This is a genomic window from Kribbella sp. NPDC050820 (genome assembly GCF_040653975.1).
In the GTDB taxonomy this organism is placed as follows: Bacteria; Actinomycetota; Actinomycetes; order Propionibacteriales; family Kribbellaceae; genus Kribbella.
The window spans coordinates 1-51,630 of record NZ_JBFAHB010000064.1 but is presented as its reverse complement, the minus strand read 5'-3'; the positions used below and the strand labels follow the sequence as shown (position 1 = coordinate 51,630).

The 51,630-nt window shown below is 69.2% G+C and carries 49 protein-coding genes; 25 read left to right on the top strand and 24 right to left on the bottom strand.

Annotated elements, in window-relative coordinates:
• Nucleotides 1-435 precede the first annotated feature (435 nt).
• Nucleotides 436-867, top strand: coding sequence for a DUF2000 domain-containing protein (locus tag AB0H36_RS36975; RefSeq protein WP_360534661.1), 432 nt, complete (start codon nt 436-438; stop codon nt 865-867).
• Here AB0H36_RS36975 and AB0H36_RS36970 read toward each other — a convergent pair.
• The 4 genes from AB0H36_RS36970 to AB0H36_RS36955 are packed head-to-tail and all read right to left on the bottom strand — an operon-like array spanning nt 842 to nt 4,545.
• Nucleotides 842-2,098 (bottom strand): FAD-dependent oxidoreductase, encoded by a 1,257-nt coding sequence (locus AB0H36_RS36970; protein ID WP_360534659.1) that lies wholly within the window; start codon nt 2,096-2,098, stop codon nt 842-844. The genes AB0H36_RS36975 and AB0H36_RS36970 overlap by 26 nt on opposite strands.
• Nucleotides 2,099-2,106: 8 nt before the next feature.
• Nucleotides 2,107-2,877 (bottom strand): amino acid ABC transporter ATP-binding protein, encoded by a 771-nt coding sequence (locus AB0H36_RS36965; RefSeq protein ID WP_360534657.1) that lies wholly within the window; start codon nt 2,875-2,877, stop codon nt 2,107-2,109.
• Nucleotides 2,874-3,602: an amino acid ABC transporter permease gene (locus AB0H36_RS36960; protein ID WP_360534655.1), complete on the bottom strand. Its 729-nt coding sequence runs from the start codon at nt 3,600-3,602 to the stop codon at nt 2,874-2,876. The genes AB0H36_RS36965 and AB0H36_RS36960 overlap by 4 nt, the downstream gene beginning before the upstream one ends.
• A 10-nt stretch (nt 3,603-3,612) precedes the next feature.
• Nucleotides 3,613-4,545 carry a transporter substrate-binding domain-containing protein gene (locus AB0H36_RS36955; RefSeq protein WP_360534653.1) on the bottom strand — a complete coding sequence of 311 codons (933 nt, stop codon included), beginning with the start codon at nt 4,543-4,545 and terminating at the stop codon, nt 3,613-3,615.
• Between the two features lie 125 nt (nt 4,546-4,670).
• On the opposite strand from AB0H36_RS36955, the gene AB0H36_RS36950 reads away from it, so the two are divergent.
• The gene (locus AB0H36_RS36950; protein WP_360534651.1) at nt 4,671-5,840 is read left to right on the top strand and encodes a sugar diacid recognition domain-containing protein; all 1,170 of its coding nucleotides are present in this window, start codon (nt 4,671-4,673) and stop codon (nt 5,838-5,840) included.
• Nucleotides 5,841-5,902: 62 nt separating this feature from the next.
• On the opposite strand, the gene AB0H36_RS36945 is transcribed toward AB0H36_RS36950, so the two are convergent.
• The 5 genes from AB0H36_RS36945 to sdhC all read right to left on the bottom strand — a co-directional run bounded on the left by AB0H36_RS36945 (nt 5,903) and on the right by sdhC (nt 9,615).
• A complete protein-coding gene (locus tag AB0H36_RS36945; protein ID WP_360534663.1) occupies nt 5,903-6,088 on the bottom strand; it encodes a peptidase inhibitor family I36 protein in 186 nt (61 codons plus the stop codon).
• A gap of 229 nt (nt 6,089-6,317) precedes the next feature.
• The gene (locus AB0H36_RS36940) at nt 6,318-7,022 is read right to left on the bottom strand and encodes a succinate dehydrogenase iron-sulfur subunit (RefSeq protein WP_360534649.1); all 705 of its coding nucleotides are present in this window, start codon (nt 7,020-7,022) and stop codon (nt 6,318-6,320) included.
• Complete coding sequence (gene sdhA / locus AB0H36_RS36935; RefSeq protein WP_360534647.1) at nt 7,022-8,764, bottom strand: succinate dehydrogenase flavoprotein subunit; 1,743 nt, start codon at nt 8,762-8,764, stop codon at nt 7,022-7,024. The genes AB0H36_RS36940 and sdhA overlap by 1 nt, the downstream gene beginning before the upstream one ends.
• A 13-nt stretch (nt 8,765-8,777) precedes the next feature.
• Entirely contained in the window at nt 8,778-9,236 is a 459-nt protein-coding gene (locus AB0H36_RS36930) for a succinate dehydrogenase hydrophobic membrane anchor subunit (protein WP_360534645.1), read from the bottom strand.
• A gap of 1 nt (nt 9,237) precedes the next feature.
• Entirely contained in the window at nt 9,238-9,615 is a 378-nt protein-coding gene (gene sdhC, locus AB0H36_RS36925) for a succinate dehydrogenase, cytochrome b556 subunit (RefSeq protein WP_360169520.1), read from the bottom strand.
• A gap of 274 nt (nt 9,616-9,889) precedes the next feature.
• Between sdhC and AB0H36_RS36920 the strand changes: the two genes are divergently transcribed.
• Entirely contained in the window at nt 9,890-10,705 is an 816-nt protein-coding gene (locus tag AB0H36_RS36920) for an MBL fold metallo-hydrolase (protein WP_360534643.1), read from the top strand.
• Nucleotides 10,706-10,752: 47 nt separating this feature from the next.
• Here the strand turns inward: AB0H36_RS36920 and AB0H36_RS36915 are convergent, their stop codons facing one another.
• From AB0H36_RS36915 to AB0H36_RS36890, 6 genes are all read right to left on the bottom strand, one after another.
• Nucleotides 10,753-13,779 (bottom strand): hypothetical protein, encoded by a 3,027-nt coding sequence (locus AB0H36_RS36915; RefSeq protein WP_360534641.1) that lies wholly within the window; start codon nt 13,777-13,779, stop codon nt 10,753-10,755.
• A gap of 100 nt (nt 13,780-13,879) precedes the next feature.
• Complete coding sequence (locus tag AB0H36_RS36910; protein WP_360534639.1) at nt 13,880-14,986, bottom strand: glycosyltransferase; 1,107 nt, start codon at nt 14,984-14,986, stop codon at nt 13,880-13,882.
• Nucleotides 14,983-16,107: a glycosyltransferase family 1 protein gene (locus AB0H36_RS36905; RefSeq protein ID WP_360534637.1), complete on the bottom strand. Its 1,125-nt coding sequence runs from the start codon at nt 16,105-16,107 to the stop codon at nt 14,983-14,985. The genes AB0H36_RS36910 and AB0H36_RS36905 overlap by 4 nt, the downstream gene beginning before the upstream one ends.
• Nucleotides 16,108-16,268: 161 nt before the next feature.
• Nucleotides 16,269-16,985, bottom strand: a complete 717-nt coding sequence (locus AB0H36_RS36900) for a hypothetical protein (protein WP_360534635.1) — start codon at nt 16,983-16,985, stop codon at nt 16,269-16,271.
• A 34-nt stretch (nt 16,986-17,019) separates the two neighbouring features.
• Complete coding sequence (locus AB0H36_RS36895) at nt 17,020-17,829, bottom strand: hypothetical protein (RefSeq protein WP_360534633.1); 810 nt, start codon at nt 17,827-17,829, stop codon at nt 17,020-17,022.
• A gap of 17 nt (nt 17,830-17,846) precedes the next feature.
• The gene (locus AB0H36_RS36890; RefSeq protein WP_360534631.1) at nt 17,847-19,214 is read right to left on the bottom strand and encodes a hypothetical protein; all 1,368 of its coding nucleotides are present in this window, start codon (nt 19,212-19,214) and stop codon (nt 17,847-17,849) included.
• A gap of 175 nt (nt 19,215-19,389) precedes the next feature.
• Between AB0H36_RS36890 and AB0H36_RS36885 the strand changes: the two genes are divergently transcribed.
• On the top strand, nt 19,390-20,970 hold the full coding sequence (locus tag AB0H36_RS36885) for a methylmalonyl-CoA mutase family protein (RefSeq protein WP_360534629.1): 1,581 nt from the start codon (nt 19,390-19,392) through the stop codon (nt 20,968-20,970).
• Between the two features lie 39 nt (nt 20,971-21,009).
• Here AB0H36_RS36885 and AB0H36_RS36880 read toward each other — a convergent pair whose 3' ends face one another.
• Complete coding sequence (locus tag AB0H36_RS36880; RefSeq protein WP_360534627.1) at nt 21,010-22,197, bottom strand: amidohydrolase; 1,188 nt, start codon at nt 22,195-22,197, stop codon at nt 21,010-21,012.
• A 233-nt stretch (nt 22,198-22,430) separates the two neighbouring features.
• On the opposite strand from AB0H36_RS36880, the gene AB0H36_RS36875 reads away from it, so the two are divergent.
• The 6 genes from AB0H36_RS36875 (at nt 22,431) to AB0H36_RS36850 (ending at nt 29,174) form a co-directional block, all read left to right on the top strand.
• Entirely contained in the window at nt 22,431-23,486 is a 1,056-nt protein-coding gene (locus AB0H36_RS36875) for a BMP family ABC transporter substrate-binding protein (RefSeq protein ID WP_360534625.1), read from the top strand.
• 116 nt (nt 23,487-23,602) lie between these two features.
• Nucleotides 23,603-25,114, top strand: a complete 1,512-nt coding sequence (locus tag AB0H36_RS36870; protein ID WP_360534623.1) for an ABC transporter ATP-binding protein — start codon at nt 23,603-23,605, stop codon at nt 25,112-25,114.
• Complete coding sequence (locus AB0H36_RS36865) at nt 25,114-26,223, top strand: ABC transporter permease (protein WP_360534621.1); 1,110 nt, start codon at nt 25,114-25,116, stop codon at nt 26,221-26,223. Before AB0H36_RS36870 ends, AB0H36_RS36865 begins: the two co-directional genes overlap by 1 nt.
• Nucleotides 26,220-27,482, top strand: coding sequence for an ABC transporter permease (locus tag AB0H36_RS36860; RefSeq protein ID WP_360534619.1), 1,263 nt, complete (start codon nt 26,220-26,222; stop codon nt 27,480-27,482). The genes AB0H36_RS36865 and AB0H36_RS36860 overlap by 4 nt, the downstream gene beginning before the upstream one ends.
• 4 nt (nt 27,483-27,486) lie before the next feature.
• Nucleotides 27,487-27,897, top strand: coding sequence for a cytidine deaminase (locus AB0H36_RS36855; protein WP_360534617.1), 411 nt, complete (start codon nt 27,487-27,489; stop codon nt 27,895-27,897).
• On the top strand, nt 27,894-29,174 hold the full coding sequence (locus tag AB0H36_RS36850) for a thymidine phosphorylase (RefSeq protein ID WP_360534615.1): 1,281 nt from the start codon (nt 27,894-27,896) through the stop codon (nt 29,172-29,174). The genes AB0H36_RS36855 and AB0H36_RS36850 overlap by 4 nt, the downstream gene beginning before the upstream one ends.
• Nucleotides 29,175-29,196: 22 nt before the next feature.
• Here the strand turns inward: AB0H36_RS36850 and AB0H36_RS36845 are convergent, their stop codons facing one another.
• Both AB0H36_RS36845 and AB0H36_RS36840 read right to left on the bottom strand, forming a co-directional pair.
• The gene (locus tag AB0H36_RS36845) at nt 29,197-29,856 is read right to left on the bottom strand and encodes a hypothetical protein (RefSeq protein ID WP_360534613.1); all 660 of its coding nucleotides are present in this window, start codon (nt 29,854-29,856) and stop codon (nt 29,197-29,199) included.
• 97 nt (nt 29,857-29,953) lie between these two features.
• Nucleotides 29,954-30,553 carry an ATP-binding protein gene (locus tag AB0H36_RS36840; protein WP_360534611.1) on the bottom strand — a complete coding sequence of 200 codons (600 nt, stop codon included), beginning with the start codon at nt 30,551-30,553 and terminating at the stop codon, nt 29,954-29,956.
• A gap of 83 nt (nt 30,554-30,636) precedes the next feature.
• Here AB0H36_RS36840 and AB0H36_RS36835 point away from each other — a divergent pair, with 83 nt between their 5' ends.
• A complete protein-coding gene (locus AB0H36_RS36835; protein WP_360534609.1) occupies nt 30,637-31,068 on the top strand; it encodes a hypothetical protein in 432 nt (143 codons plus the stop codon).
• Here the strand turns inward: AB0H36_RS36835 and AB0H36_RS36830 are convergent.
• Nucleotides 31,028-31,813 (bottom strand): phosphotransferase, encoded by a 786-nt coding sequence (locus AB0H36_RS36830; RefSeq protein WP_360534607.1) that lies wholly within the window; start codon nt 31,811-31,813, stop codon nt 31,028-31,030. The genes AB0H36_RS36835 and AB0H36_RS36830 overlap by 41 nt on opposite strands.
• A gap of 6 nt (nt 31,814-31,819) precedes the next feature.
• Nucleotides 31,820-32,773, bottom strand: coding sequence for a sugar-binding domain-containing protein (locus AB0H36_RS36825; protein ID WP_360534605.1), 954 nt, complete (start codon nt 32,771-32,773; stop codon nt 31,820-31,822).
• Between the two features lie 156 nt (nt 32,774-32,929).
• Here AB0H36_RS36825 and AB0H36_RS36820 point away from each other — a divergent pair, with 156 nt between their 5' ends.
• The 7 genes from AB0H36_RS36820 (at nt 32,930) to AB0H36_RS36790 (ending at nt 40,170) form a co-directional block, all read left to right on the top strand.
• Nucleotides 32,930-34,294, top strand: coding sequence for a sugar ABC transporter substrate-binding protein (locus AB0H36_RS36820; protein ID WP_360534603.1), 1,365 nt, complete (start codon nt 32,930-32,932; stop codon nt 34,292-34,294).
• Nucleotides 34,295-34,387: 93 nt separating this feature from the next.
• Nucleotides 34,388-35,341, top strand: coding sequence for a sugar ABC transporter permease (locus tag AB0H36_RS36815; RefSeq protein ID WP_360534601.1), 954 nt, complete (start codon nt 34,388-34,390; stop codon nt 35,339-35,341).
• Nucleotides 35,342-35,417: 76 nt separating this feature from the next.
• The gene (locus tag AB0H36_RS36810; RefSeq protein WP_360534599.1) at nt 35,418-36,263 is read left to right on the top strand and encodes a carbohydrate ABC transporter permease; all 846 of its coding nucleotides are present in this window, start codon (nt 35,418-35,420) and stop codon (nt 36,261-36,263) included.
• Complete coding sequence (locus AB0H36_RS36805) at nt 36,260-37,723, top strand: mannitol dehydrogenase family protein (RefSeq protein WP_360534597.1); 1,464 nt, start codon at nt 36,260-36,262, stop codon at nt 37,721-37,723. The genes AB0H36_RS36810 and AB0H36_RS36805 overlap by 4 nt, the downstream gene beginning before the upstream one ends.
• 10 nt (nt 37,724-37,733) lie before the next feature.
• Entirely contained in the window at nt 37,734-39,191 is a 1,458-nt protein-coding gene (locus AB0H36_RS36800) for an FGGY family carbohydrate kinase (RefSeq protein ID WP_360534595.1), read from the top strand.
• 33 nt (nt 39,192-39,224) lie between these two features.
• Nucleotides 39,225-39,695, top strand: coding sequence for a DUF3592 domain-containing protein (locus tag AB0H36_RS36795; RefSeq protein ID WP_360534593.1), 471 nt, complete (start codon nt 39,225-39,227; stop codon nt 39,693-39,695).
• A complete protein-coding gene (locus tag AB0H36_RS36790) occupies nt 39,682-40,170 on the top strand; it encodes a DUF3592 domain-containing protein (RefSeq protein ID WP_360534591.1) in 489 nt (162 codons plus the stop codon). Before AB0H36_RS36795 ends, AB0H36_RS36790 begins: the two co-directional genes overlap by 14 nt.
• Nucleotides 40,171-40,257: 87 nt before the next feature.
• Here the strand turns inward: AB0H36_RS36790 and AB0H36_RS36785 are convergent, their stop codons facing one another.
• Nucleotides 40,258-42,273: a hypothetical protein gene (locus AB0H36_RS36785; RefSeq protein ID WP_360534589.1), complete on the bottom strand. Its 2,016-nt coding sequence runs from the start codon at nt 42,271-42,273 to the stop codon at nt 40,258-40,260.
• A gap of 184 nt (nt 42,274-42,457) precedes the next feature.
• Between AB0H36_RS36785 and AB0H36_RS36780 the strand changes: the two genes are divergently transcribed.
• Together AB0H36_RS36780 and AB0H36_RS36775 are read left to right on the top strand one after the other, a co-directional pair.
• Nucleotides 42,458-43,363 (top strand): aminoglycoside phosphotransferase family protein, encoded by a 906-nt coding sequence (locus tag AB0H36_RS36780; protein WP_360534587.1) that lies wholly within the window; start codon nt 42,458-42,460, stop codon nt 43,361-43,363.
• Between the two features lie 579 nt (nt 43,364-43,942).
• The gene (locus AB0H36_RS36775) at nt 43,943-44,764 is read left to right on the top strand and encodes an alpha/beta hydrolase (RefSeq protein WP_360534585.1); all 822 of its coding nucleotides are present in this window, start codon (nt 43,943-43,945) and stop codon (nt 44,762-44,764) included.
• Nucleotides 44,765-44,944: 180 nt separating this feature from the next.
• On the opposite strand, the gene AB0H36_RS36770 is transcribed toward AB0H36_RS36775, so the two are convergent.
• On the bottom strand, nt 44,945-46,204 hold the full coding sequence (locus AB0H36_RS36770; protein WP_360534583.1) for a HAMP domain-containing sensor histidine kinase: 1,260 nt from the start codon (nt 46,202-46,204) through the stop codon (nt 44,945-44,947).
• Nucleotides 46,201-46,893 (bottom strand): response regulator transcription factor, encoded by a 693-nt coding sequence (locus tag AB0H36_RS36765; RefSeq protein WP_360534581.1) that lies wholly within the window; start codon nt 46,891-46,893, stop codon nt 46,201-46,203. The genes AB0H36_RS36770 and AB0H36_RS36765 overlap by 4 nt, the downstream gene beginning before the upstream one ends.
• Before the next feature lie 126 nt (nt 46,894-47,019).
• Between AB0H36_RS36765 and AB0H36_RS36760 the strand changes: the two genes are divergently transcribed.
• From AB0H36_RS36760 to AB0H36_RS36740, 5 genes are all read left to right on the top strand, one after another.
• On the top strand, nt 47,020-47,310 hold the full coding sequence (locus tag AB0H36_RS36760; protein WP_360534579.1) for a hypothetical protein: 291 nt from the start codon (nt 47,020-47,022) through the stop codon (nt 47,308-47,310).
• 140 nt (nt 47,311-47,450) lie between these two features.
• Nucleotides 47,451-48,461, top strand: coding sequence for a MoxR family ATPase (locus tag AB0H36_RS36755; RefSeq protein WP_360534577.1), 1,011 nt, complete (start codon nt 47,451-47,453; stop codon nt 48,459-48,461).
• Nucleotides 48,462-48,537: 76 nt separating this feature from the next.
• Nucleotides 48,538-49,482, top strand: coding sequence for a DUF58 domain-containing protein (locus AB0H36_RS36750; protein ID WP_360534575.1), 945 nt, complete (start codon nt 48,538-48,540; stop codon nt 49,480-49,482).
• Entirely contained in the window at nt 49,479-50,417 is a 939-nt protein-coding gene (locus tag AB0H36_RS36745; RefSeq protein WP_360534573.1) for a VWA domain-containing protein, read from the top strand. The genes AB0H36_RS36750 and AB0H36_RS36745 overlap by 4 nt, the downstream gene beginning before the upstream one ends.
• An 18-nt stretch (nt 50,418-50,435) precedes the next feature.
• Nucleotides 50,436-51,365 (top strand): trypsin-like peptidase domain-containing protein, encoded by a 930-nt coding sequence (locus tag AB0H36_RS36740; protein ID WP_360534571.1) that lies wholly within the window; start codon nt 50,436-50,438, stop codon nt 51,363-51,365.
• On the opposite strand, the gene AB0H36_RS36735 is transcribed toward AB0H36_RS36740, so the two are convergent.
• Nucleotides 51,358-51,630 (bottom strand): winged helix-turn-helix domain-containing protein (locus tag AB0H36_RS36735; RefSeq protein ID WP_360534569.1); only part of this gene is annotated, 273 nt, incomplete at its 5' end. The genes AB0H36_RS36740 and AB0H36_RS36735 overlap by 8 nt on opposite strands.

Here is a 51,630-nt window from a genome sequence, read left to right as displayed (position 1 = left end):
CCACGCCCTCATCGCCCTGGCCATGCTCACCCTCGGCGGCTACCGCCCACCCCTCCCCGGGCGAAACTGACCCACACATCAGACAGAAGAGCCGGATAACCATGCGGATGGTGGGTTATCTGCTCGTCTGCGAGTGGATAACCCAGCGTTTGGGGGGATATCCGGTTCTTGTGGTGGATGTGTGGGTGGGGCGAGCGGGCGCATGCCGTTGGGTGGGTTGGGCGTTGTCGAGAAGCAGGGGGCGGATCGCCAGGCCATCACATCGGGTGCTGTCGGCGGTGTCAGGCGGGCAGCGGGAGGTAGGTGGTGATTGTGATGGGCTGGCGGTCCGCCGCGTCGGGGGCCCGTTCACGGGGTGGCACGTTGGGCGTGCCGGGGGCGGGAGGCGCTAGGAATGTACAAGCCGGGGGGATGGGAGTGCGGGATGGTGGTGGGGTGGATGACGTTAGTGAGCCGGTGCGGTTTGAGACGAAGATTGCTGTGGTGTTGCGGGAGGACTTGGCCGCCTGGCAGCGGGTCAATGTGGCGGCGTTCCTGGTGAGTGGGATTGCGGGGACGCATCCGGAGGTGGTGGGGGACGACTACGAGGATGCGGACGGGCAGACGTATCTGCCGATGTTTCGGCAGCCGGTGATGGTGTTCGAGGGGGCCAAGGAGTTCATGCGTACGGCGCATGAGCGAGCGCTCAAGCGGGAGCTCGAGTGTGCCGTGTTCACGCAAGAGTTGTTTGCTACGGGCAATGATCGGGACAACCGGGCCGCGGTGAAGGCGGTTCGGACCGAGGAGCTGGACCTGGTGGGGATCGCGGTGTACGGGCCGAAGAATGCGGTCGACAAGGTGCTCAAGGGCGCGGCCAAGCACCCCTGAGGAGGTAGCGCTCGAGGGCGAAGGGCTTGAGTTCGGGTGCGCGCTCGTCGGACAGGATCAGGGGTACGACGTGGCGCGCCGTGCCAGGCGCCAGCGTGAGACCGAGCATGCCGTGGCCGGTGGCGACGTACAGGCCGGGGTGACCGGGGACGGGACCGATCAGCGGCAGGCTGTCCGGGGTGGCTGGGCGCATGCCGGCGAACGTTGCTGTCGACAACCCGGGCCGCCAGTCGGCAAAGTACGGCCTGGTGCGGTTGACGATGGTGGACAGGAGGCGTTCGGCGATCGGGCCGCCGGGCCGGCCGAGGTCCAGGCGAGCGGCCACGCGGACGCCGTCGGCGAACGGCGTGATCGCGATACTCGGCTCGACCAGCTTCACGGCCAGCTGCGGAGCGCGGCCGGTGCCCGGTGTGGTGATGCTGTAACCAGTTGCCGCGAGCAACGGAAGTCGTACGCCGAGCACGGCCAGCAACTCGGTCGACCACGCACCCGCCGCCACCAGGAGCCGGTCACAGTCGAAGCTCCCCGCACTGGTCTCCACCCGCCAGCCGACCCCGTCCGGTCCCAGCCGGCTCGCCGTACCACTCACCAACCGGCCACCCGCGTCGGCCAGTTGCTTGTGCAGGGCACGCAGGACCTGTTCCGGCCGCACCTGCACCTCGTCAACGGCATGTACGGCGCCACTGACCGCAGAACCGAGCGCTGGTTCGCGCGAGCGAGCCGCGGACCCATCGAGCACCTCGTAGCCGCCCTTGTACCCGGCAGCCGTCGTAGCCTCGGCCAACTGCGCCACCTCGTCCAGCCCGGCCTGCGTGACCGCAGCCATCAGCAGACCGGTCTGCCGGAGCTCAAGATCCGCTGTCTCCTGCAACCGGGCGAAGTCGTCCACACACCCGGCACCAAGATCCAGTACGGCGCGCAACCCGGCCGCATACCGACCAGCGGACCCACTGCGCACGAACCCGACCAACCAGCGCAGCAAGCTCGACGTCAGCCGCGGAGCGACACTGAACGGCGCCTCCCGATGCAATGCCTGGCGTGCCGAGTGCAGCAGTACGCCGGGACCGGACAACGGAGCCGACAGCGCCGGCACGACCCACCCGGCCGCAGCAGGGGACGCGAAGCCCGCCTGCGGCCCGGCGTCCAGCACGGTCACGTCGGCCCCGGCCCTGGCCAGCTCCACAGCCGACCAGAGCCCGATCACGCCGCCGCCGATGACGATGATCCGCATCGCGCCGCCTACTGTCCGGCCGCATACGACGCGAGGAACGTCCGCGTCCGCAGCTCACGCGGCGTGCCGAGCACGTCGGCCGGCTCGCCTTCCTCGACGATCCGCCCGCCGTCGACGAACACGACCCAGTCGGCCACCTCCCGCGCGAACGGGAGCTCGTGCGTCACCAGCACCATCGTCATCCCGTCGTCGGCCAGTTCGCGCATCACTCGCAGTACCTCCGCGGTCGACTCGGGGTCCAGGGACGACGTGGGCTCGTCGAAGAGCAGGACGTTCGGCCGCAGGGCCAGCGCCCGGGCGATGGCGACTCGTTGCTGCTCACCACCCGACATCTGTTCCGGATAAGCGATTCCGCGATGGGCGAGCCCGACCCGCCGGAGCAGCTGGACCGCGCGCTCCAATGCGTCACGTTCCGGGATCCCGGCCCGCAGTTGCGCCAGCATCACGTTCTCCACCGCGGTCAGGTGCGGGAACAGGTTGAACCGCTGGAACACCATGCCGACCGACTGCCGCAGCTTCGCCAGGTCGCGGCAGCGCACCTCGTCCTCGGCGAAGATCGTCTCGCCGGCCACTTCCAGCAGGCCGTGATCCGGTTGCTCGAGCAGATTCAGGCAGCGCAGCAACGTGGTCTTGCCGCCGCCGCTCTGGCCGATGATCGCCACGATCTTCTTGTGCCGGACCGTCAGGCTGACCCCGTCGAGCACCAGTCGCCCGTCGAAGGACTTGCTCAGGTTCTCGATCCGTACGACGACGTCCGGATGCGCCACGCTGAGCTTCATGCCGACGGTCCTTCCAGGAGTGCACGCGCAGCCGCGAGACGCCGGCGCCGCCGGGGAGTGAGCGGCACACCGGCCCGGATCCGTCGCTCGAGCCAGAGCAACCCTTGGGACAGCGGGTAGCAGAGCGCGAAGTAGATCGCCGCGATCACCAGGTAGACCTCCAGCGCGCGGAACGTCGCCGACGTGATCAACCGGCCCTCGGACATCAGCTCCGCCGCCGAGATGGTGACCAGCAACGACGTCGACTTCAGCAGGTCGACCAGCATCGTGTTCGTGCCGGGCAGCGCCGATCGCAGTGCCTGCGGGAAGACGACGTACGCGAAGGTGCTGATCCGGCCGAGGCCGAGCGCCTCCGCGGCCTCCTGCTGGCCGCCGTGCACACCGGCGATCGCGGACCGGAAGATCTCCGACAGGTAGGCGGCGTAGAAGACGATCAGGCTCACGCAGCCGGCGCTGAACACGTCGAGCTTCAGGCCGGCCGAGGCCAGCCCGAAGTAGGTGACGAAGATGATCGCGAGCAGCGGGATGTTCTTGAACACCTCGGTGTAGACGGCGGCCGGCGCCCGGAGCGCGCGGTGCCGGCTCACCCGCAGCAGCGCCAGCACCAGACCGAGTACGGCGGCGCCGGCGAAGCTCGCGACCGTGTAGGCGACGGTCCGGCCAAGGCCGTCGAGCAGGGCCGGTGAGTAGTCCGACCAGGGCACCTCGAAGAGTTGGGTCAGCATCAGGGGCTCCTCAGATCGACGGGGGCTGCCAGTCGGCCGGCCGGTCGACGCCACGCCGGGTCACGGCGATCTCCGGCGCCGGCTTCAGGAACTGGTCGGGCGCGCCGCCGTACTTCTCGATCAGCTTGGTCAGCTCGCCGCTGGCGTACATCGCCCGGATCTGCTCCGAGATCGCCTTCTCCAGCGCGGTCGCCTGCTTGGGCAGGTAGAAGCTGGTCATGTACGAACGGAAGTACTCGTACTGCGGACGCGCCTTGACCTCCGCATCGGTCGGTGGCGTCAGGTACTGCGTCTCGACCTTGAGCTCCGGTCGTTCCTTCTGCGCGGCGAGCACCAGCAGCGGGTCTAGGAACCCGACATTGATGCGCCCGGCCCCGAGGTCGTCGAAGACCCCGTTGCCGTCCGGGTACGCGTGCAGCTTGGCGCCCGGCACGGCCTGGATCGACTTGACCCACACGTAGCCCTCGACGGTCCCGAGATCCTTGCCCTGCAGGTCGTTCACGGTCTGGTAGTGCTCACCGCTGCGGACTGCCATCGCGGGAGGCGAGTAGTACGGCGGGTCGGTGAACAATCCCTGCTTCTGCCGATCCGCGGTCCAGGCGACACCGCCGATGGTGATGTCGACCCGCCGGGACTGGACGTTGGCCAGCATCCCGGCGAAGTCGGTGAGCTCGGGTTTGACGGTCAGCCCGAGCTTCCCGGCCACGGCGTTGAGGATGTCGGCGTCCAGGCCGGCCATCTTGTCACCCACCATCGACGTGTATGGCGCGTACGGCTGGATGGCGACCTTGAGGACGCCGGGCTCGATCGTGCCGAGCGCGGCGGCCGCGTCGGAGACCGGCGCCTTGGACTCGCCGCCGCACGCGGTCAGCGTGCCGATCAGCAGTGCGGCGGCGGTGAGCAGTGGAGCGACCCGGGACCGGGCCAGAAGTGCCTTCGACATGGCGTGCCTTTCCGTGTCTCGACCCCGATTTCTTCAAGGCTAGAGACGCCGTCGGACCACGTCATTGGACGGCTGATCCAGGAATCGACGATCATCGGGGCACTTCGCTGTACGCTTCGTACAAGATGCTGTCCGCTCCGTTGGCCCAGCAGATCGCCCGGGAGACGTCCGAGGTGATCGGCTACAACGTGCTCATCACCGACGACCACGGCATCGTCATCGGCAGCGGCGACACCAGCCGGCTGGGCAGCTTCCACGAGGCATCGGTCGACGTACTGGCGTCCCAGCAGGCGGCGTGGCACACCGCGGCCGAGGCGCAGCGGCTGCGTGGGGTCAAACCCGGGATGACGCTGCCGATCGTGATCGACGGTGCGGCGGTCGGGACGGTCGGCATCACCGGGTCGCCGCGGCAGGTGCGGCGGTTCGGCCTGGTGGTCCGGCGGCAGACCGAGATCCTGCTGCAGGAGTCGGTTGAGCTCCGGTCCCGACTGCTGCGCGAGCGGGCGCTCGAGGAGCTCGTCCGCGACATCGGATCCTTCGACGCCGACGTGGTCGACCCGGCGTTCCTGGCCGGCCGGGCGAAGGAACTCGGCTTCGACCTCACCGCGCAGCGCACAGTCGTGATCGTCGAGGTGGACGAACCCGTGCCGGCCGGCGGCGGCGTACCGGATGTCGCGACGCTCCGGCCCGAGGTGCTGCGGACCTTGCGCCAGACCTTCGGATCGGCCGATCTGGTGGCCGCGATGACGGCCGGGCGGTTCGCCGTGCTGCCGGTGCTCGGACGCCGGAGCCGGGGGACCGCCGAAGACCGGCTGCGGCTGGGGCAGGTCGCCGTACGGGCGGTCGCGTCCGAGCACGGGTTCGCGTCGCGGGCCGGGGTGGGCGGAGCCGCGCGCGGGATTGCGGCGTTGCGGGAGGCGTACGCCGATGCCGGCGACGCGCTCCACCTCGGCAAGGGGTGTGAGCCGGGCGAGACGGCGTACGTGATCGATGGGCTGCGTGGGCATCAGGTGCTCGCAGCGGTCGGTCATCGAGCACGGTCGCGGCTGGTGTCACTGGTCGCAGGTCCGCTCGCGACCCAGGCGGACTGGCCGGAGCTCCGGGCCACCCTGATCGCCTGGTGCGAAAGCGGCTTCAACCTGGTGCGGACCGCCGATGCCCTGCACATCCACCGCAACACCCTGATCTACCGCCTGGAGAAGATCGAACGCCTCACCGGCCGTCCCTGGCGCGACCACCGCAGCACCCTCACCCTCTACCTGGCCTGCCACGCCTCCCAGCTCGACAGCCCCTAGCGCGAAACGCAACCAACCTCTGCCCGGACGATTCCCGGTGGACAGAGGTTGGTTGCGTCAGTTCAGCAGACGAATTCGTAGCTCTCGGCGTCGTTGTCGAAGCCCTGCAGCTCCAGGTTGTTGTACGACGTGTTGGCCTTGAGGTCCACGCTCCGGCCGCCGAGGTTGTCGTCGGCGTACAGCCGGACGATGCAGTTGGTCTCGTTGCGGACCGACGAGATCTCGTTGTCGCCGTCCCAGCCGTCGATGTCGCAGCCGTCCGGGCAGGTGTCCGGGGTGGTGTCGATGTACTGACTGCCGGTGTTGGTGGTTCTGCATCACCTCCAGCCAAAGCGCCCGGACTTTCAGATCACTTTCAGTCAGCTTTCGCAATCCCTCCGTGACGAAGCCGAGACAGAGCCGACGGACGGCCGTCACCCAGGCGACGAAAAGCCCCTGGACCGGACCGGTCCAGGGGCTTCAGAGGTGTCGCAGGGGTCAGACGCGCCGGAAGATCAGCGCCCGCTTCACTTCCTGGATCGCCTTGGTGACCTCGATACCGCGCGGGCACGCGTCGGTGCAGTTGAAGGTGGTCCGGCAGCGCCAGACGCCCTCCTTGTCGTTGAGGATCTCCAGCCGCTGCTCGGTGCCCTCGTCGCGGCTGTCGAAGATGAACCGGTGCGCGCCGACGATCGCCTGCGGGCCGAAGTACTGGCCGTCGGACCAGAACACCGGGCAGGACGTCGTACACGCTGCGCACAGGATGCACTTGGTGGTGTCGTCGAACCGGTCCCGGTCGGCCTGCGACTGGATCCGCTCCCGGGTCGGCTCGTGGCCGCTGGTGACCAGGAACGGCATCACCGAGCGGTACGCGTCGAAGAACGGCTCCATGTCGACGACCAGGTCCTTGAGCACCGGCAGGCCCTTGATGGGCTCGACGGTGATCTCCTTCTCCGGGTTCAGGTCCTTGATCAGCGTCTTGCAGGCCAGCCGGTTACGGCCGTTGATCCGCATCGCGTCGGAGCCGCAGACGCCGTGCGCGCAGGACCGGCGGAAGGTGAGCGTGCCGTCCTGGTCCCACTTGATCTTGTGCAGCGCGTCCAGGACGCGGTCGGTCGGCTGCAGCGTGACCGAGTAGGTCTTCCACTCGGACTCGTCGACGACCTCCGGGTTGTACCGCAGGATCTTGACCTTGACGTCCATCAGTACTTGCGCTCCATCGGCTTGTAGCGGGTCTGCACGACCGGCTTGTAGTCCAGCCGGATGTTGACGTTGCCTTCAGCATCGATGTCGCGGTACGCCATCGTGTGCCGCATGAAGTTGACGTCGTCGCGCTTGTCGTAGTCCTCGCGGAAGTGGCCGCCGCGGGACTCCTTGCGGGCCAGCGCGGACACCACCAGCACCTCGGCCAGGTCGATCAGGAAGCCGAGCTCGACGGCCTCCAGCAGGTCGGTGTTGAACCGCTTGCCCTTGTCCTGGACCGCGACGTTCGCGAACCGTTCCTTCAGCGACTCGATGTCGACCAGCGCCTGCTTCAGCGAGCCCTCGGTCCGGTACACCTGCGCGTTCAGGTCCATGGTCGCCTGCAGGTCGCTGCGGATCGCGGCCACCCGCTCGTCACCGGTCGCGTTCCGCAGCCCCTCGACCAGGTCGACGACGAACGTCTCCGGGGTGTCCGGAAGCTCCTCGAAGACCGCGGTCTCGGCGTACTCGGCGGCCGCGATGCCGGCCCGGCGGCCGAACACGTTGATGTCGAGCAGCGAGTTCGTGCCCAGCCGGTTCGCGCCGTGTACGGACACGCAGGCGACCTCACCCGCGGCGTACAGGCCGGGGATCACGTCGTCGTTGTTGGCCAGCGCCTCGCCCTTGATGTTGGTCGGGATGCCGCCCATCGCGTAGTGCGCGGTCGGGAACACGGGGATCTGCTCGGTATACGGCTCCACCCCGAGATAGGTCCGGGCGAACTCGGTGATGTCCGGCAGCTTGGCGTCGATGTGGGCCGGCTCCAGGTGGGTCAGGTCGAGCATCACGTAGGCGCCGTCCGGTCCGCAGCCGCGGCCCTCCCGCACCTCGTTCGCCATCGCCCGGGCGACCATGTCCCGCGGCGCCAGGTCCTTCACGGTCGGCGCGTAGCGCTCCATGAACCGCTCGTTGTCCTTGTTCCGCAGGATCCCGCCCTCACCGCGGGCCGCCTCGGACAGCAGTACGCCGAGACCCGCCAGGCCGGTCGGGTGGAACTGGAAGAACTCCATGTCCTCCAGCGGCAGGCCCTTGCGCCAGACGATGCCCATGCCGTCGCCGGTCAGCGTGTGCGCGTTCGACGTGGTCCGGAAGACCTTGCCGAACCCGCCGGAGGCGAACACGACGGACTTGGCCGAGAAGATGTGCAGCTCGCCGGTGGCCAGCTCGTAGGCGACCACGCCGCTGGCCCGGCCGTCGGTCATCAGCAGGTCGAGGACGTAGAACTCGTTGAAGAACTCCACGTTCTGCTTGATGCACTGCTGGTACAGCGTCTGCAGGATCATGTGACCGGTGCGGTCGGCCGCGAAGCACGAACGCCGTACGACGGCCTCGCCGTGGTTGCGGGTGTGGCCGCCGAAGAACCGCTGGTCGATCTTGCCCTCGGCGGTCCGGTTGAACGGCAGGCCCATCTTCTCCAGGTCCAGGACCGCGTCGACGGCCTCGCGGCACATCACCTCGGCCGCGTCCTGGTCGACCAGGAAGTCACCACCCTTGACCGTGTCGAAGGTGTGCCACTCCCAGTTGTCCTCCTCGACGTTGGCCAGCGCGGCGCACATGCCGCCCTGGGCCGCGCCGGTGTGCGACCGGGTCGGGTAGAGCTTGGTGAGCACCGCGGTCCGGGTCCGCTTGCTGGACTCGAGGGCGGCGCGCATACCGGCTCCGCCCGCGCCGACGATGACGACGTCGTACTGATGGCGCTGCATTGTTCTGAGATCCTTACTTGCTGCAGACCGACAGCGTGCTGTTCGGGTCCAGGCAGGGGTCGAAGGTGAAGATCACCAGGGTGCCGAGCACGACGATCACGATCGACGCGGTGATCAGCAGGGACTTCAGCCAGAACCGGGTCTGGTCCTTCTCGGCGTAGTCGTTGATGATCGTGCGCAGTCCGTTGGTGCCGTGCAGCATCGCCAGCCACAGCATCAGCAGGTCCCAGACCTGCCACAGCGGGTTGGCCCACTTGCCGGCCACGAAACCGAAGTCCAGCGCGTTGATCCCGTCGCCGAGCATCAGGTTCACGAACAGGTGGCCGAGCACCAGGACGACGAGGGCGAGGCCGGACAGCCGCATGAACAGCCAGCTGTACAGCTCGAAGTTGGTCTGCCCGGACCGGTTCCGGCCGCCGCCCTTGAGCGAACGGGAGGGGGAGCTGGACCGGGGGGCCGCGATCTCCGACATCTCAGCCTCCGAAGACATGTGTGAGGTGGCGGATCACGAACGGCACGAACAGCACGACCCAGAGCACGCCGACGCCGATCATCAGCTGGCGCTGGTAGCGCGGGCCCTTGGCCCAGAAGTCCACCAGGATCAGCCGGATGCCGTTGAACGCGTGGAACAGGATGGCGGCCACCAGGCCGACCTCGAGCAGGCCGACGATCGGGTTCTTGTAGGTGCCGATGACCTCGTTGTACGCCTCCGGGGAGACCCGGACCAGCGCGGTGTCGAGCACGTGCACCAGCAGGAAGAAGAAGATCCCCACGCCAGTGATCCGGTGCGCGACCCATGACCACATGCCCTCCCGGCCGCGGTACAGCGTGCCGGCTGGTTTGCTGGGCAAACCGATCCTCCGATCGGACGTCTGACCGAGAGCCGTGCGGCTGCCGCGACCGGCTCGACCCGGGCGAAAACCAGGCCGCTTCGATGCTAGTCCTGTGATCAGGCTCGAAATGTCCTGACAGGTGTGAGATCGGTCGCGTCGGTGGCCCATCCGACCGGTCCGCGACTGGCCCTCGACGGTGACCCGGAGATCGTCTTGACTTCAACCGGGCTTGATTGTCGAGACTTCCGGGAGGCCGGGGATGTCGCCCGGGTCACATCGAGGGGAGAACACGGTGAGTTTCTGGATCTGTGCGACCTGTGCGGTCGAGCACTCCGAGCAGGTCGAGGTCTGCGCGATCTGCGCCGACGAACGCCAGTGGGTGCCCGCCGACGGGCAGCACTGGACCACGCTGGACGAACTGGCCGCCGCCGGTACCGAGGTCACCGTCGACGAGGTCGAGCCAGGCCTGTACGGCGTACAGTCGAAGCCGCCGGTCGGGATCGGGCAACAGTCGATGCTGCTCACGACCGCCGAGGGCAACCTGCTCTGGGACCCGATCGGGTACCTCGACGACGACGCCGTACGCCGGGTCCGCGAGCTTGGCGACGTGGTCGCGATCATCGCCAGCCACCCGCACATGTACGGCGTCCAGGTGGAGTGGAGCCACCGGCTCGGCAACGCGCCGGTCTACGTGTCCGAAGCGGACGCCGAATGGGTCGCCCGCCAGGATCCGGTCATCCAGACCTGGTCCGGCAAGCTCACGCCGCTCCCTGGGGTGACCCTGATCCAGCCTGGCGGGCACTTCCCGGGCAGTGCGGTCGTGCACTGGGCGAACGGTGCCGACGGCAAGGGCGTGGTCCTGTCCGGCGACACCATCTTCGCCAACCCCGACCGCACCTCGGTCAGCTTCATGCGCAGCTACCCGAACCGCATCCCACTGTCCGGCGCCGTCGTCGACCGAGTGGCCCGCTCCCTCGACCCCTTCGACTACGACCGCCTCTACAACAACTTCGGCTCCGTCATCCCGGTCGACGCCAAGGCGATCGTCCGCCGCTCCGCCGACCGCCACGCCGCCTGGACCCGAGGCGACTACGACCACCTGACCTGATGACAGCCCGGACCGCCCCCACGGCAAGGGGCGGTCCGGGGGCTGGGTCAGGTGCGGCCGACTGCCAGGCCGTCGATCTGGATGAGTTTGCCACTCGTGGCGGACACGAACTTGAGGGTGCCGCTGAACAGGGTGGTTTGCACGGGGAGGCCGAGAACGACCTGGCGGTGGGTGGTCGGGTAGGCGAGGTTGACCGTGGTCAGGTACCTGTTGCCTGCGTACACCGCGACCGAGCCACAGGTCGGGCACCGGGTCGCGATCAGGAAGAACCGCTTGCCCTGCACAGTCCGCGTCAGCGACTTGCCGTACGCCGTCGTCTGCGTCGTCGTGCCGTAGTAGAACGTCGACCCGGTAGCCCGCGTCCAGCCGGTCGAGGCCAACGTCAAAGACCGATCGTCCAGCGGCCGCGAGAAGCACCTTTCCGCACTCCACTGGCCGATGTTCCCGAGCTTGTCCTTGGCCCGCACGGACACGCAGTACTCATACCCAGCCGCAACCGCGAGATTCATCGACGTAGCGGTCGTGTTCGTCCACGGCTGTACATAAGCGCCGTATGGCCCGGCAGACGTGGCCCGGCGGTACTGCACGTCGTACGACGCAACCCCATTGGCATCCGTGGCCGACACCGTCAAGGTCGCCGTCGCGGCCACCGACGACTGGTACGTCGGCGCCACCATCCGCGCCACCGGGCCGTCCGCGTCGACGGTGATGTCCCGGTACGCGGAGGCGCCCGTTCCATCCGGTGCGCTCGCCCCGATGACGACCTGGTAGTCCCCGGACCGCAGTTCTTTCGCCGTGAAGGGCGAGGTGCACGGCGCGGCGGGCACGAACGATCCCTTCACCTCGCAGCGGAATGTGGTACCCGCAGGGAAGGCCGAACCGTCGAACGGAATCGAGATGTCCGGCCCCATCAGCGCCGGAGTCGGCTTGATCGTCAAGCCGAGCTGCTGCCAGGCCACGTCCGCTCGATTCGTCACGCTTTTCAGCCCGCTGTACACGTACAGGCCGCCGCCGATCGACGTGCCGAGCTGGTAGACGCGGCCGCTGGCCGTCAGCGCCAGGATCCAGCTGCGGCCGGACGGATCCAGGGTGATCTCGCGCACGTCGGCGTCGAGCGTTGGGGTCACACCCCCGGTGTCCCCGGCCAGTTGCACGGTCGAGCCGTCGCCGTAGGCGACCCACTTGCCGTCAGCCGAGACTCGAACCGGCCGGTCGGCCGGCACCTCGGCCTGACCCGGCCAGGTGGCGATCCGGGTCCCACCGGCCGTGGCGTCGATCTTGGCGAGCCGGCTCGGCGTGAGGCGGTGGTCGGACACCACCAAGGTGCGGGCGTCCGGCATCCAGCTCGGGCTGGACAGCCCGCAGTCGATCTTCGTCGGCGTACCGCCGGTGGCCGCGATCACGTACACGCACGGGCTATCGTTCTCGGGCGCCTGGAACGCGATGCGGGTGCCGTCCGGCGACCAGTCCAGGCGGGTGATCGGCGCCGCGGAGCTCCAGAGTTTCACCGGTACGCCGAGCTCACCCGGGGCGACCTTCTGCGTCCACAGGGTTCGCTCGGTGGTGTTCGTGACGTAGACGAGCGACTGCCCGTCCGGGGAACTGGCGACGGCCTCCTTCGGCTTGACCGAGTTCGGATCCGCCGGGAACGGGACGACGTAGCCGAACTTGTCCGCGGCCGCCAGGTCCCGGCTGTCCGGCTCGCCCTGCGTCACCACGATCTGCTCGTTCGTCCGCGGGACGGCCAGACGCGCGCTGACCGGTCCCTCGCCGACCTCGTTGACGACCGAGACGGCGTACTCGATGCCGGGCTTGGCGGTGGGCTCGGGGACGACGAAGTCGCCGGTCGTCCTCTCCGGGAACCACTCCTTCGTCTCCGCGCCGTTCAGGTAGCGGTGCAGGTTGTAGCCGAGAACCGGTGTACCACCTGCGGTCTGCAACGACCGCCAGCTGACCGTGTTGCCGTTGTACGTCGGCCGCACGTCCACATTCTGCGCCTGGGCGACATCGACTCCGTAGCCAGTGAGCTTCACGCTGTGCCGGCCCAATGAGGTGGAGTCGTGGACGGTCATCGTCGTCGACTCCGGACCGGGCACCTGGGGCATGAATCGCACGGTAGCGGTGCAGGTCGCCCCGGGCGGCAACGTTTGCGAGCAGTTGTGCGGGAATTCCGGGTCCATTCGCCAGTCGATCCACTCGTTGGCGACCAACACTCCGGAGATCCGGACCGGATCGATTCCCGTGTTCTTGACGGTGAACGAGGTCCTTGTGGCCACACCGACGCGGACCCTGCCGAAGTCGTACTTCTCCGGCGTGACGGTCAGCGCCTGGTAACCGATCGTGCTGCGGTAGCGAAGGTCGATCGCGGTGACGGCCATGCTGCCCGCGCAGTCGGTCACGCGCAGTTTCGCAGCGAGGGTTTCGAGCTCGAGGGCGGCGGTGTAGGCGACCGCCGTGACAGACAGGTATCCGTCGGCGGTGCAGCTGCGGTCGCCTTGGGTGAGGTCGAGCTCCGATGGCCCCAGCGAGTAGTTGCCAGGCCCGCTGATGAAGGCCGGGAGCCGCAGCTTCACGGTGCCCGCCGACAGCGTGCGGGACCCGTTTGCCGGCGCGGATGCCGTCACCGTTCCGGCGATCTCGTTGTGCGGCCAGGTCATGCCGGAGGTCGGGTCGACGGCGAGTACGTCGATGTCGCCGACGGCCGGGGCCTCGGCTACGCGGGTGGCCTTGACCTCGGGGCTGATCACCGGGTCGGTGTCGGAGGTGGCGATGACGCGGTAGTCGGCGGTGGTGCCGGCGGGGATGGTTTCGTCGATCCAGGTGGTCGTCGAGTCGGTCAGCGCACCGCTCACGTCCTGCCAGTCGGCGGTCTGCTTGCGTTCGACGCGGTAGCCGGTGGCGTCCACGTCGTTCCAGGTGACGCCGATGCCGGTGCGGGTCGGGAAGACCTGGGCGGTCGGGGTGGTGACCGTCTCTTCGCCGAAGGCGGCGTGGGCGAGGAACGGGATGGTGATGGCCGCGAGGGCTGCGGCGAGGGCATAACGGAACAAGGCAGATCTGCGGGCGCGGCGCATCGAATCTCCAGGCAGGGGGATTCCGGTGCGCCCCGATCACACCGGCGAGAAAGGAAAGAAATACCGCGATTGCGGTCTTCACCGCAACCCGGTTGCAGCTTTATGCAGCCATGCGGGACTGGGCCAGGCGGTGGTGGAGGGCGAGCATGCGGTCTACGCAGGTCTGCCAGTCGTAGAGCTCGGCTCGGCGGCGGGCTGCGGCTCGGCGGCCGGGGAGCTCGGACAGGGCCAGGACGGCGTTGGCCAGGGCTGAGGGGGTTGCGGGGGCCCAGCGGCCGCAGGATTCGTCTACCAACTCGCGGGCGCCGCCGGTGGAGGCGGTGACGACCGGAGTGCCGGCGGCCAGGGCTTCCAGGACGGCCAGACCGAAGGTTTCGCCGGGGCAGACGGAGAGCGCGATGTCGGCCTCGGCGAGGTGGCGGGCCAGGGTCCGACGGCCGTCGACGTACCCGTGGAAGGTGACGGGGGCCGAGCCCGCGATGGCGATCAGCTCGTCCAGGTGAGGGCCGGAGCCGTAGACGTCCATCCGCATGTTCACGCCTCGCCGGTACAGCTCGGCTGCGGTGGCGACGGCCAGGTGCGGGCTCTTCTCGCGGGACAGGCGGCCGGCGTGCACGAGTTTGAGTACGCCGTCGTCCGCCGGCGACGCCAGGGACGGGTGGAACGTGTCCAGGTCGACGCCGAGCGGGATCCGGACGAGTGGCGTGGTCACCTCGTCGAACTCCGCCGCCGCGTAGCGGGACGTCACCACGACAGCGTCGTACGTCCGGCTGAGCAGTTTGTAGAGCGCGCCGACTCCGGCGGCGACACCGAGCTGGCGGCCGGTGCGTAGTGACAGCATCGCGTCCAGGCGCTCGTGGCTGAACAGGATCGCGCCGATGTCGTTCTTGCGCGCCCACCGGGCCACCGGCAGCAACGTCGACTTGTCCGAGATCTCCACCGTGGTGGGACGGAAGCGCTCGAGCGTGTCGATCACGCGCCACGGGTCGGTGATCAACCGGTAGCCGCCGCCGACCTTCGGGGCCTTCATCCGGATCACGGTGCCGACCTCGGTCTCGGTCACGGTGTCGCGTTCGCCGGGCGTGATCACGATCCGTTCCGCGCCGGCGTCGGCGTACCCCTGGCCGAGGTGCTCGATCGCGGTCCGCATCCCACCCGAGGTCGGTCCGACGAAGTTGGCCAGCTGGGCGATGCGCAATTGGGTCATGCGACCCGCCGTACGGCCGCCGCCTCGCGGAGGACCTCGGCGTAGTGCCGGTCCACAAGGTCGTCGACCACCGCCGGCCAGGTCCGGCTCTGCACCCGTTCCAGTCCGGCGGCAGCCATCCGGCCGCGGGCAGTCGGATGGTCGAGCAGGGTCTTGACCGCGTTCCGTAGCGAGCCGGGCTGACCGGGCTCGAACAGCAGCCCGTTGTCACCCGGACGGATCAGGTCGAGCGGACCGCCTGCGGCCGGGCCGACCGTGGCGACCCCGGAGGCCTGTGCCTCCTGGATGGTCTGGCAGAAGGTCTCGTGCTCGCCGGTGTGCACGAACACGTCCAGCCCGGCGAAGATCGATGCCAGGTCGGCGCCCCGGCGCATCCCGAGGAACGTTGCATTGGGCAAGGAGTGCTCCAGGGTGGCGCGGTCCGGGCCGTCGCCGACGACGACGATCCGGCAGTCCAGGTCGGTCAGCTCGGCGAGCCGCCGGACCTTCTTCTCCGCGGCCAGCCGGCCGACGTACCCGACGATCGGCCGGCCGTCCGGGGAGATCTCCCGGCGCCAGGCCTCGTCGCGGTGGCTGGGGTCGAACAGGTCCAGGTTCACGCCGCGCCCCCACAGGTGCACCCGCGGTACGCCGCCCTGCACGAGCTGCTGGACCGACGAGGTGGACGGCGCCAGGGTGCGGTCGGCGCGGGAGTGCACCCGCCGTACCCAGCGCCAGACACCGCGGTCGGCGGCCGCGAACCAGGGGTACTGGCGGGCGAACCCGGCGATGTCGGTCTGGAAGATCGCGACCGTCGGCAGGCCGAGCTTCCGTGCGCTGCGCAGGCCGTAGGCGCCGATGATGAACGGCGAGGCCAGGTGCACCAGGTCGGGCCGGAACTCGGCCATCGCCCGCTCGATCGAGGGATCGGGCAGACCGACCGGAAACTCCTTGTACCCCGGGATCCCGAAGCTCCGCGCCCGCAGCACAGGCACGTCGCGGTAGGTGTCGGGACCGGGCCCGGCGGCGATGATCAGCAGCTCGTGCCCGCGGGCGAGCAGCCGGTCGGCGACGTGGCGAACCGTGTTCGCGACGCCATTGATCTGCGGCAGGAAGGACTCAGCCACCATCACGATGCGCACGCTCCGAAGGTTCCCCACCGTGCATGAACCCTCGGCGACACTCTCGTGACACCGCGTCGATTCCCTGTCGACGCGTACAGAGACGTGAAGTGTCCTTCAGGTTGCCACCAAGCGCCTGTTCGTTAGTGCGGCGCGAACACTGGGAATCGGCTGGGCTGATGTCATCCGGAAAATGGCAGGGCGAGGTAGGCCTTGAGGCTGCCGCAGCCTTGGCTTGCTGCTTGTTGCGCGGACTTGGACAGCGGAGTGTTCACGGTCTGCAGGTTGGGGATCGTCGTGACGCCCAGCTCGACCGCCGCCAAGGCCTGTTGCGGTTGTCCGGCGGGTGGTTGGTCCCAGTGGATGCAGACGATCCCGACGGTGATGGCCTCGTTGTTCAGATTTCGCAACTCGACGGCGGCGAACGGCCCGAACTTCGTCGTCGGGCGCCGGTACCCGTTCATGGCCTGCGGATCGGCGACCTCGAGCGGGATGGCGTAGTTCACGGAGACCAGGTCCCGCACCTTCACCCGGACGTCGACCACCCGGGCGACGTCAGCGCCGCTGAAGGCGAGAACGTCCCAACCCTCTCCTCGCCACGAGACGACCACCTGGCCCCGATCCGATCCGTAGGCCGTGCGCACGGTGATGCCCGGAACCGGTGCCCCGGTGCTGTCCAGCGGCGTGATCTCCAGGGTCGGGGCGACGGCGGACGGCCCTCTGTTGAGGATGGTCAGAACCTGGTCCATGCGACCGGGCCCCCCGAACCGCTGATAACCGAAGAACAGTTGGTCCGGCTTGGTGGTCATCGGACGCTCAGGAGCCGGCGAGCAGCCGGTGATGCCAAGGGCAACCGCGATCAGTGCCAAGGCTGCCGGGATCAGGCCACGCACGCGCATTCGTACTCCGCTTCTGGAGGTGAACAGGAAGTGGTCAGCTCATGACCAGCCAGACTTCCTCGTTGAAGAGGGTCAATCGGACCTGTTGACCCACCGGCTTGAGGTCAACCCGCCAGCCGGCCACGTAGGCGGTGTGGGAACGACCGTCGAGGTGCTGGTTCGTCCACTCCCGCACGGGCTGTACGGCGCTGCCGCTCAGGTGTCCGAGGACCTTCTCGAAGTCCTTTGGAGCGGCAGCGGTGGCGACCAGATAGGTGATGCCGCTGTCCGGCCCCGAGAACTTCAGCGCCAGACCGGGTTTGCGTTCACAGGTGTCGTTGTCGGCTGTGCAGGACAAACCGTCGGCACGCAGAGCGTCGGCCAAAGTCGATTCGGTGGTGTCGAGGTGGAGTACCGGGACCTTGAGTTGGGTGCTGTTGAGCTTCGCCGCGCTGACCTCGGTCTTCTCACCCCGGCCGATGATCTGGTAGTTGCCCCAGGAGCCGTCGACCCATCCGCCCCAGGCCCGCAGCACGTTGTTCACCCGCGGTAGATCCGTGGGGAACACGATCTCCCCCACCGTGCCGGCCAGCGACCGCAGCGCAGGGCCGGTTTCGCCGGTGCCCCTCACCTTGATGGTCAGCCCGGTGACGCTGCCGTCCGGCCGGTACTGGAAGACGACGTCGGAGGTGACTCGGCCGGTCGCCTGGAAGGCGAAGCAGCCGCTGTGCCCGCCGTCCGGTGCGGTGAAGCGCACGCTGCACTCCAGGCCGCGGCCAGTCAGCGCATCCGCGAGCGTCCGCGCCTCACCGATGACCGATCCGCCGGCGGTTGCGAGTGCCGATGCGGGACGGTGCAGCGACATTGCGATCCTTCCGACGGTCAACGGGTGAGGGTGGTGGTGACGGTTCCTGCGGGGTACCAGTTCTCGAAGTCTTTGTACTGAGCGGTGAACGTGGTGGTGCCGCGGGGCAGGGCGTAGGTGGCGGTGAACGTGCCTGCGGAGGTCAGCTCGGGGTTGCCGATCGAGCGGGGCGTCGAGCCCGATGGGGTGGCGAAGAGCTGGAGGAACTGCTGGTTGGTGGAGCTGCCCGGGCGGGACATCGGCGAAGTCCACGTGACGGTGACGTAGGCGGTGGACTTGTCCTTGCCCGACCCGGTCCGTGCAGTGACCTGGATATCGGTGACCGGCGCCTTCGGCGCGTGGGACGGGCCGAACGAGTGCAGCAGCTGGACGTTCTGGTACGTGTCGTCGTATGTGATGGCCCACGCCCGGGTGCCGCTGGAGTTCAGCAGCAGCGTGCCCTTCCAGATCTCGTCGCTGCGCCGGAAGTCCACGGCGTACGTCGGGGTCGTGCTGCCCTTGGCGTAGAAGAGGACGTCGGCGTCGTTGGAGCCGGTGCTCGAACGAGCCACCGCGACCGTGGAGCCGTCGGCGGACCATGCCGCGTCGGCCGGGTAGACGCCACTCGGGTAGGTGGTGGAATCGGAGAGGTCCGGCAGCTTGTACGAGTGGTGCTCGTACGGGTAGCCGGTCGTCTCGATGACCTCGTTCCCGTCGGGACTGACGGTGTAGTCGATGAGATTCTCGCCGGTCTTCTCGCGCCGCCCGACGATCGCCGGTGTCGCGCCCGAGACGTCGATGACGTACGTCGTGACCGGCGAGATCCCGGTGTCCCCGGCGACCAGGAGGCCGTTGGCGGCGCCGGAGATGATCGGGTGGTAGTCGGGCCCGTCGGTGTAGACGATCGGGGCCGTCCCGGGCGCGGACCAGATCAGCAGGCCGGACTTGCCGACGCCGCAGTCGAGGAAGGCGGCGACGACCTTGTCCCCGGTCGGTTCGGCGGCGTAGACGCAGGCGCCGGGCGGGGCGGCGTACGTTGCCGAGGGCACCAAAGTGTCCGCGTCCAGCGCGGTCACCCGCTCGTAGTCATGAGTGACGAGGAGCTGCTGACGGTCGGCGCTGAGGACCACATCGGAGGCGCCGGTCACAGCCGTGACCTTGGTCTGCAGTACGCCGTCCAGATCGGTCACGACGAGCGGGAGTTGGCTCCCGGCGCCTTGCGCGAGATAGAGCCGGCCGCGGGGCTCGTCGAGTTCCATCGCGCGGAGGTCCTGCACCGGCAGTTGGGTGCCGACGCTCTTCGCAAGCACCGGCTCGTCGGCCGAGCTGGGGTCGGCGATCACCACGCCGACAGCGGACAGAGTGATCAGGGCGAGGCCACCGAGGGCCAGTCCACGCGCACGCATTCGAGTACTCCGGGGTTCGGCGGAAAGTCCTTCCCCCGAAGCCGGGTCAGCCTAGAAGGAATTCACCGGACGGCCAAATCGACCGGACGACTGTGTCGGAGCCCACCCGCTGCGTGCGCGATGTCACCCAGGCGGTGCATACCAGTGCGGGTGTGGTTCGGCCTACCGTTGGGGGATGAGTCATCGGAGTGAGTCGGGGTTCGAGTTCGCGCCGGTGTACGGGCCGGAGGCGCTGGACGGGTTCGCGGCGGACGCGAAGCTCGGGGAGCCGGGGCGGTTCCCGTTCACCCGCGGGGTCTACCCGACGATGTACACCGAGCGGCCCTGGACGATGCGCCAGTACGCCGGTTTCGGTACGGCGGCCGAGTCGAACCAGCGCTACCACCAGCTGATCGACCACGGCACGATGGGCCTGTCGGTGGCGTTCGACCTGCCCACCCAGATGGGCTACGACTCCGACGCCCCGATCGCGCACGGCGAGGTCGGCAAGGTCGGGGTGGCGATCGACTCGATCGACGACATGCGGGTGCTGTTCGACCGGATCCCGCTGGACCAGGTGTCCACCTCGATGACGATCAACGCGCCCGGCTCGGTGCTCCTGCTGCTCTACCAACTGGTCGCCGAGGAACAGGGTGTCTCCGGGGACAAGCTCACCGGCACGATCCAGAACGACGTACTGAAGGAGTACATCGCGCGCGGCACCTACATCTACCCGCCGAAGGAGTCGCTGCGGCTGATCAGCGACATCTTCGCGTACTGCAAGGCGGAACTGCCGCGCTGGAACACGATCTCGATCTCCGGCTACCACATGGCCGAGGCCGGAGCGACGCCCGCGCAGGAGATCGCCTTCACGCTGGCGGACGGGATCGAGTACGTCCGGGCCGCGGTCGAGTCCGGCCTGGACGTGGACGAGTTCGCGCCCCGGCTGTCGTTCTTCTTCGTCGCCCGGACGACGTTGCTCGAGGAGGTCGCGAAGTTCCGCGCCGCCCGCCGGATCTGGGCCCGGGTGATGCGCGAGGAGTTCGGCGCCACCAACCCCAAGTCGATGATGCTGCGGTTCCACACCCAGACCGCCGGCGTCCAGCTCACCGCGCAGCAGCCCGAGGTCAACCTCGTCCGGGTGGCGATCCAGGGCCTGGCCGCCGTACTGGGTGGAACGCAGTCCCTGCACACCAACTCGTACGACGAAGCCATCGCCCTGCCCACCGAGAAGGCGGCCCGGCTCGCGCTGCGCACCCAGCAGGTGCTCGCCTACGAGACCGACGTGACCGCGACCGTCGACCCGTTCGCCGGTTCGTACGTCGTCGAGTCGCTGACCGACGAGGTGGAGGCGGCCGCGGTCGAGCTGATGGAGCAGGTGCAGGAGTACGGCGGCGCGGTCGCGGCGATCGAGAAGGGCTTCCAGAAGCAGGAGATCGAGCGGTCGGCGTACCGCATCGCCCAGGAGATCGACTCGGCCGAGCGCGTGGTGGTCGGGATGAACAAGTTCAAGATCGCCGAGGAAGAGCCGTACGAACCGCTCCGGGTGGATCCGGCCATCGAGGCCCAGCAGGTCGAGCGGCTGGCCAAGCTGCGGGCCGAGCGGGACCAGGCGGCCGTGGACGGGGCGCTGGCCGCGCTGAAAGCTGCTGCCCAGGGCAACGAGAACTGCCTCTACCCGATGAAGCAGGCCCTGAAGGCCCGGGCCACCGTCGGCGAGGTCTGCAACGCGCTGCGGGACGTCTGGGGCGTGTACGTGCCGGCCGACACCTTCTGATTCCCGGCCATCGAGGTCCAGGTCCCGAACCGCTGATCCTCAGTCCAGCAGGGCGCAGGACGCCAACACCGTCATCCCGAGGGCGATGGCGTCTTCGTCCGGCGTGAAGCCGGGCGTGTGCAGGTCGGCGGCGTCCTCCACGCCCGGTGAACGGACCCCGAGCCGGGCCATCGCACCCGGGACGTGCTCGAGGTACCAGGCGAAGTCCTCGCCGCCCAGGCTCTGATCGGTCGACGCCACCGCATCCGGCCCGACCGACAGTTCGACGGCCCGCTTCAGGACGCCGATCGCCTCCGCGTCGTTCATCACCGGCGGCACCCCGTGGGTCACCTCGGTGCTGACCTCGACGCCGTACGGCGCGATCAGCTGGTCGGCCAGCGACGGGATCAGGTCGGCGGCCAGCTTCCAGGCGTTCACGTCCAGGCAGCGCAGGGTGCCTTCGGCCTCGCCGCGGGACGGGATCGCGTTCGCGGCCGACCCGGCGGTGATCCGGCCCCAGACCAGTGACATCCCGGACCGGGGGTCGACCCGGCGGGACAGGGCGGCCGGCATCTCGGTGACCAGGGTGGCGAGGGCGTAGACGAGATCGCCGGTGAGGTGCGGGCGCGAGGTGTGGCCGCCGGCGCCGGTCAGCCGGACCAGGACCCGGTCGGCGCCGGCGGTCAGGGCGCCGACCCGCAGGCCGACCTCGCCGACCGGGAGCCGCGGATCGCAGTGCAGGCCGTAGATCCGCCGTACCCCTTCCATTCCGCCGGCCGCGATCACGCCGAGCGCGCCGCCGGGCATGACCTCCTCGGCGGGCTGGAAGATCAGCCGCACGCGGTGGTTCAGCAGGCCGTCGGCCGCCATCCGGGCGAGCACCACCGCGGTGCCGATCAGGACCGCGGTGTGGACGTCGTGACCGCACGCGTGGGCCACGCCCTCGTGGGTGGAACGAAAGGGGCCGTCGTGACCGTCCGTGACAGGAAGCGCGTCGATGTCGGCTCGCAGGGCCACGCAGGTGTCGCCGGAACCGATGTCGCAGATCAGGCCGGTGCCGGTCGGCAGCACCTCCGGGGACAGCCCGGCGTCCACCAGCCGCCGCCGGATCAGCTCGGTCGTCCGCACCTCGTGCCAGCCGAGCTCCGGGTGGGCGTGCAGATCGCGACGTACCGTCACGATCTCGTCCCGGACCGCGGCGATCCGGCTCTGCAGATCGCTGAGCAGCACCTGCTGCGAAATCGTCATTGCGCGATTCTCGCACCGGCGCCACGAGACGACGGTCCCAGGCTCCGAGACCGGACGGATCCGGTCAGGCCTAGCTCACCCGGCGGAGTGGAAATCTGGCGGAGCGTCACGACGGAAACTACGATTGAGTAACGAGCATTTCAGTCACGCATTGTCAGTGGCTGGGGGGTCTGGGCGGGTCTATGGTGTCGCTGCGAACGCCTGCACGGGGCGATCTGGAACGAGGAGGCATCTTGCGGCACACGACGAAGCTGGTGGCACTTGCCGCCACCGTGGCGCTGTTGATGGCGGGCTGCGCCAAGAAGGAAGAAACGGGCGCCGCCGCCAGCGACGAGCTGTGCGCCGACAAGTCGGGGGCGGGACCCAAGATCGGCCTGGCCTACGACATCGGCGGTCGCGGCGACAAGTCCTTCAACGACCTCGCCGCGGCGGGTGTGAAGAAGGCCGTGGAAGAGCTGGACGCCACCTGTGAGGAGGCCGAGGCCGGCCAGGAGGAGCCCGACTCCGCGAAGGAGGAGCGGCTGCGCACGTTGGCCGAGGCCGGCTTCAACCCGATCATCGGCGTGGGTTTCGTCTACACCGAAGAGGTCGTCAAGGTCGCCAAGGAGTACCCGGACATCAAGTTCGCCATCGTCGACGGCTTCGGCGAGGCTCCGAACGTCACCAACCTGGTGTTCTCGGTCGAGCAGGGCTCGTTCCTGGTCGGTGTCGCCGCGGCACTGAAGTCGAAGGCGAAGAAGGTCGGCTTCATCGGTGGTGTCCGGGGGCCGATCATCGACCCGTTCGCGGCCGGTTACAAGGCCGGTGTGGCCGCTGTCGACCCGGCGATCACGGTCGACATGAAGTGGCTGTCCGACAAGGGTGACGCGAAGGCGTTCGCGAACCCGGCCGGTGGCAAGACCGCCGCGACCGCGCTGTACGACGCCGGCGCCGACGTCGTCTTCCACGCCGCCGGTCTGTCCGGCAACGGCCTGTTCGACGTGGTGGCGACCAAGCCGGAAGGCACCTGGGCGATCGGCGTCGACGCCGACCAGTACCAGACCGCGACCGCCGAGCAGCAGAAGCGCATCCTGACGTCGTCGCTGAAGAAGGTCGACGTCGCTGTCTTCGACTACGTGAAGATGTTCAAGGACGGCACCACCAAGCCCGGGTTCGACCTGTACGACATCAAGCGGGACGGTGTCGGCTACTCGACCAGCGGCGGTCACCTCGACGACGTGACGGCCCAGATCGACGAGTACAAGGCCAAGCTGGTGTCCGGCGAGCTGACGGCGCCGTCGAAGCTCTGACGACCGAAACCTCGGGCTCGGGCCGGTGACGCGGTAGCGTTCTGGCCCGAGCCCGAGGCTCGTCGCGGTGACAACGAGGTCGCCGCAGAGATCTGGGAGCGTGCGAGATCGACACCTTGACTCAGACGCTGGCCGTCCGGCTCCGGGGAATCGGCAAGAGTTTTCCCGGTGTGGTGGCCAACCACGACGTCGACATCGACGTGCGGACCGGCACCGTGCACGCCCTGGTGGGGGAGAACGGGGCCGGCAAGTCGACCTTGATGAAGATCCTGTACGGCGTGCAGAAACCCGACGACGGCACGATCGAGATCAACGGCGACGAGGTGGTGCTGCACTCGCCGGCGGACGCGATCAAGCAGGGCGTCGGCATGGTCTTCCAGCACTTCATGCTGGCCGACAACCTGACCGTCCTGGAGAACGTCGTCCTCGGCGCCGAGAAGCTGTACGGCATCGGCGACAAGGCCCGCGCCAAGATCAAGGAGCTGTCCGGCGCCTACGGGTTCGGCCTGTCGCCCGACGACCTGGTCGAGGACCTCGGTGTGGGCCAGCGGCAACGAATCGAGATCCTCAAGGTCCTGTACCGCGGCGCGAAGATCATCATCCTGGACGAGCCGACCGCCGTCCTGGTGCCGCAGGAGGTCGATGCGCTGTTCGGCAACCTGCGCGAGCTCAAGGCCGAGGGCTACACGCTGCTGTTCATCTCGCACAAGCTCGACGAGGTACTCGCGGTCGCCGACGACGTCACCGTGATGCGGCGGGGCACGACCGTCGCGTCGGTGCACCCGAAGGACGTCACCGCGCGCCAGTTGGCCGAGCTGATGGTCGGCTCGGAGCTGCCCTCACCCAGCACCGAGGAGTCGACCGTCACCCAGGACGTCCAGCTCACGATCGAGAACGTGACGCTGGCCGGGGCCGGCGAGCGGAACCTGCTGGACGACGTGTCACTGGAGATCCACCGCGGCGAGGTGCTCGGCATCGCCGGTGTCGAGGGCAACGGCCAGACCGAGCTGGTCGAGCTGGTGATGGGTATGCGGCCGGCCACGTCCGGCCGGGTCCGGCTCGGCGAGAAGGACATCACGGAGTGGAGCACCGCGGAGCGGCGGAACGCCGGCATCGGCTACATCCCGGAGGACCGCCACCGGCACGGCCTGCTGCTGGACTTCCCGCTGTGGGAGAACCGCATCCTCGGTCACCAGGACCGGTCGCCGAGTGTGCGCGGACCGTGGATCAACAAGACCGGCGCCCGCAACGACAGCGAACGCATCGTCGAGAAGTTCGACGTCCGGACGCCGTCGATCGAGACCACCGCCCGGGCGCTGTCCGGCGGCAACCAGCAGAAGTTCATCGTCGGCCGCGAGATGAGCGGCGACCCGGTGCTGCTGATCGCGTCGCACCCCACCCGGGGCGTGGACGTCGGCGCCCAGGCCGCGATCTGGGACCACATCCGGGAGGCGCGCCGGCAAGGGCTCGCGGTGCTGCTGATCTCCGCCGATCTGGACGAGCTGATCGGGCTGTCGGACCAGATCCAGGTGATCCTGCGCGGCAAGCTGGTCGGCGAGTTCGACCCTGACACGGTCACCCCGGAGCAGCTCGGCTCCGCGATGACCGGTGCCGGAGAAGAGGAGTGATGGGCAAGTTCGACCTGCGCCGGTTCGGCCTTGCGCTCGCCGCGCCCGTGCTCGCCATCGCCGTCGCGCTGGTGATCACCTGCCTGATCCTGCTGGCGGCCGGCAGTTCCGTGTCCGGCTTCCTCAGCACGATCTTCTCGGCGCCGGCCGAGCGCAACATCATCAACATCCTGAACAACGCCTCGATCCTGTACCTGTCCGGCCTGGCGGCCGCGATCGGGTTCCGGATGAACCTGTTCAACATCGGCGTCGAGGGGCAGTACCAGGTGGCGGTGTTCACCGCCGCGGTGTTCGCCGCCCAGGGCTGGCTGCCGGGACCGCTGAACGTGCTGGTGGCCATCGTGCTGGCGATGGCGGTCGGCGCGCTGTGGGCGTCGATCGCCGGCCTGCTGAAGGTCACCCGCGGGGTCAGCGAGGTGATCTCGACGATCATGCTGAACGCGATCGCGATCTCGCTGACGGCGTACCTGCTCCGCCAGGTCGGCGTGCAGACCGGCAGCAACCTGGCCACCGAGGAGATCCCGCAGGACAGCTGGGTGGCCGGCATCCCCTTGTTGCCGGGGGCCCCGAACGAGTTGCTGGGCCTGTCCCTGCTGGCCGTCCTCGGCGGGATCGCCTACGCCGTCCTGCTGAACCGGACGAAGTTCGGCTTCAACCTGCGGGCCACCGGCACGTCGGCCAGTGCCGCCGTTGCCAGCGGCATCGACGTACGGCGGATGGTGGTCGTCTCGCTGATGCTCTCCGGGGCAGTGGCCGGCCTGATCGGGCTCCCGCTGCTCTTCGGCAGCTCGCACAGCTACGGCACCACGTTCCAGGCCGGGATCGGCTTCGCCGGCATCGCGGTCGCGCTGCTCGGCCGGAACAACCCGATCGGAATCGCGTTCGGCGCTCTGCTGTTCTCCTACCTGACCGAGCAGAGCAACCTGCTCGAGATCAAGGCGCAGGTCTCACCGGACATCGTGGCGATCACTCAGGGCGTCATCGTGTTGGCCGTCGTCATCGCCTACGAGGTGGTCCGCCGGTACCGCAACGCGCTGGAGCAACGGCAGGTGGCAGCGGAACTCAGTAGCTCGGCCCCGTCCGAGGTGACCCCGGAGGCGACCCGATGACGATGGCTCCCGAAGAGCTCCGGCCCGCCGGAGCCCCGTCCGAGGCCCTCGTGCCGCGGCGCCGGATCAGCATCTGGATCTGGCTGCTCATCGGCCTGGCGCTGGTCTCGGCGGTCCGGGTGCTGACCGGCGCGAACGAGGTCGACTCGGCCGGCACCATGCGCGAGGCGGTCAACGCCTCGGTCCCGATCGCCCTGGCCGCGCTGGCCGGTCTGTGGTCGGAGCGGGCCGGCGTGGTCAACATCGGTCTCGAGGGCATGATGATCCTCGGCACCATCGGCGCCGGGTACTTCGGCTACTGGTACGGCCCGTGGAGCGGCGTCGTCGGCGCGATGATCTTCGGCCTGCTCGGCGCCGCGCTGCACGCGCTGGCGACGGTGACCTTCGGCGTCGACCACATCGTGTCCGGTGTCGCGATCAACATCATCGCCATCGGTACGGCGGCCTTCCTGGCCGACACCTGGTTCTCCGGGCTGCAGGGTGGTGGCCCGACCCAGTCGCCACCGCTCGACGCCCCGCTGTCGATCACCATCCCCGGTGTTTCGGAGGCGATGATCGACCTGCAGAACAAGCACTGGTTCATCGTGTCCGATCTCGCCTCGCTGGTGGCCGCGGTGACCACCGAGCTGTCCACGCTGACGATCCTGGCGGCCCTGTTCATCGTCGGAAGCGCGCTGCTGCTGTGGCGCACGGGGTTCGGCCTGCGGCTGCGGTCCTGCGGCGAGAGCCCGGTGGCGGCCGAGACCCTGGGCGTCAACGTCTACCGGTACAAGTTCATCGCCGTCCTCACCTCGGGGGCGATCGCCGGAGCGGGCGGTGCGTTCATCGCGCTGGTCTCGTCCGGGATCTACCAGAACGGGCAGACCGGTGGGCGCGGCTACATCGGCCTGGCCGCGATGATCTTCGGCAACTGGCGTCCGGGTGGGCTGGTGATGGGCTCGGCGCTGTTCGGCTACACCGACGCGCTCCAGCTCCGGGCCGGTGGGGAGGCGGTGCACGCACTGCTGATCATCGTCGCGATCATCCTGCTCGGCGTCGCCGCTCTGCAGTTCCGCCGGGGGCAGAAGATCGCCGCGATCACCTCGCTGCTGATCGGGATCGGGTTCGCGATCTGGTTCTTCACGACCGACACCGTGCCGGCCGACTTCACCCGGATGACGCCGTACGTGACGACCCTGCTGGTCCTCGGGCTGGCGGCCCAGCGGCTCCGGATGCCGGCTGCCGACGGGCTCCGATATCGACGAGGTCAGGCAGGTTAGCGCCGTGCCGGACGAGTCCTCGACCGTCGACTGGCCGGCGCTCCGGTCGGCCGCGGTCGAGGCGATGGGGCGGGCCTACGCGCCGTACTCGCACTTCCCGGTCGGGGCCGCGGCGCTGGTCGACGACGGCCGGGTCGTGACCGGGTGCAACGTCGAGAACGCGTCGTACGGGCTGGGGCTGTGCGCCGAGTGCGGGCTGGTCTCGGAGCTGATGAACACCGGCGGCGGCCGCCTGGTCGCGTTCACCTGCGTGAACGGGCACGGCGACCTGCTGGCACCGTGCGGCCGGTGCCGTCAGCTGCTGCACGAGCACGGCGGTCCCGCACTGTTGCTCGAGACAACGAGCGGGATCCGGTCGCTGCGCGAGCTGCTGCCGGACGCGTTCGGGCCGGAGGCCCTGGAGGAGGACAAGTGAGCTTCGACGCTGTCGACGTGATCCGCGCCAAGCGGGACGCCGGTGAGCTGAGCGACGGCCAGATCGACTGGGTGATCGACGCCTACACCCGCGGGGACGTCGCCGACGAGCAGATGTCCGCGCTCGCGATGGCGATCCTGCTGAACGGGATGAACCGCCGCGAGATCGCCCGCTGGACCGCGGCGATGATCGCCTCCGGCGAGCGGATGGACTTCGCCCGGCTGTCCCGGCCGACCGCGGACAAGCACTCGACCGGCGGGGTCGGCGACAAGATCACGTTGCCGCTGGCGCCGGTGGTGGCGGCGTGCGGGGTCGCCGTACCGCAGCTGTCCGGGCGCGGCCTCGGCCACACCGGCGGCACGCTGGACAAGCTGGAGTCGATCCCGGGGTGGCGCGCCGCGCTGTCCAACGAGGAGCTGATGCGCCAGCTGGAGGACGTCGGCGCGGTCATTTGCGCGGCTGGTGACGGGCTGGCGCCGGCCGACAAGAAGCTCTACGCGCTGCGGGACGTGACCGGCACGGTGGAGGCGATCCCGCTGATCGCCAGCTCGATCATGAGCAAGAAGATCGCCGAGGGCACCGGCGCCCTGGTGCTGGACGTGAAGGTCGGCTCCGGCGCCTTCATGAAGGAGCTCGCGGACGCCCGCGAGCTGGCCGAGACGATGGTTGCGCTCGGCACCGATGCGGGCGTGAAGACCGTTGCCCTGCTCACCGACATGTCCGTGCCGCTCGGCCTGACCGCCGGGAACGCCCTCGAAGTCCGCGAGTCGGTCGAGGTGCTGGCCGGCGGCGGCCCGGCCGATGTCGTCGAGCTGACCGTCGCTTTGGCCACCGAGATGCTCGCGGCCGCCGGCGTCACGGACGTGGACCCGGCCGAGAAGCTCCGCGACGGTACGGCGATGGACGTCTGGCGCGCCATGATCACGGCCCAGGGCGGCGACCCGGCTGCGGAGCTCCCGGTCGCGCCCGAGCGGCACGTCGTACCGGCGCCGTCGTCGGGAGTCCTGTCGAAGCTCGATGCGTTGGCCGTCGGCGTCGCCGCCTGGCGCCTAGGCGCGGGCCGGGCCCGCAAGGAGGACCCGGTGTCCGCCGTCGCGGGCGTCGAGCTCCACGCCAAACCCGGCGACCAGGTCACCGAAGGCCAACCCGTCCTAACCCTCCACACCGACGACCCAACCCGCTTCGACCGCGCCCTCGAGTCCCTGAACGACGCGGTCGCTATCTCCACGTCGTACCACCCGAACCCCCTGATCATCGACCGCATCACCGCTGAGTGAACCGCGGCCGCGGGTGACTTGTTCAGCTGGATTTGGCGGTCAGGCGGGACTTCTGCTGGGCCGCCAAGGTGGTGAGCAGGGCGGTGTCCGGGCGGGGGTTGGTGCCCAGGGCACCGGTCTGACGGACGGTGAGCTCGGCGACCAGGGCGCCGACCACAATGCTGACCTGAGCGACCGCCTCGGACTGACCGGTGCCGCCGTCGTAGTCGACCCGGGCGTCACTCAGAGCGTTCGGTACGCCGAAGGCGCGCTCGTGCGTGTCCTGGCTCCAGAAACCCTGCTGCAGCGTCTTCGCCTTCGCCGCCGACGCGGCCCGGAACAGCTGCACCGTGTACTGCTTCTTCTTGTCCGGGCTGATCAGGCTCGCGCGATACCCCTCGACGAAGCCCGCGTTCAGCAGCAGCGCCCGGTCCAGCGCCGGGTCGGCCGACCAGTTCTCCAGGAATGCGGTCGCGGTGAACGCACCGGTGGCGCTGCGCGGATCGGCGACGTACCCACGGGGCAGCACGGCCAGGCCGGCCAGCGTGGTCTTCGCGGCCTTGTCCCGCACCGCTGCCGGGGCTTTGGTTGCCGAGGGCGTCTGTAGCGTGCCGACCGAGGCTCCGGCGTCGTTCCCGCAGCCGGTCACCCCGAGCAAGAGCGCGGTCACTACAGCGGCAACGCCTGGCGCAGTCCGCTTCACGTTCTTCTCCGTCCGACTTCTCGCCCCGAGATCATCAGAAGGTCTCCGGGCCAGATGCCATCAGACCAAGGTGAACCCCGGGCGAACAGACGGCGAATCAGCGGGAGCGCGCCTCCGTGAGAAGCGCCTCGATCCGGCGCCGGGCCGCCTTCGGGTGCAGGGGTTCACAGCCCGCGTCCAGGCAGCGGCGGACCACCTGCGGGTCGTCGCGGAGCAGCAGCAGACCGCGGCGCAGCAGCGTGAGCGGCGGCTTGCGGTGTTCCCGCAGGTCGCGCTGGAACCGCCGGACGAAGGTGACGAGCCGGTGGTGCCGGACGCAGATCGCGGCGGCGAGCAACCCGCGGTCGCGGAGGGCGCCGACGACCTGGTCGGCGAAGATGCCCTCGGCAATGATCAGCGGCGATCCCGCGGTGGACACCGGTCGGTGTCCGACCGTGCCGTCGGCGGCGATGTCGTAGATCGGGAGGTCGGCGACGCCCGTCGTACACAGCGTCTCCAGCGCCGCGACCGCCCGCTCGCCGTCCCACGACCGCGGGTCGTCCCAGTCCACAATCCCGAGCGGTGAGCGCGGCATCGCCTCGTCGTCGCCGTCGCGGTAGAAGTCGTCCAGGCGAACCACAGGCAGCCCGACCAACTCGGCCAGATGCGACTTCCCCGTCCCCGAAGGCCCCGCCAGCAACACCACACGCGCACTCACCGGCCCATTCTGGGCCACTTGCCGCAGTAACGGCGAACCCGCACCCGGCGATAGGTTCACCAGACAACCGTGAGGAGCCGAGCGTGCCGAAGCTGAAACTGGGGGCGGTGGTCTACGGGCTCGCCGCGATCGGCCTGGGCGTGTCGGCTGTCGCCGTCCACCGGGGCTGGGGTACGTACTCCGGCGCGCACGGGTGGCCCGTCGGGGCGACCGTGGCGGTGGATGCGCTGGCTGCTCTCGTGTTGGCGATCGGCGCCCTGACGCGGCGCGGGCTGATCGCGGACGACGGGCCATGGATCCTCCGGCGCGGCTGGCTGGTGCTGGTGGGGCTGACCGGCGCCGGCGCCCTCGTGGCGTTCCTGAGCAATCAGGACATCTCGCCGTGGCCGATCGGCCCGGCGCCCTTCCTGCCGCACTTCGTTCGCAGGATGCAGGAGAGGTACTACGCCGGGGTGGCTGAGGCTGAGGTGGAGCTCAGAGCAGGGCGTGATGGAGGGCGGGCGCCTGGGTCTTGAACCAGTGGTTGGTGCGGTCGGTGAGGGCGGCTTCGCCGGTGGTCCAGCGTTGGTGGAACCACGGGTGGCCGGTTTCGGCGCCGCGGCGGACGTAGTCCATGCACCAGACGTGGTTGCGGGCGGTCGCGTCGACCAGCCGCCGGCGGTCCGCCTCGTCGAGGCCGTAGGCGTCGGCGAACCGGCGGAGCCGGGCCAGCGTGCGGCCGCGACGCGGGTCGGCGATGTCCGCCTCCGGGCGCAGCGGAGCCCACAGCCGTACGGCGGTGGCCACGTCCCACAGCGCCGAGCCGGGCCCGGCCAGGTCGAAGTCGATCAGGGCAACCGCCATTCCGTCCCGGAACACCACGTTGTCCAGGTTCGGATCGTTGTGGCTGACGAGATCCCCGACGTACTCCGTCGGCACCGGCTCGGCCCAGTCCAGCCCGGACGGGTCGAAGCCCGCGACCGCCTGGTGGTACTCGCGGAGCAGTCCGGCCACACTGTCGAGCGCCGCATCGGTCATCGACCAGGCCGGGTACGGCTTGGTCACCGTCTCGCCCGGCAGGTACGACAGCACCTCACGCTGCTGGGAGTCCACCCCCAGGAAGGTCGGCGCACCGGTGAAACCCACGCTCTCCAGGTGCTCGAGCAGCGCGTGCGTGGCGGTGCTGCTCGCGCGCAGGGGCCGCCGTACGGTGTCGCCGACGCGCACCACGAGCCCACGGTTGGCGGTACCGCCGAGCAGCAGTGTCTCGACCTCGGACATCGGGCGTCAGTGTGTCTCGTCCAGCAATGCCTTCGCCAGGGGTGAGTGGGTAACGATCCCGTTCACCAGGCCGCTGCGGATCGCGGCCCGGACGGCGTCGACCTTCGCCAGGCCGTAGGGGATCGCGATCACCTCGTCGATGGCGTCCATCTGCCCGGCGTTGATCGCGACCACCCGGTCGGTCACCCGGCTGTGCACCGGCTGCCCGTCCGCGTCCACGAAGACCCCGGAGATGTCCGCGACCACGCCACGTTTCAGCAGCTGGTCACAGGCCTTCTCGTCCATCGCGTCGTACAGGGTCGACTGGCCGGCCGCCCAGGAGCCGAGCCCGACGACGGCCTTCGTCACCGAGTCGAAGTGGCTGATCGCCTCGGCCACCTCCGGCTGCTGCCGCAACGCCCGCGCCGTGGCGGCGTCCGGCACGACGAGCGGGGCGTAGAAGAGGTACGCCGGTCCGCCCGACAGCCGAGCCGTGTGCCGGACGAGCTCCACCGAGTTCGCCTCGACGTCGGGCCGGGTGAGCGCACCGGTGAGCTGTACGACGGGGACGCGTGCGAGCGTCGTGAGTTGTTCAGTCATCGCGGTGACCGCGCGGGCCCAGGCGAGGCCCAGGACGTCCTCGGCGGTGACGATCTCGGTCAGCAGGTCGGCGGCGGCCTTGCCGAGCTGGAGCCGGAGCGCGGCCGGGTCCTCCTCGGGCGTGTCGACCACGATCGCGCGACGGAGGCCGAGGGTCTCCTGCAGCCGGGCGGACAGGTCGATGTCGATCGCGCCCGGGTGGTTGATCTCGATTCGCACCAGGCCGCTGTTGCGCGCCTGGTCCAGCAGCCGGGCCACCTTGAACCGGCTCAGCCGGAACTCGTCGGCGATCTCCACCTTCGACCGCCCGTCGAGGTAGTACCGGCGCGCGATCGACGCCGTCAGCACCAGCTGTGCCGGGCCGAACGTGCTCGACTCCATGAAGCCTCCCCACCTAGCGCTCCGCTCATATGAGCAGCCCTGCGCCCTAGTGTTGCACAGACCCTTGACAGGTCAAGGCCCTTCCCGGTTCACTTCTGGAGTGAGCAGACCCCTGCTCAAATGAGCGAACCCCTTTTGACAGCGAAGGAGCGGCTCGTGCTGGGACAGCGGAAACGCCTCGGGGCGGTCGCGGTCGCATTCCTGGTGAGTGCGGTCAGCGGCTGTGCCGGGTGGGGCGGCGGTGCGGGCGGCGGCGGCGCCGACAGCATCAACGTGCTGATGGTGAACAACCCGCAGATGGTCGACCTGCAGAAGCTGACCGCCGACCACTTCACCAAGGAGACCGGGATCAAGGTCAACTTCACCGTGCTGCCGGAGAACGACGTCCGGGACAAGATCAGCCAGGAGTTCTCCAGCCAGGCTGGCCAGTACGACGTGGCCTCGCTGAGCAACTTCGAGATCCCGATCTACGCGACCAGCAAGTGGATCGCGCCGCTCTCGGACTACATCGCCAAGGACCCGTCGTTCGACCAGGACGACGTGCTGAAGCCGATGACCGAGTCGCTGTCCGGTGAGGACGGCAAGCTCTACGGTGAGCCGTTCTACGGCGAGTCGTCGTTCCTGATGTACCGCAAGGACGTCCTGGCCGCGAAGGGCCTGACGATGCCGGCCAAGCCGACCTGGCAGCAGGTCGCCGATATCGCCGCGCAGGTGGACAACGCACAACCCGGTATGCGTGGCATCTGCCTGCGCGGCCAGCCCGGCTGGGGCCAGCTGTTCGCGCCGCTGACCACCGTGGTGAACACCTTCGGCGGCACCTGGTTCACCGAGGACTGGCAGGCCAAGGTGGACGCGCCCGAGTTCAAGGAGGCCACCAACTTCTACGTCGACCTGGTCCGCGCGCACGGCGAGCTCGGCGCACCGCAGGCCGGCTTCACCGAGTGCCTGAACAACACCATCCAGAGCAACGTCGCGATGTGGTACGACGCCACCTCCGCAGCCGGATCGCTGGAGGCGCCGAACTCCCCGGTGAAGGGCAAGATGGGCTACGCGCCGGCGCCGGTGAACAAGACTGACAGCTCCGGCTGGCTGTACGCGTGGGCCTGGGGCATCCAGGAGGCCAGCACGAAGAAGGACAACGCCTGGAAGTTCATCTCCTGGGCGTCCGGCAAGGACTACGAGCAGCTCGTCGGCGAGCAGCTCGGCTGGTCCCGCGTCCCGGCCGGCAAGCGCGCGTCGACGTACGAGAACGCGCAGTACCTGAAGGAGGCCGGCGCGTTCGCGGAGCCGACCCGGCAGGCGATCGAGACCGCCGACCCGCGCAACCCGGGCACCCAGCCGCGGCCGGCGATCGGGATCCAGTTCGTCGACATCCCGGAGTTCCCGGACCTCGGCACCCAGGTCAGCCAGGACGTGAGCTCGGCGATCGCCGGGCGGATGAGTGTGGACGATGCGCTGAAACGCGGGCAGGAGCTCGCCGACGACGTCGCGGAGCGCTATCGCTCCCGCGAAGCGAAGTGAGGGGAGCGGTCGCATGAACGAGCGAAGCGAGTTCATCATCAAGCGCAGTGCGCCACGTGTCTCATCGGCGCCCGGAGCGAAGCGAGGACGTCGATGAGCATCGACACCAAGACTCGGCCCGGTCGTAACGCCGCGCCGCCGCCCGGCTCGGAAGGCACGATGATGCGCAAGGCCGGCGACTGGGCCCGCCGGGCGCCGCTGATGCCGGCGCTGGTGTTCATGATCATCGTGACCCAGCTGCCGTTCGTGGTCACGATCATCGTGTCCTTCATGGACTGGAACGCCTACTACCCCGACGAGCGCGGGTTTGCCGGGGTGGACAACTTCCGCCGGGTGCTGACCGACGCGAACACCCGGAGCGCGATCTGGGTGACGATCGTGCTGACCGCGGGCGTCGTCCTCATCAGCCTGGTCCTCGGGCTGGCGATCGCGTTGCTGCTGGACCGGAAGTTCCGCGGTCGCGGTGCGGTCCGGACGATGATGATCACGCCGTTCCTCGTCGTACCGGTGGCGGCCGCGCTGCTGTGGAAGCACGCGCTGTACAACCCGACGTACGGTCTCTTCAACGGGGTGCTGAAGTGGTTGTTCGGTGACAACGCGCCGCAGCCGGACTGGATCAGCAACCAGCCGTTGTGGTCGATCATCTTCGCGCTGGTCTGGCAATGGACGCCGTTCATGATGCTGATCCTGCTGGCCGGGCTGCAGAGCCGGCCGCTGGACGTGATCGAGGCGGCCGGCATCGACGGCGCGAACCAGTGGGAGATCTTCCGCTACATGACGCTGCCGCACCTGCGCCAGTACCTCGAGCTGTCCGCACTGCTCGGCTCGATCTACGTCGTACAGAACTTCGACGCCGTCTTCACGATCACCTCCGGCGGCCTCGGTACGGCGAACCTGCCGTACACGATCTACCAGACCTTCTACACCGCACACGACTACGGCCGGGCCTCCGCGGCCGGCGTGATCGTGGTGATCGGCACCATCGTGATCGCGACGCTCGCGCTGCGGTCGGTGTCCACGCTGTTCCGAGAGGAGACCGGACGATGAATGAGCGAAGCGAATTCATAATCCAGCACAGCGCGCTTGGTGCCTCATCGGCGCCCGGAGCGAAGCGAGGACGTCGATGAGTTCCCAGGTGCAGATGGTGACCGGCAGGAAGCGTCGTGGTGGTGGGTGGGCGCTGACCGGGCTGGCCTGGATCGTCGGGCTTCTGTTCGTGCTGCCGGTGCTGTGGATGCTGCTGACCTCGTTCCACTCCGAGGAGGACGCGGCGAAGAACCCGCCGGACGTCGCGGCGCCGCTGACGCTGGACGGCTACCGGTCGTTCTTCGACACCGGGCCCTGGCCGTCGCTGCTCAACTCGCTGACCGCGAGCATCCTGTCCACGGTGCTGGTGATCCTGCTCGCGTTCCCGGCGGCGTACGCGCTGTCGATCCGCCCGGTGCGGAAGTGGACCGACGTGCTGTTCTTCTTCCTGTCCACGAAGATGCTGCCGGTGGTGGCCGGCCTGCTGCCGATCTACCTGTTCGCCCAGTCGGTCGGGTTCCTGGACAACATCTGGCTGCTGATCATCCTCTACACCTCGATGAACCTGCCGATCGCGGTCTGGATGCTGCGCAGCTTCCTGTCCGAGGTGCCGGTGGAGATCCTCGAGGCCGCGTCGGTCGACGGCGCCAACCTGACCCGGACGTTGCGGTCGGTGGTGGCGCCGGTGGTGACGCCGGGGATCGCGTCGGCGGCGCTGATCTGCTTCATCTTCAGCTGGAACGAGCTGCTGTTCGCCCGGGTGCTGACCGGCACGGTGGCGCAGACGGCTCCGGTGTTCTTGACTGGGTTCGTGACCAGCCAAGGATTGTTCCTCGCCAAAGTCTGTGCCGCGTCCATCGTGGTGTCGCTGCCGGTGCTGATCGCCGGGTTCGCCGCCCAGGACAAGCTCGTCCAGGGCCTGTCGCTGGGGGCGGTCAAGTGAAGTTGTCCGCCGCTGCTGTTGATGCCCTGGGCAATGACGTCGGCGTGCCGTCGTACGAGCGTACGGCGGTGACGCCGGGGATCGTGCACTTCGGCGTCGGTGGGTTCCATCGTGCGCATCAGGCGATGTATCTCGATCGGCTGATGAGTGAGGGGAAGGCGCTCGACTGGGGGATCCTCGGGGTCGGGGTGCTTCCGAACGATCACCGGATGGCCGAGGTGATGTCGGCTCAGGACTGCTTGTACACGTTGGTGATCAAGCACCCGGACGGGACGCTCGAGCCCCGGGTGATCGGGTCGATCGTCGACTACCTTTTCGCGCCGGACGACCCCTCCGCCGTCGTGGATCGGATGGTCGACCCGACCACCCGGATCGTCTCGCTGACGATCACCGAGGGCGGGTACCACGTCAACCAGGTGACGGGTGAGCTGGACACGTCCGACCCGGCGCTCGCCGCCGACCTGGAGCCGGGGGCGACCCCGCGGAGCGCGTTCGGGTTCATCGTCGAGGCGCTGGCCCGGCGGCGGGCGGCCGGTGTGCCGCCGTTCACGGTGATGTCCTGCGACAACATCCCGGGCAACGGACACGTCGCGCGCAAGATGCTGGCGTCGTTCGCCCGGCTCAAGGACCCGGACATCGCCGAGTTCCTGGAGACCGAGGTGCGGTTCCCGAACTGCATGGTGGACCGGATCACGCCGGTCACCGCGGACGCCGACCGGGAGGCGCTGGCGGAGCGGTTCGGGGTCGAGGACGGCTGGCCGGTGGTGTGCGAGCCGTTCACGCAGTGGGTGCTCGAGGACGACTTCGGTGGCGACCGGCCGCCGTACGAGGATGTCGGCGTCCAGATCGTCGGCGACGTCGAGCCGTACGAGCTGATGAAGCTGCGGCTGCTGAACGCGAGCCACCAGGCGCTCTGCTACCTCGGGTACCTGGCCGGTTACCGGTACGCGCACGAGGTGTGCCAGGACAAGCTGTTCGTCGACTTCCTGCTCGGCTACATGGACGCCGAGGGGACGCCGACCCTGCCGCCGGTGCCCGGGGTCGACCTCGACCGCTACAAGCACCAGCTGATCGAGCGGTTCGCGAACCCGGAGGTGCGGGACACGCTGGCGCGGCTGTGTGCGGAGAGTTCCGACCGGATCCCGAAGTGGTTGCTGCCGGTGGTGCGCGAGCAGCTGGCGGCCGGGCGGGAGATCGGCCGGTCGGTCCTGGTGGTCGCCTCCTGGGCCCGGTACGCCGAGGCCGTCGACGAGCAGGGGCAGCCGATCGAGGTGGTCGACCGGCTGCGCGACAAGCTCGTGGAGCGGGCGCAGCACAACCGCGAGGACCCACTGGTCTTCATCTCCGACCCGGACCTCTTCGGCGACCTCGCCGCCAACGAGCAGTTCGTCACGCAGTACAAGGCCGCTCTGCAGTCGCTCCACGAGATCGGCGCCCGCAGCACACTCGAAGCGCTCTAGTCTGGGGCCCATGACTGAGCAGAGGCTGGTTGCCGGGGTGGACTGTTCCACGCAGGCGACCAAGGTGGTCGTGTGCAACGCCGAGACCGGTGAGGTACTGCGGGAGGGTCGCGCACCGCATCCGGACGGGACGCAGGTGGACCCGGCCGCGTGGTGGAAGGCGTGGGAGATCGCGTCCGACGGGCTGCTCGACGGGGTCGAGGCGATCTCGATCGGCGGGCAGCAGCACGGGATGGTCCTGCTCGACGAGGCCGGTGAGGTGGTGCACCCCGCCGTACTGTGGAATGACACGTCCTCCGCTGATGCGACGGCTGAGCTGGTGTCCGAGCTCGGTGGGCCTGGTGCGTGGGCTGACGCGGTGGGGTCGGTGCCGGTGCCTTCGTTCACCGTGACCAAGCTGCGCTGGATCCGGGACGCGGATGCGAGCGCACCGGCTGACGCGGCGCGGCGGGCGGCCGCCGAGCGTGCCGCGGCCGTCGTCCTGCCGCACGACTGGATGATGCATCGCCTGGCGGCCGACCGGCAGGGCATCTCCGGTATCACGACGGACCGCGGCGACGCGTCCGGTACCGGGTGGTGGTCGCCGGCGACGAACACCTACCGCCCGGACCTGGTCGAGCTGGCCTTCGGGCGGTCGCTCGAGCTGCCGCGGGTCGCCGGACCGGCCGAGATCGTCGGCCGGACCGCGTCGGGTGCTGCGCTGGCCGCGGGCACCGGTGACAACATGGCGGCCGCGCTCGGGCTGGACCTGCAGCCGGGCGATGTCGCCGTCTCGCTGGGCACGAGCGGTACGGCGTTTGCCCGGTCGGCTGACCCGACTGCGGACGCGAGCGGTCTGGTCGCCGGGTTCGCTGACGCCACCGGGGGCTATCTGCCGCTGGTCTGCACGCTGAACGCCGCCCGCGTCCTGTCGGCGACTGCTGAGCTGCTCGGCATGGACCTCGAGACGTTCAACGACGCCGCGCTCACGTCATCGGGCACCGACGGGCTCGTCCTGCTGCCGTACTTGGACGGCGAGCGTACGCCGGACCTGCCGCACTCGACCGGCCTGATCTACGGCCTCACCCGCGCCACCGCCAAGCCCGCCACGATGGCCCGCGCCGCGGTCGAGGGCCTGCTCTGCGGTCTCGCCGACGCGGTCGACGCCCTCCGCGCCCAGGGCCTCCCGGTCCGCCGCATCCTCCTGCTAGGCGGCGCCGCCCGCTCCCGCGCCGTCCAGGCCCTGGCCCCCGCCCTCCTGGGCGCCGAGGTCATCCTCCCCGAACCAGCCGAGTACGTCGCCCTGGGCGCCGCCCGCCAAGCCGCCTGGGCCCTCACCGGCACCGACACCCCACCCACCTGGCAAGTCCCCTCCGGCAAACCCGAGCCGTCCGTCATGACCGACGCCGAGGCCGCGAGAGTCCGCTCCCTCTACACCCAAACCCTCACCAACACTCGCCCCCTCCTCTCCACCCCGTACAACCGCTAGGAGCCGGACGTCTCACGTGCACGTCGTACGGACGTGACGAAGGACAGGAGCTCAGCCCGGCGGGCCCGACCGCGCAGGCGCGGTCGCAGACTTCCGCCACGGCGGTGGCGTTTCGAGCTCGAAGGCGTCATGTCTCTGGTTGCGGCGGTGGTGCTCGCGGTTGTCTGCTACGCCGAGTTGGAGGATCTGTACTGGCTTCAGCGACGCGGGGAGGTGGTCAGCGCGGCGGTCCTGGACGAGTCCGGTGGACGGACTACGCGCATCGAAGTCAGATACGTGACGCTCGCGGGCGAGGTCGTCACCGGTGAGACCTCCAACTACGAGGATGCCGAGGTGGGCGGCACGATCGACGTTGTCTACGACCGCGTCGACCCCAGCCGCATGCAGGCGGCGGCCTGGGGCTTCGACTACTGGTTCCCGGGCGTCTTTCTCGGTGGGGCGAGCGTGGGCTTCCTGATCTACGGAATCAACAGTCTCTGGGGTAGGCGTGGTGACGAGCGGTAGGCGGTGGGAGATGACGCCGGAGGACGAGGGCACCCGGGAGAAGCGGCGGTGGCGGGTTGCGCCTGAGGGGGTGATCTTCGTGTTCATCGCGGTGCTGATGGCCGGCGTTGGCTACTCGGAGATCCAGGACGAGCTCGCGCTGGAGCGCCGGGGAGAGGTCGTCACGGCGACTGTGCTGCACAAGGAGACGGCTCCGCGGTCCGGGGAGCCGATCGACATCCGGTTCGTGACGAAGGACGGCGAGACCGTCGAGACCACGACCGAGAACTACTCGGCGGCTGAGGTCGGGCAGCGCATCCAGGTGGTCTACGACCCGATGAAACCCACCCGGGTGCAGTCCGCCGACCTGGGGTACGAGTACCAGTCCTCCGTCGTCGTCTTCGGCGGCGGGGCTGTGGCGATCCTTGTCGTCAGCCTGTCCAGATTCTGGAGCCGGCCGACGGAAGCCGACGATTCGACGGCCGCACCAGGGTGAGCACGCCGCCACGGTGGCCGTGCGGGCGAGACGGATGCGCGCCGCGCCCCAGCGTGCCGTGCAAAAGCACGGCAGCCGGCGTACCGCTCAGAACGGCGGGTGGTCGTCAGCCTTCTGCAGTGTGCCGATGGCCGACTGGCCACGGGGATCGGTGCAGGACAGCGCATCGGGAGGACCGGATCTGGTGCTCTGAAGTGGCTGACCGGTTGTGGGCGCTTCGTTCGCCTGTCGGGTGACGGGGCCAAGGGCGGATGGGACGGTGGTGTAGCGATGGCCGGTCGGAGTGGTCAGGGTGATCGATCCGCCTGGGCGGCTTGTCGTCCGCCAGCCCCAGGCGCGGGTGTCCTTGATGACATGGTGGAACTCGCAGTACGGCGCCAGTCCGGCGAGGCTGGTCGTGCCGTTGTCCGCGAACGGAGTGATGTGGTCGCGGTCGCAATCTCTGGAGGCCCGGTTGCATCCAGGCCACGCGCAGACGGGATGCCGGGCGAGCAAGGTCTCCGTGACGAGGGCGCCGGGATCGTGGCGGGTGGTGGAGGCTTCGAGGACTGCGCCGTTCACGGGGTCGGTGAGGAGTCGTCGCCAGGTGCCGTCAGCGGCGATGCGGCGGGCCATGCGAGCGGGGATGGGGCCGTGGCCAGTCAGCTCGGCGGGATCGTCATCGAGGCCGAGGAGGGTGGTGGCTGCCACGATGACTTCGATGTGAGGCCGGCGGCGGTGCTGATCGGGGAGTCGGCGGCCGAGCCAGTCAAGACCGTTGCGCAGGATGTGTTCGAACAGGTCAGCGGCGACGTCGGCGCGGCGCTGTTCGGCGGTCCGGGCGTCCCTCGTCGCACCACAACGACGCAGCCCCGCACCGATGCGCCCTGCATCGCTGCCGGGTGCGGCAGCCTTGTTGTGCGCCGCGTTCTCGCCTCGCGGCGTGCGATGCTCCAGCTCAGGCCTGGTGGCTGCCATGCGATCCCTTATCGGCTCGCCGGTCGTCGGGCTGTGGCCGTCCAGGACGACTGCAGTGGCTGCCGTGGTGTCGTCGGTGGTCGTGCCGGTCTCGGCGGGGTTCGGGATGACGGGGCCGGTGGCGGGGCGCTTGGCGAGGGCGGCCATGGCCTGGATGGTGATCCAGATCTGCTGGATCTTGTCGGCGGTGTGGACGATCCACAGGCCCGCCATGCCGTTTGCGAGGGGGACGATCTTGCAGGTCCGCTCGGTAGCGGCGGCACGATGGTTGTCGTCCGCCTCGCCGGTGGAGTGTTTGGCGACCTGGCGGCGCAGGGATTCCAGCAGATTGCGGTGAGTCTGCGAGGCGGCCCGTCTCAGCACGTGCGCCTCTACGGCTCGGGCCGTGTCGTCGTGCAGCGCGCTGGTGGCCTCGGAGATAGCCAGGGCCTTGCCCCAGGTGAGGGCGCCGCACTTGAGCGCGGTGTGCGTCGCCCTCAACGACGAGGTGAGTCGGAGCGCGGTCTCCACCCGCAGGCCGACGGTGTTTGGCGACAACCCGAGCGCGAGCGCGATCTCGCCGTACCAGGAGCGTTCGGGGTCGATCGGGCGGCCCTTCGTGTCGAGTTGTGTCGGGCGGGGTGATTCGCGGTGTTCGGCTCGGCGTTGCCGGATGAACGATGCCATCGCGCTCGCCTTGATCGCTTCGGCCCAGCCGGACAGGCGGTTGGCGGAATTCATCAGTTCGATCAGGGCCATCGGGGACATCGCCTCGGGCCGGGTCTGCTCTAGCGCGCCGGCGAGCTCCCCGCCGGGCGGCAGACACACCCAGGCCGGTGCGCAGCGGCGAAGCATCTCACGCTCCGCCTCGTCCTGATCGACCCCGTCCCACAGTTCCCACTCGAGGGTGTCGACCTGGGAGAACCTGTTCCGGCCTAGCAGGACGTCGAGCTCGGCGTCCTGCTCGTCTTGTTCATTGATGAAGCGTGGGCCGCCCGAGGCGTGAGGGTCCTCGGGGATGTCGAGGTCTTCCAGTGTCGAGACAACACCGGACGGCAAGAGAGTCCGGGACGCGGCCGGATCGGCGATGACCAGGTCGTCGCCGATCCGGCAGTTGATGAGCTCTCTCATGTGCCAATAATAGAACATACGTTCCCTTGAACTCAAGTTTCGAGAGGGTGCTGTGTGTTATGTCGCAGGACATCGGTGACAGTTCTGCATCAGGACATCGGTGACGATTCGGGCGATGTTGGTGGTGACACTTCCGGAGCCCGCCCGGCCCGCCTGCTGTTGACCCACTCGATCCGAAACCGGATTGACGGCGGACGGGCCGACCGTTCCGATGGTGCTCGTGAGTTCCCGTAAGGTCCACGCCGATCAGGCCCACATCGACACACCGCTCGTCCGCGAACTGGTGGCCGTTCAGTTCCCGCAGTGGGCGGCGTTGCCGCTGGAGCCGGTCGACTCCGGCGGATTGGCGAACGCGATCTACCGTCTCGGTTCCGACCTGTGCGTACGGCTGCCGCTCCGGCCCTCGATCACCGACCCCGTCCGGCGGGAGCAGGCGAAACTCGCGGCACTCGCGCCGCTCCTGCCCGTGGCCATCCCCGCGGTCGAGGCGATCGGCTCACCCACCGACGCGTTCCCGGGCGAGTGGTCCGTCCACCGCTGGCTCACCGGTAGGCACCGGTCCCCCGATGCGCTCGCCGACCCACGCGGGCTAGCGACGGACCTCGCGGCATTCGTCGACGCGTTCCGGCGGATCGACCTGCCAGACCGGCCGCCGGCGTATCCGGGCGAGCGCCGCACGCGCGCTCCGATGGTCGAGATGGACTCCTCGACGCGGAAGGCGATCGGCGAGCTGGACGGCCTGATCGACACTGGCGCAGCGCTGGCGTCGTGGGAGGAGTCACTCGCGGCGCCGTACGACGGGCGCGAGGTGTGGGTGCACTCGGACCTGACGCCGGGCAACCTGCTCGTGTCAGTGGAGGACCGGCTGACCGCGGTGCTCGACTTCGAGACCTGCGGGGTCGGCGATCCGGCCTGCGACCTGTTCCCCGTGTGGCACCTACTGCCCGTGAATCTCCGCGACGAGTTCCGTGCGGCGCTGGACGTGGACGACGCGACGTGGCTCCGCGGCCGCGGGCGCGTGCTGTCCCAGGCCCTGATCGTGTGGTCGCATCAAAAGGACACCAACCCAGCGATGACGAACTGCGCGCGGCACGTCATCGGCGAGGCGCTCGCAGTGCCTCGATGAGGTCTCTGAGCTGGCGATCGACGCGCCAACTCCCGTATCTCCCAGCCCAACAGACGTTCCACCAGCTTGCCAGCCGGGCGAGCATGACAGTCCATCGAGGACATCCAACCGGTGCCCGGTGTGACTTACCTCGGCAACGGCCGACCCCAGGCCAGCGCCCGAGACGGGCTGAAACGTCACCGATGTCCTGACACACCAACTGTCACCGATGTCTTGATACAGAACTGTCACCGATGTCCTGAGACATCACACGAGAGGGTGCTGTGACGTGGGGGTCTGCGTTGTGGAGGGTGTCGTAGAGGCACGCTCTTGGTGATCCGGGAATGCCCATTGGCACATCCCACGAGCCCTGACGCACGGGAGCCTCCGCCGAAGCTGCGTCACTTCGCCCGCAGCGGCCGCGTCACATCACGTACCGAGCCGGCATTCGCCGACGTCGGCCGCACCAAGCAAACATGGGTAGGTCTACCGACGCGCGGTTTCCCTCGCCCCGTTGAGCATGGGAAGCGGCGGCCATGGCGCGCCTTGAGCGCATCTGAGTGTTCAGGGGCGTTGGCCGAATCGGTGAGGAGCCAAGCCATGTCCGAGATCGAAGCGAATGACGTCCGGCTGTACTACGAGGTGTACGGAAGCGGCGAGCCCCTCGTACTCGTCCATGGATCGTGGGGTGACGCCCGGAGCTGGCGATTCGTGGTCCCCGGGCTGGCCGAGTCCTTCCGCGTACTCGTTTACGACCGTCGCGGCCACTCCCGCAGCGAGCGCCCGCAGACACAGGGCAGCGTTGTCGAGGACGGCGACGACCTCGCTGCCCTGCTCCGCGTACTCGACATCGCTCCGGCGCACGTGGTCACGAATTCGTACGGCGGCGACATCGCGCTGCGCCTGGCCGCACGGCACCCGGAGGTGTTCCGCTCGCTCTCCTGCCACGAACCACCCCTGTTCAGCCTTCTGGAGGATGATCCCGCGAGCCAGGTCATCCTCGGGCAGGGCGCCGCCAGCCTCGAATCCGTCGGCCGGCGGATCGCCGAGGGCGACGCTGTGGGTGCGGCGCAGCAGTTCGCCGACGAGGTCGCCTTTGGGCCGGGCGCCTGGGACAACCAGTTGCCGCCGGAGCTGCGGGCGATCTTCGTTCAGAATGCTCCGACGTTCCTTGACGAGCTACAAGACCCCCACGCGCTCAGCATCGACCCGGACCTGCTGGCACAGCTTGCACTGCCGGTCCGGCTCACCCAAGGCTCCGAAAGCCCGCCAGCATTCCCTGCGGTCATCGAGCGCCTCATGGGCCTGATCCCACACGCCACGCGAGAGACGATCCCGGGCGCGGCACACATTCCGCACCTGACGGCACCGAGGCGCTACGTCGAGGCCACAACGCGCGCTCTCCGACGCACCACCGTCTGAACCCATCGCCGTTGGCGACGCGTCCGCGCCCAAGCGGTGGGCCGCGGACGGCCCCCATCTAGCTCGGCCCTGAACTCCCGACGTGTCCCAGGCCGCAACAAGGCCCCCGACGCCAGCCTCGACCGGTGGCGAGCCGGCGTGCCGGGTCATCCCGTTCGACCCCGATGGTTCTGGCGCGCGCTATAGGCGGGGGCCGAGGGGGTCTTCGTCGGGTGGGGTGGGGGTTCGGCGGGTGGTGTTGGTGAGGGAGCGTTCGGGGAGCCAGAGGATGAAGGTGCTGCCTACGCCTATCTCGGAGTGCAGGGCGACGGTGCCGCCGTGGGACTCGGCGATCTGGCGGACGATGGCCAGGCCGAGGCCGGTACGGCGTTGGCCGGTGGACGGGACCGTGGCCGGGGGCTGGCGCTGACCGGAGCGGAAGAAGCGGTCGAAGACGCGGTCGGCGTCCTCGGCCGCAATGCCGGGACCTTCGTCGCGTACGGCGATCCACGCCCACCCGTTGCGGCTCCCGACCGCCAGCACCAGCTCACTCCCACCACGAGCGAGCCGGACCGCGTTGGAGAGCAGGTTGTCGACCGCCCGCCGCAACGCGGACGCGTCTCCGGCCGCGATCGGCCCGGGGGACAGGCGCCGTACGACGTGCAGTTCGCGATCCGCCGCGAGCAGTTCGTACTCCTCGGCCGCCTCGCCCGCGATCGCGGCCAGATCCACGTCCGCGTCGACGAAGGCCGGTGACGAACGGCGAGCGGACGCGAGCAGATCCTCGACCAGCCGGGTCATCCGATGGATCGCCCGGCTGACGATCGCGGTCGCCTGGGCCCGGTCCTCCGCGGTGGTGTCGTCGTGCGCGAGTACGGCGTCCACGTTCGCCTGGATCACCGCCAGCGGGTTGCGCAGCTCGTGCGACGCGTCGTCGACCAACTGCCGCTGCGACATGAACGCAGACTCGAGCCGGCCAAGCATGTCGTCGACGGTGTCGGCCAGGTTCCGCAGCTCGTCCCGTGGCCCGTCCAGGGCGATCCGGCGGGACAGGTCGGTCGCCGAGATCTCCTGTGCTGTCGTGGTGATCCGCCGTACCGGACGCAGGGCACGGCCCGACAACCACCAGCCGGTCCCGAGACTCACCAGGAGCAACGCCCCCATGCCCGCGGCCGAGTAGTTCCGCAGCGTCTGCAGCGTCTGGTAGTTCACCGCGGACTCGATCGTCGAGATCTCCGCGGCCTCGATGACATGCCCCGGCTTCACCTTCAGGTTGCCGTTGGCATCCTTGTAGACCTTGTTCACCGTGATCGGACTCAACGGCTTCGGATCCAGGAACGCCGATAGAGCGACGTACACCCCACCGAGCAGCAACGCCGACAGCGCAATCAGCACCGCCGAGTACGTCACCGTCAACCGGAACCGAATCGTCTGGGTCCACGGCGGGCGCTTGAACTTCATGTCTCACCTCGAAGGCGGTAGCCGCGGCCGATGACGGTTTCCAGGACGGGCTCTTCGCCCTCCTGGGTGAGTTTGCGGCGGAGGGTGCCGACGGTGACGCGGACGCTCTGGGTGAAGGGGTCCGCGTTCTCGTCCCAGACGTGCTCGAGGAGCTCCTCGGCCGAGACGACGTGACCGGGTCGCGACATCAGGTAACGCAGTACGCCGAACTCCTTCAGCGTCAGCGGGAGCTCGCGGCCGGACCGGGTGGCGAGGTGGCGGGACGAGTCGAGCACCAGGCCGCCGACGTGCAGCTGGGTGGTCCCGTTGGTGACGTCGCGGCGCAGCAGGGCGCGGATCCGGGCGAGCAGCTCGACCAGCGCGAACGGCTTGGTCAGGTAGTCGTCCGCGCCCTCGTCGAGCCCGCGGACCCGGTCGGCCAGCGAGGCGCGCGCGGTCAGCATCAGCACCCGCAGCTCGCGGCCGGACGCGACCTCGATCTCACCCCGGCGTACGGCGCGGCACAGGTCGAGGCCGCTGGTGTCCGGCAGGGTGATGTCCAGGATCGCCAGGTCGTACGCCGTGGTCGCAAGCTTCTCCACTGCCTCGGCGCCGGTCGTCGCCGTGTCCACGGCATAGCCGGCCCGGCCGAGTCCGGAGCGCAGCGCGCTGACCAGGCCTTCCTCGTCCTCCACCACCAGTAGTCGCACGAGACCAAGGTAGCCGGACCGGCCGGGTTGGCCGGTCTGCGCTTTCGGTGGACTTTCGCTCCGCTTTCCGGTCGTTTTCGCGCCCCTTTGATGTGGTGGGGGCCAATCGACCGAAGGAGTTTCTTGATGAACGTCCCAGGAAAGCGGCTCATCCTCGGTACGGCGGTCGCCGCGGCGGCCCTCGGGGTCGGCGGGATCGCGTACGCGACCACCGGTGACCCGGCGCCCGAGCAGGGCTACGTGACCATCGAGGACGGCGCCACCACCCCGTCGCCGGGCACTGGCAGCGCCCAGCGGGACGGCACGGACTGCCCCGAGAAGAACGGCGGCCAGGGCCAGAACCAGGGGCAAGGCCAGCAGGGTGAGCAGCCGGCACAGCCCGAGCAGACCCAGCCGGACGCATCCGAGAACGCATGACAGCGAATCCGAACGATCCGGGTGCCGGACGGCACCCGGATCGGGGGGTGATGGAGGAGGCGCCGGCCCGGTGGCCGGGGGCCGGCCAGAGCCGGCTGGGCCGGCTGGAGGCCGGCGGAGGAGATCACGTGGAGGTTGGTGTGGAGAGACGTAGTGACACCGGGGTGTCGGCAGGGCTGCTCGAGCATGCGTTGTTCGAGGTGAAGCGGGTTGTGGTGGGGCAGGACCAGCTGGTGGAGCGGATGCTGGTCGGGCTCCTGGCCCGCGGGCACTGCTTGCTGGAGGGTGTGCCGGGTGTCGCGAAGACGCTGGCGGTGCGGACGCTGGCCGAGGTGATCGGCGGGCAGTTCTCCCGGCTGCAGTTCACCCCGGACCTGGTGCCGGGCGACATCATGGGCACCCGGATCTGGCGCCCGTCGGCGGAGGGGTTCGACACCGAGCTCGGCCCGGTCTTCGCCAACCTGGTCCTGGCCGACGAGATCAACCGCGCACCCGCCAAGGTGCAGTCGGCGTTGCTCGAGGCGATGGCCGAGCACCAGGTCAGCATCGGCGGCCGCAGCTACAAGCTGCCGGAGCCGTTCCTGGTGCTGGCGACCCAGAACCCGATCGAGTCCGACGGCGTGTACGCGCTGCCCGAGGCGCAGCGGGACCGGTTCCTGCTGAAGATCACGGTGGACTACCCGACTCCGCTCGAGGAGCTCACCATCCTGCAGCGGATGAGCGCGCACCGGCCGCACGCGAACGCCGTGCTCACCCCGGAGCAGGTCGCTCAGTTGCAGGAGGCAACGGACGACGTCTTCGTCCACAACGCGGTCGCGGAGTACGTCGTACGCCTCGTGCATGCGACCCGGGTGCCACAGCAGTACGGCGTCAACGACCTGCAAGGCGTCCTGGAGTTCGGCGTGAGCCCGCGGGCCACGCTCGGCCTGGTCGCCGCCGGGCGCGCGCTCGCGTTGCTGCGAGGCCGCGACTACGTCCTGCCCGCCGACGTGTACGACGTTGCCCTCGACGTGATGGCGCATCGTCTGGTCCTCACCTTCGACGCGCTCGCCGACGGTGTCGACCCGCGGGCCGTGATCTCCCGCATCCTGCACGCCGTCGAGCAACCACACGTCGTCCCCGCGGACGGCGCCCAGGGGTCGGCAGCATGAACGAGCGGAGCGAGTTCATCATCAAGCACAGAACGACTTGTGCCTCATCCGCGCCCGGAGCGAAGCGAGGACGTGGATGAGTCTCCCGGGCCCCGACCTGCTGAAGGGGCGGGAGCGGGCGTTGCGGACGCTGGAGCTCTCGGTCAAGCGGAAGCTGGAAGGGTTCCTGCACGGCGAGATCACCGGACTGCGGAGCGGGCCGGGCAGCGAGCCGAACGAGGCGCGGCCGTACCAGGCCGGCCAGGACGACGTCCGCCGGATGGACTGGAACGTCACGGCTCGCTCGCTCGAGCCGCATGTCCGGTCGCCGCTGGCCGAGCGGGAGCTGGAGACCTGGGCGTTGCTCGACGCATCGGCCAGCATGGACTTCGGCACTGCGCTCAGCGAGAAGCGCGATCTCGCCATCGCTGTGGTCGGGGCGGTCGGCCTGCTCGCCGACCGGCCCGGCAACCGGCTCGGCGTTCGCGTCGCCGTCGGGGACCACCTGTCCCGGATCCCCGGCGTCGGTGGGGCGGCAGCACTTCGCCGTACCCTGCGAACGCTGCTATCGTTGCCCAGGGCAACGCCTGGCGAGCATCCCGCGGTTCCGCTGGGGGCTGCGATCACCCGGTTCAACCGCGAACATCCCCGCCCCGGGCTGCGGGTCGTCGTCTCGGACTTCCACGACGACACCTGGGCGGACCCGCTGCGCCGGCTGGCCGCGCGGCACGAGGTGATCGCCGTCGAGGTGCTCGACCCGCGCGAGCTCGAACTCCCCGAGGTCGGCCTGCTCACGCTGGTCGACCCGGAGACCGGGCGGCGCCGTGAGGTGCAGACGACCAGCAAGAGACTGCGGCGCAAGTACGCCGACGTGATGACAGCCAAACGTGAACAGACCGCTCGCGACCTCCGGGCCGCGGGTGCGGCGCACCTCGTGCTGCGGACCGACACCGACTGGGTCCGCGACGTGGCGGCCTTCGCCACCGCCCGCCGCCGCGCGAGCGTCCGCCGGAACCCGATGGGAAGGACCGGAATCCGATGAGATTCGAGCAACCGCTGTGGCTTCTGCTGCTCGGCCTGGTGGTGGCGCTGGTCGCCGCCTACCTGGTCGCCCAGCGGCGCCGCAGCAAGTACGCCGTCCGGTTCGCGACCCTGCCGATGCTGGAGAAGGTCGCGCCGACGCGGCCCGGCTGGCGGCGGCACGCGCCGGCCGTGGCGTTCCTGGCCGCAGTGACCGTGCTGACGATCGCGATCGCCCGGCCGGTCGCCGACATCCGGGTGCCGCGGGAACGCGCCACCGTGCTGGTCGCGATGGACGTCTCCAACTCGATGGCCGCGACCGACGTGGCGCCGAACCGGTTCGAGGTGGCCAAGCAGGCCGCGGTCCAGTTCGTCGAGGAGCTGCCGGAGAAGTTCAACGTCGGCCTGGTCTCGTTCGCCCGGACCGCGACCGTGGTCGCGCCGCCGAGCACCAACCACCAGGCGACCGTGGACGCGATCAACACCCTGACGCTAACCGATAGCACCGCGATCGGCGAGGCCGTGCTGACCAGCCTGCAAGCGGTCCGCACGATCGACCCGAACGACCCACCGCCGAGCCGGATCGTGCTGCTGTCCGACGGCGGGAACACCTCCGGCCGTCCGATCGACGAAGCCGCCGAGGCGGCCGACCAGGCCGGTGTGCCGGTGTCGACGATCGCGTACGGGACCCCCGAAGGCACTGTGAACCTCGAAGGCCGGAACATCCCGGTCCCCGCCGACAGCGAGGCGCTGCGCGGCCTCGCCGAGGCGACCAGCGGCGACTTCTACGAGGCTGAGAGCGACGAGCAGCTACGCGACGTCTACTCCGACCTGCAGTCGTCGATCGGCTGGACCACCGAACCACGCGAGATCACCAATCTGGTGGCGGGAATCGCCCTGGTCGCGGCGCTGCTTGCCGCGCTGGCCTCGCTGCTCTGGTTCTCCCGTCTGCCCTGAGCAGTGAAGGAGCCTTCGATGAGCCCTCATCTCGGTCAACCGTTCCGCGGCCCGCACTACGCGCCCGGTCCACCCCCTGCGGAGCCGCTGCCTGCAGCGGAGCCGCAGTACCCCTTCTCCGTCACCCCGGCTTCCGCTGGGTCGGCTCCCCCCTCTCCGGCCGCGGCACCTCAGGCCGGGGTGACGGTCCAACCTCCTCGTACGGCGGCCCGCCGCGGACGGGTCGTGGTCGCCAGCCTCGCGCTGTCGATCGTGGCCGGCGGGCTGGCCGGCGCGGTGACGGGATCCCGTGATCCCGAGTCCGCGGCGGTCGAGCTGCCGCAGGCGGCCGCGCCACCCGCGGCGGCCCAGGGGTCGATCACCGCGGCTGCCGCGAGCGTGCTGCCGGGTGTGGTGTCGGTGCGGGCCGGCCGGGCGACCGGGTCCGGGTTTGCGATCGACCAGCAGGGTCACGTGGTGACCAACGCACACGTGGTGGAAGGAGCGAGCGATGTCTCGCTGGTGCTGTCGAACGGCCGCCGGGTCGACGCCGAGATCATCGGGTCGGACGAGGACAACGACCTCGCCGTACTCCAGGTCTCGACCGCCGACGCCGAGGGACTGCGTGCGCTCACGCTCGGCCGGTCCGCACAGCTGCGGGTCGGCGACCCGGTGCTGGCCGTCGGCTCACCGCTCGGGCTGGAAGGGACGGTGACCGCGGGCATCGTCAGCGCGGTCGATCGGCAGGCGCGGTTCGGTGACAACAACAGCCGCCAGTCGGCGATCCAGACCGACGCCGCGATCAACCCGGGCAACTCCGGCGGTCCGCTGGTCAACTCCGCCGGGCAGGTGGTCGGCGTCAACACGGCGATCGCCACTCTCGGCAGCTCGTCCCGCGGCAGCATCGGCATCGGCTTCGCCATCCCGGTGGACCGGATGAAGACCATCGTCGAGGGGCTGATCAACTGACCTGAAGGAGCGCCTCGGCAAGCGCAGTTCTGGCGTAGAGCACGAGGCGGCCGGAGCGGTGGGAAGTGACGAGACCGGCGGCGCGTAAGGCACTCAGGTGTTGTGAGACGCAGCCGGGCGTCAGGCCGGTCCGGGCGGCCAACTCTGTCGTCGATCTCGGGCTGCCGAGCTGGTTCAGCAGCTCGGCCCGGGATCGGCCCAGTACGCCGGCCACCCCCGCCGGAGTCGGTCGCGTGGAGTCGTCCCACAGCGTGGCGACTCCACG

Bases quoted from the DNA above. Each gene is read 5' to 3' on its own strand.
- AB0H36_RS36775 (WP_360534585.1), top strand. From the start codon at position 43,943: ATGTCCGAGATCGAAGCGAATGACGTCCGGCTGTACTACGAGGTGTAC.
- AB0H36_RS36930 (WP_360534645.1), bottom strand. From the start codon at position 9,236: ATGTCGGAGATCGCGGCCCCCCGGTCCAGCTCCCCCTCCCGTTCGCTC.
- AB0H36_RS36745 (WP_360534573.1), top strand. From the start codon at position 49,479: ATGAGATTCGAGCAACCGCTGTGGCTTCTGCTGCTCGGCCTGGTGGTG.
- AB0H36_RS36830 (WP_360534607.1), bottom strand. From the start codon at position 31,813: ATGTCCGAGGTCGAGACACTGCTGCTCGGCGGTACCGCCAACCGTGGG.
- AB0H36_RS36810 (WP_360534599.1), top strand. From the start codon at position 35,418: ATGAGTTCCCAGGTGCAGATGGTGACCGGCAGGAAGCGTCGTGGTGGT.
- AB0H36_RS36865 (WP_360534621.1), top strand. From the start codon at position 25,114: ATGGGCAAGTTCGACCTGCGCCGGTTCGGCCTTGCGCTCGCCGCGCCC.
- AB0H36_RS36880 (WP_360534627.1), bottom strand. From the start codon at position 22,197: ATGACGATTTCGCAGCAGGTGCTGCTCAGCGATCTGCAGAGCCGGATC.
- AB0H36_RS36915 (WP_360534641.1), bottom strand. From the start codon at position 13,779: ATGCGCCGCGCCCGCAGATCTGCCTTGTTCCGTTATGCCCTCGCCGCA.
- AB0H36_RS36940 (WP_360534649.1), bottom strand. From the start codon at position 7,022: ATGGACGTCAAGGTCAAGATCCTGCGGTACAACCCGGAGGTCGTCGAC.
- AB0H36_RS36815 (WP_360534601.1), top strand. From the start codon at position 34,388: ATGAGCATCGACACCAAGACTCGGCCCGGTCGTAACGCCGCGCCGCCG.
- AB0H36_RS36950 (WP_360534651.1), top strand. From the start codon at position 4,671: ATGCTGTCCGCTCCGTTGGCCCAGCAGATCGCCCGGGAGACGTCCGAG.
- AB0H36_RS36955 (WP_360534653.1), bottom strand. From the start codon at position 4,545: ATGTCGAAGGCACTTCTGGCCCGGTCCCGGGTCGCTCCACTGCTCACC.
- AB0H36_RS36890 (WP_360534631.1), bottom strand. From the start codon at position 19,214: ATGCGTGCGCGTGGACTGGCCCTCGGTGGCCTCGCCCTGATCACTCTG.
- sdhA (WP_360534647.1), bottom strand. From the start codon at position 8,764: ATGCAGCGCCATCAGTACGACGTCGTCATCGTCGGCGCGGGCGGAGCC.
- AB0H36_RS36895 (WP_360534633.1), bottom strand. From the start codon at position 17,829: ATGTCGCTGCACCGTCCCGCATCGGCACTCGCAACCGCCGGCGGATCG.
- AB0H36_RS36900 (WP_360534635.1), bottom strand. From the start codon at position 16,985: ATGCGCGTGCGTGGCCTGATCCCGGCAGCCTTGGCACTGATCGCGGTT.
- AB0H36_RS36740 (WP_360534571.1), top strand. From the start codon at position 50,436: ATGAGCCCTCATCTCGGTCAACCGTTCCGCGGCCCGCACTACGCGCCC.
- AB0H36_RS36760 (WP_360534579.1), top strand. From the start codon at position 47,020: ATGAACGTCCCAGGAAAGCGGCTCATCCTCGGTACGGCGGTCGCCGCG.
- AB0H36_RS36910 (WP_360534639.1), bottom strand. From the start codon at position 14,986: ATGACCCAATTGCGCATCGCCCAGCTGGCCAACTTCGTCGGACCGACC.
- AB0H36_RS36860 (WP_360534619.1), top strand. From the start codon at position 26,220: ATGACGATGGCTCCCGAAGAGCTCCGGCCCGCCGGAGCCCCGTCCGAG.
- AB0H36_RS36970 (WP_360534659.1), bottom strand. From the start codon at position 2,098: ATGCGGATCATCGTCATCGGCGGCGGCGTGATCGGGCTCTGGTCGGCT.
- AB0H36_RS36825 (WP_360534605.1), bottom strand. From the start codon at position 32,773: ATGGAGTCGAGCACGTTCGGCCCGGCACAGCTGGTGCTGACGGCGTCG.
- AB0H36_RS36885 (WP_360534629.1), top strand. From the start codon at position 19,390: ATGAGTCATCGGAGTGAGTCGGGGTTCGAGTTCGCGCCGGTGTACGGG.
- AB0H36_RS36800 (WP_360534595.1), top strand. From the start codon at position 37,734: ATGACTGAGCAGAGGCTGGTTGCCGGGGTGGACTGTTCCACGCAGGCG.
- AB0H36_RS36960 (WP_360534655.1), bottom strand. From the start codon at position 3,602: ATGCTGACCCAACTCTTCGAGGTGCCCTGGTCGGACTACTCACCGGCC.
- AB0H36_RS36770 (WP_360534583.1), bottom strand. From the start codon at position 46,204: ATGAAGTTCAAGCGCCCGCCGTGGACCCAGACGATTCGGTTCCGGTTG.
- AB0H36_RS36965 (WP_360534657.1), bottom strand. From the start codon at position 2,877: ATGAAGCTCAGCGTGGCGCATCCGGACGTCGTCGTACGGATCGAGAAC.
- AB0H36_RS36750 (WP_360534575.1), top strand. From the start codon at position 48,538: ATGAGTCTCCCGGGCCCCGACCTGCTGAAGGGGCGGGAGCGGGCGTTG.